Origin of the sequence: Xenorhabdus beddingii (assembly GCF_002127545.1) — a bacterium.
Lineage (GTDB): Bacteria > Pseudomonadota > Gammaproteobacteria > Enterobacterales > Enterobacteriaceae > Xenorhabdus > Xenorhabdus beddingii.
In genome coordinates this window covers 57,672-103,495 of the sequence record NZ_MUBK01000014.1, presented here as the reverse complement: position 1 = coordinate 103,495, position 45,824 = coordinate 57,672, and the positions used below count along the sequence as shown (strand labels likewise).

Genomic DNA, 45,824 nt, shown 5'->3' with positions numbered 1-45,824 from the left:
ACCCAATGGCATCTCACTGATGACAAAAAGAAACTTGAATTTCATATTTTAAAGGATTAATACCATGCCAACGTATACCGTTTACACAAAAATAGAATCCAATGTACCTCCCGAAAATCTGCTTTACGACTTCATTATTTATCGTAGGGATGCAAAAGGAAACCACCATATATTGCTCGATGTTTTTCAGGCAAAATTACAGAGTAATTATGAAACTCAACGGCATGTCACGCAGGAAACAGACGATGATCTTTCCGTGACATATATTATGCAAGTCATGCTTTATCGCAAGCATGGCTCAAATACAATTCAGGCACTGCAAACCCCTTTTAAAAAAATGTATACACTGGGTGAATTTGTCTCAGGTAAAGCCTTTTCAGATAAAAAACGGGAGAATGCGTGTTACTTTGAAAGCACGATTGAAACAAAACCTGTCAGCGACGGAGATAATACCGTTGAGTTAAAGATCTCTGTGCCGGAACGACCTTTTATTGCTAAAGAATATCCAATCGGGCATGAAGATGATCCATTTGAGAAAAGTTTGATTGAATCACAAATTCAGGAGAGGTTATCTAAAAGAACTTACCCGGATCAAAATGGGGCTAGTTTGTGTGGACCAGCAGCTTTGTTTTATTGCTTACAAATGGACAGACCTGATATTTATGAGCAAGCCGCTCGTGAGTTATGGAAACATGGCAGAACTAAAATTGGTCAATTAGAAATTAAGCCGGGTGATGGTTGCCGCCATCCTAAAGGAACTTTTTATGACGAGGATGGTGAAAGAATCTCAGGATTAGATTGGTTGACATTAGCCAGTTTAAGAGACTCAGAAAATGCGATTATGGACTACGATGAAGTTTCCGATCAGGTAGCGGGTATTACTGCTTGGTGGACAGTATCAGATTGGTTTGAAAAAGCTGGTTATGAAAAAGTATTTAGTAATGTTGGATTAAAGCATAGTAGTAAAGAAGATATCGAAATTCTGAACAATTATATAGAACAAGGTTGCCATGTGGTTTCTTTAATTTCTGCTGGTATGTTGCAGAATATGCAGGAAACATCAGGGAAGAATCATTGGATTGTTTGGGTGGGTAAAGTAGAAGAAAGTGAGAAAGGTACTAACGTTAAAGCATTTTCATGGGGGAGAGTGAAGCCTTGGATAAAAACGAATTCTACGCATGAATATTTTACTAACCACACATTTGGAGGATTGGTCTTCAAGCCACTTAAATAAAATGAAAAAAATAATATTGTTAATTTTTATTATATTAACCTCATCATGTAGCACAATTTCGGTATCTGTTCAACCTAAAGGAAATTATCTGCCTGATGCTATTGTAGGTAAAAGTTATAATGCTTCTATTTCTATAGTAGGAGGACCAATAATTGTTAGCAATGAAAAAACATCTGCTAATTTTGTCATCATAGAGCCAGTCGATTCTGGGATAGAATGGAAGCCCCATAAAAAGAGTTTGGTGTATTCTGGAAAAGAAGAAAGCTGGGAGGATTATAACCATTTATTAATAAGTGGAAAGCCATTAAAATCAGGTGAAATATATGTAACAGTAGTTGGTCGCGTGTATGGAACAATGCTAACTGGCTCTGGAAAGTTTCAAAAAAAATATACCATAAAAGTAAATGAAAAATAAATATAACGGAATGGTGATTCAACTAGCCAGTTAAAGTTTTGTAAATATTCTGTCTTCATATTTTTCCTTGTTTAGCCTCTAAATTTAAGAGGCTTTTTTTATTATTTTTCACAGTGTTAAATAGTCTTTTAAAGAAAATAACTACTCCAAAAAAACACCATAAAAAAACTTCACGAATTACGCCAACAAAAAGCCGATTTAACCCAGCAAATGCGTTTGCTGCTCACCAAAGCCGAAACTGAAAAGCGCTCACTGACCGAAGACGAAGCCAAACAGTTTGACACCCTGAATACAGAAATTACCCGTTATGAGGCATTGTCTGATGAAGAACGCAGTCAGGTGAAGACTCAGCCAACCAGTGAAACACTCAGCAATGACGAACTGCGCCATTATCTTCTGACCGGAGAAACCCGCGCCTTGTCTACGGGCGTTCCGTTAGACGGTGGCTATATGTTCTGGATGCATAGATACAGTTCCAGCGCTGATTATGATGTTAATTTTTTCTCTCTTATCGGAAAAAATAACTTTTTCATTATTATCTCGCATTGATGGATATTTTAATCTTTTGTATTTTTCGTCCATCAAAGTAAATCCCTTTGGGATTTTAATAGAAAGTGCATGTTTTGGAACTTGTTGTCGTTCCAAACTTACTTTAGCGAGATTTTGTTTGAAAATAACTCATTATAACCCTAGCTATTGCTTAAGTTACTCATAGTCAATTTTGATTCTTGGCACTTGGCAGATTGAGCATGAAGAGTTTGTGTTGACTTAAGCACAGAACAGCAGCAGCGGCTTAAAAAGTTTAGAGGAATATAACGAAAAAAGTTAAGCGTTTATACGAGCTTGCTTAAATCTATCCGGCATCATTATGGCTGGCATCAGGCCGATATTTTGATATGAAGTCTTGAGATTGAAGTGGTACTCAAACTTAGCCATTTTTAGCACTCATGGCTTTTTTATATTTCAGGTGGCGTGTGGAGAAGCTGGAGGTTAGGTGTTGTAATGTTCAGGGGATGTGATAAATCTCACAGAGAAAAATACGATAACAGTTCATTACCGTAGCGATGTTAATCGGTTATACCTCACGTTACTGCTAACAGGTATCCTATGGGTATCCTAGAAAAAACTAAGGGGTTGCACTTTTGATGCAACCCCTTGATAAATTTGGTGGCCCCTGCTGGACTTGAACCAGCGACCAAGCGATTATGAGTCGCCTGCTCTAACCACTGAGCTAAGGGGCCGTCAAAGTGGGGAGATTATACGGTACACTTTGGTATTAGGTCTAGTCCTCAAAATTCATATGCGTGTTTTATATACAATAATCAGTATTTTTTAACCTGTTTTAAGCCATTGGGAAGGGTTGAGAATCATTTTTAGTGATGTTGGTTACTTTTTTGATAAATCTTTCTGATTGTTTTCTGTTCTTTGATTATGCTTTGAACAATGAAATCTTGTTGGTACGACTTTGTACTTCATTGATTTTTAATTGCTCTTCTTCCTTATCATAAAAATGTCTTTATAAATCAATATGAATAAACAGACTTTATCGATGGCTATTTTGGCCCATCACCAAATAGAGGATTATTTCTTCTCATCTATCAGCTTAATGCATCAGCATATTGGTGAAAATGTTCGAGCCTATGTGACGGGTGTGGGAACCCATTCATTGAATTTTTTGTTGGTGATCGATGTTAATGATCAAACGGCTGAAGATCTGCAAAAGGGGATTCGATTGCTGGATGAGAGAACGTATGTTCCTTTCTCGATTATTGTCATCAATCCAGACAGCCAAATTTTGGCCGTGATCCAGCAGGCCGGATTTGTACCCGATCCTGATAGTGTCGTTACCGCCATGCAGCTTAATCTGATGAATTGGCAGAGGAATGAGGTATTGGCGGTGGAATATGATATTCGCTGTGTTGACTCTTGTTTGGATGACTGGGCAATCCCGGTAGAAAGGGCATTTGAGACAGGAGATTTTATCTCCGGGCAGTACCAAAAATGCCATCAGGCGGCATTGGATGCCGGAAAATATCTACAACATTATGCCTTGTATGTCGATGGTCAGTCGGTCTGTTCTTTAACTTTATCAAGGCTGGATAATATTGTTCGTCTTGATGAGATTGGTACGGTAGTGGAAAAACAGGGAAGGGGATATGCTTCTGCCTTGATCAATCATGTGTTGGATGAAGCCAAACAATGTGGTGCTACGGCATGCTATTTAGATGCCTCCCGTGAGGGTGATGGGCTGTATCGGCATATTGGGTTTAAGCCGTTGTTTGAATATCATGGATTTATCCGTGAATAATAGTCATAAAAAATAATAGTCATAAAGAATAATAAAAAAGCGCCTGCCGAAACAGACGCTTTTCAGATTTATCAGCAAATTCGTTGATTAGTCATCAAGGAAGCTGCGCAGTACTTCGGAACGGCTTGGATGGCGCAGTTTGCGCAGTGCTTTCGCTTCGATCTGACGAATACGTTCGCGGGTTACATCAAATTGTTTACCCACTTCTTCCAGTGTATGGTCAGTGTTCATATCGATACCAAAACGCATACGCAGAACTTTCGCTTCACGTGCAGTCAGGCCAGCGAGTACATCGTGAGTTGCTGAACGCAGGCTTTCCGACGTTGCAGAATCCAGCGGCAATTCAAGAGTAGTATCTTCAATGAAATCGCCCAGATGTGAATCTTCATCATCACCTACTGGCGTTTCCATGGAGATGGGCTCTTTGGCAATCTTCAGCACTTTGCGAATTTTGTCTTCCGGCATCAGCATACGTTCTGCCAGCTCTTCCGGTGAAGGCTCACGACCCATTTCCTGCAACATCTGGCGGGAAATGCGATTGAGTTTATTGATGGTCTCAATCATATGTACTGGGATACGGATGGTGCGTGCCTGATCAGCGATAGAACGTGTGATTGCTTGACGGATCCACCATGTCGCGTAAGTTGAGAATTTGTAACCACGACGGTATTCAAATTTATCAACTGCTTTCATCAGGCCGATATTACCTTCCTGAATCAAATCGAGGAATTGCAGACCACGGTTGGTATATTTCTTCGCAATCGAAATAACCAGACGCAGGTTGGCCTCAACCATCTCTTTTTTCGCACGGCGGGCTTTCGCTTCACCGATTGACATGCGACGGTTAATGTCTTTCACCTGCTCGATGGTAAGACCGGTTTCTTCTTCGATCTGGCGTAACTTTTGCAGGCTACGCATGACTTCTTCTTCAATTTCCAGCAACTTCTCAGACCATGGCTTGTTCATTGCTTTTGCAGCGGTGAACCATGTGTCAGAGGTTTCATTGTTAGAGAACAGCGTAATGAAGTTTTTCTTCGGCATTTTGCACTGCTCAACACACATCTTCATGATTTGACGCTCTTGAAGACGCACGCGATCCATCATGGAACGCATGTTGTTGACCAGATAATCAAACTGCTTTGGTACCAAACGGAATTGTTTGAATACCTCAGATAAGGTCAATATTTCTGCTGCGGTATTTGGATGACTGCGCCCGTGGCTCTTGATTGCCTGACGGGTCTGTTCATATTGTTCACGCAGCTCCAGAAATTTCTGGCGAGCCAATTCTGGATCGATGCTGTTATCATCTTCACTGTCAGCATCATCGTCACGTTCTTCGTCTTCATCTTCATCGTCGTCGTCAAGCTCTTCCTGAGGAAGCTCGGAGCCAACGTGAGTCGCTGTTGGGGCGAGCTCTTCTTCTGCATTAGGATCAACGAATCCCGTGATCAAATCGGACAGACGGCTTTCGCCGGCTTCGACGCGATCGTACTGCTCCAGCAGATAAGTAATCGCTTCAGGGTATTCGGCAACGGAGCACTGCACTTGGTTGATGCCATCTTCAATGCGCTTTGCAATGTCAATCTCACCTTCACGAGTCAGTAGCTCCACTGTGCCCATTTCACGCATGTACATGCGAACAGGATCGGTGGTACGACCGATTTCTGACTCGACACTGGATAACACTTGCGCAGCCGCTTCCGCCGCGTCTTCATCGGTGTCGTTTGTGTTTTCTGCCAACATGAGATCATCTGCATCAGGTGCTTCTTCCATTACCTGGATGCCCATGTCATTGATCATTTGGATGATATCTTCTATCTGATCAGAATCGACGATATCTTCCGGCAGATGGTCATTGACCTCAGCATAGGTCAGATAGCCTTGCTCCTTACCTCGGGTGACAAGTAGCTTTAGCTGTGACTGCGGGTTTTGCTCCATAAGACGGTATCCACACTTCAGAGTATTGGTTGGTGTCAGTCGGCGAAACAAATATGCCAACAATAACATTTAGGGGCGGTTTTCATTGTATTGCCGCAGCCCTCAATAGCGGCAATAGTAGGGCTATCTCCCTACTTAATGCGGCATTTAAGCCGTGAATTCTATGTCAGTGATTTAAAATTTGGTTTAGAACCTATTTCATCAAGCTATATTCTTAAATCAAACTATCTCTTTTAGAGATATATTTTCGTCAAGTTATATGACGAACATCAGCATACTGAGTCAGCAGGTAATATAGCGTTGCTAAAACAGATTATTATTTTCTCGCGCCGGATTCCGTAATTAAGCGGACTTCCTCGCGCTCTTCTGGTGTCAGTCCTTCAGTTCTTTCTTTGGCAATCAGAAAGTTAAAACGCTCATCAAGGGCTGACGCAAAAAGATGATTCAGCGCATCGCTGAAAGTTGTTTCAGCAATTTCTTCTAGTTGTATATCGTTCCACGCAGCGAGTTTTTCAAGCTGTTTCGCGTACTTATTATCGCGATACTGCTCCAAAAGTTGCCCGGTTGTTAAACCTGGCTGTGCCAGGCACGTGTCGACAAGCTCTATAAATAACGGTAATCCCGCTACTTGAGCAGAAAACATTCCCTGTAATGAAGGAACTAATGTCGCTAAATGCGGATTCTGCACCAACAATGCGATAAGAATGCGCATTGTTGTTGGTTTCAGTTTTAGCGCCTGATAGGTATTGGTATCTTTTTTGACAAGTTTTGCCAAAGATCGTTCCAATTGTGTTGTATCAGGTATGCCAAGCAATCTGCCAATTTCTTGGAGCAAGTAGAGCCGCAGTGCTTCCCCGGGAACTTGACTAACCAGTGGCATGGCAAGTGAACTGAGTTTGGTTGCGCCTTCTGGCGTACTCAAATCTACCTGCGGCAATAACGATTCGAACAAGAATTCAGATAAGGTTAATGCCTTTTGCATTCTTTGTTCAAAAGCGACCCGTCCTTCTTTACGCACCAGTGAATCTGGATCTTCGCCATCAGGCAAGAACATAAAACGTAACTGCCGGCCATCATTCAGATAGGGCAGTGCTGTTTCCAACGCGCGCCATGCGGCATCGCGACCCGCCCGGTCACCATCGTAACAACAGATAATATTGTCGGTTGTCCGGAAAAGTAACTGAATGTGCTCGGCTGTCGTAGACGTTCCCAGCGACGCCACGGCATAGTCAATGCCAAACTGGGCCAATGCGACAACATCCATATAGCCTTCAACCACCAATAGCCTTGAAAGCGTATTGTGGCTCTGCTGTGCTTCATAAAGACCATATAACTGGCGGCCTTTATGAAAAACGTCTGTTTCCGGTGAGTTCAGGTACTTGGGAAGAGCATCTCCCAGCACGCGGCCACCGAATGCAATCACACGACCACGACGATCGCGAATGGGGAACATCACGCGTTCACGGAAACGATCATAAGTGCGGCCATTATCGTTAGTGACCAACATTCCCGCGTCGTTGAGTTGTTTGCGATCTTCCTCATTATGGGCAAAGCGTTTTAGAACGTTGTCCCATCCTGCCGGTGCAAAGCCAATCGCGAAACGTTGAGTGATCTCTTCACTGAGTCCACGTTGAGTCAGATATTGCCGGGCTGACTGAGCGGCTGGGGTTGTCAGTGAATGCTGATAGAAGGTGTTGAGCTTATCCATCAGTTGATAAAGATTTTGCCTCTGGTGGCGTTCAATGTGACCGCCGCCGGAGCCTGTTTCGTAGGGGACTTCCAGCCCATGCATTGCAGCCAGTTCCTCGATGGATTCGACAAACTCTAACCTGTCATAATTCATCAAAAAATCAATGGCATTGCCATGTGCACCACAACCGAAACAATGGTAAAACTGTTTATCGCCATTAACGGTGAATGAAGGGGTTTTTTCGTTATGAAAAGGACAGCACGCCTGATGGTTTTTGCCTTTCTTTTTGAGAGGCACCCTCACATCGATCAAATCAATGATATCGGTTCTTGCTAATAAGTCATTGATAAATGCGCGTGGAATTCGTCCAGCCATAAGCCCTTTTACGCCTGTTGATGAACGAGAATAAGCCGCGCTTCCTATGGGAAAGCACGGCCTTTAACTGCAGTAGTTTGTTAATACAACCACTAAGCGGATTGACCGCAAGAATTAGTACAAACGAGTGCGGCGTGCGTTTTCACGAGCCAGCTTTTTAGCATGACGTTTAACAGCAGAGGCTTTAGCGCGTTTGCGCTCAGTCGTTGGTTTTTCATAGAATTCACGACGACGAACTTCTGCTAATACGCCTGCTTTTTCGCAAGAACGCTTAAAGCGACGCAGTGCTACGTCAAATGGCTCGTTTTCACGTACTTTAATTACTGGCATGTGCCTCTCACCTCAATAGAAATCGGGTTTGTCGCTGGCGCGATAGTGCCAGCCGTCTTTAAAATGGTGCGGAATTTTACTTCAATGAACACGGCTTTGTAAAGTGCCGAGGAAAATTGAAACCTATAACGCTACGGGTTACAAGATGCTTTTTTGTATACAAAACAAGCAATCTGATGTCGGCGTTATTAACATTAACCACACAGGGTATTCAAGTAGGGTACTGATTATAGACTAAACAGGGAAAATAGCCAGCACCTAATAGATAGATAGTCTTACGCAGATAGTGTTACACTGACGCCCGTTGAGAGGAATACGAATGTATATGACGAGACGATAGATAAAAGCAACGAGACTGCAAAAACAACGAGATAAATAGTGCAATGCGAGTTTTAGGTATAGAAACATCTTGCGATGAAACCGGAATCGCAATTTATGATGACAAAGCCGGTCTGCTAGCCAATCAATTGTACAGCCAGGTCAAGCTACATGCTGATTATGGCGGTGTAGTCCCTGAACTGGCGTCCCGTGATCACATTCGTAAAACGGTTCCCTTGATTCAGGCCGCTTTGCAGGAAGCGGGCCTGACGAAGACAGATATTGATGCCGTTGCTTACACAGCAGGACCGGGCTTGGTCGGCGCGTTGTTGGTTGGAGCAACCATCGGGCGTTCACTGGCGTTTGCATGGGGTGTGCCGGCTATTCCTGTGCACCATATGGAAGGCCATTTACTGGCGCCTATGCTGGAAGAAAATAGCCCGGAATTCCCTTTTGTCGCTTTGCTGGTTTCTGGCGGCCATACTCAACTGATCAGTGTAACGGGGATTGGTGAATACAAGCTGCTGGGAGAATCCATTGATGATGCCGCCGGTGAGGCTTTCGATAAGACCGCAAAATTGCTCGGACTGGATTATCCGGGGGGGCCAATACTTTCCCGGATAGCACAGCAGGGCAAGGCGGGGCGTTTTATTTTCCCACGTCCAATGACAGATCGTCCGGGGCTGGATTTCAGTTTCTCTGGTCTAAAAACGTTTGCTGCCAATACAATCCGTAACAATATTCACGGTCATGATGTGGCTGAGGATGAACAAACCAAGGCGGACATAGCCCGTGCATTTGAGGACGCGGTCGTCGATACGCTGGCGATTAAATGCAAGCGCGCGCTGGAACAGACGGGATTTAAACGTCTGGTGATGGCGGGCGGGGTGAGCGCAAACCGGACATTGCGTACCAAGATGCAGGAATTAATGGCGAAGCAGGGAGGTGAAGTTTTCTATGCCCGCCCTGAATTCTGTACTGATAATGGTGCAATGATCGCACTGGCAGGCATGATCCGACTGCAAGGCGGAACGGCTGATGAACTGGGTGTCACGGTGAAAGCCCGTTGGCCGCTGGCGGACCTTCCTGCCCTGCAAAAATGATAGCAAACACGCTGTTTGCTATGGGCTGAGTGCCATTGGGTACTCGGCCTTTTTGGTACTTTGGTCAGATTAAATATCTCATCAATATGTCAACACTCAGGATGCGGAATATAGCAAAAAGCACACTGATAAAAAGCAGCCCCTCATGGGGGCTATGTATATCAATCGTCTTGTTGTTCCTGCTCTTTGGCGGCTTGAATTTTCTCTTTTTCTGTCATTTCCTGTTTCTTTTTCAATTTTTGCCAGATACGGCTTTCCTGTCCTCGCCAAAGGCGCTGGATATTGTCGTGGTGACGAACCAGTACCAGACATGACAACATTGCAACGGGGAAGGTGAATTCAGGTTTGAACCACCAAACATAGAAAGGCGCGATGAGTGCGCTGACGATGGCACCTAATGAGGAGTAACCGCTTAACAGGACTGTCATCAGCCAGGTGCCAGTGATTAATCCCATCAGATCCCAGCCAATGGCAGCGATGGCACCGAAGGCGGTTGCAACGCCTTTTCCCCCCTTGAAATGGAAGAAAATAGGGTAAATATGCCCCAGACAGGCTGCAATGGCGATAAGACCTAAATAAAATGGGGGAATATTCAGTTTGTATGCCAGCCAAACTGGGATCATCCCTTTTAGGACATCACAAATCAGCACTGCCAATGCTGCCCATTTACCACCGATGCGCAGTACATTTGTTGCCCCAGGGTTGCCGGAACCATGCTGACGGGGGTCGGGAAGCCCTGCCAAACGGCAGATCAATATCGCGCTGGATATAGAGCCACATAAGTACGCGAAGATGATCATGCCAAGCGCGATTGCACTCATAAGATATCTCCAAGGAATAAGAGTCGTTTTCTTAAGTCTAACATTGGATAATACGCACATTTCGCCGGAAGTGGTATCTGGCGAACCGAAAAAGGGGGAAAAGGGCGTGATGGATATCGTATTTATTGAAGAATTAACCGTCATTACCACGATCGGTGTTTATGACTGGGAACAAACAATTAAGCAAAAATTAGTGTTCGATATCGAAATGGGATGGGATAACAAACGAGCCTCTTCCAGTGACAATGTTGAGCACTGTCTGGATTATTCCAGGGTGAGTGAGGTTATCATCAATCATGTGGCTAACCAGCGTTTTGCCTTGGTTGAACGGGTCGCAGAAGAAGTGGCGGGCATCTTGTTGAATCAATTTCATTCACCCTGGGTCAGGATCAAAGTCAGTAAGCCGGGAGCGGTTGCACAGGCCAAAAGTGTCGGTGTGGTCATTGAACGAAATGCGGATTAATTGACCGAATTTTCGCTCATCATGTTAAAAAAGCGTCCCAACTTGATGAATAAGCAGGGGCGCATTTGTTGATCATGTTTTATTGATCATCTTTCTATTGATCATAGGAAATTAATTCCCTGAACGTTGTTTCCAGTTTTCGATGGCAATGTGTCGCTGACGCTCTAATTCTGTGCGAATGTCGGCGCTTTGGAATCCACGGGCAATCACTTCCTGAACGCTGACTTGGCTGGCGATGGTAAAGACCTCGCGCAAATAATGACCTTGTGGATAGGACAAGGTTTCTGAACCGGTATATCCACGATGGTCTGCTTCACTACAAATAATCAATTGTTCGATTCGTTGCGGTTTACGCCAGGCATCTATGGCATTAAATAAGGTCAGCAAAGTTTCGGGGGATAATTGCTCTGCGGTGTGTACCCAGCGGTGATATTGCGTCACAATCGCGGCCAAGTCGCGAGCTGAGTTGGGAATGCGCAGCCGTTCGCACATTTTTTTCACTGACATGATACCGATATGGCTGCACAGTGAGGCAAAACGGATGTCCGTCTCTTCGATCAATCGGGCAGATATTTGCAAAACGTGCAGTGAGTGAAGCCCGGTATCCAGCCTGAGATGCGTTTCTTCCTGTAATTGAACGCCAAACACGTTATCGATTTCAGGAAAAAGAACGGCCAGCGCGCCGCAATCGCGTAACACCTGAAAGTAGACCTGCGGTGATTGTGAGGCGAGGGCTTTTTCAGTTTCCCGCCAAACTCGTTCCGGGGTCAATGACGATAATTCACCACCGGCTACCATTTCTGTGATGAGTGTTTGAGTTTCTGGCGCAATTGAAAAACCTAAATGGGCAAAGCGGGCGGCAAAGCGGGCCAGACGCAACACACGTAAGGGATCTTCTGAAAATGCGGTGGAAACATGCCGTAACGTGCGATTTTTGAGATCATGGGCACCATGATAAGGATCGACCAATTCACCTTCTGGGGTTTGTGCCATCGCATTAATCGTTAAATCACGGCGCAGCAGGTCTTCTTCTAAGGTCACATCGGGAGCGGCATAACAGGTAAACCCCGTATATCCTTGACCCGATTTTCTTTCGGTACGCGCCAGAGCATATTCTTCATGGGTTTTAGGGTGCAGGAACACCGGGAAATCTTTCCCAACCTGTTGATATCCTTGCGCCAGAAGTTTTTCTGGAGCGCCGCCAACGACAACCCAGTCCCGTTCAGTCACGGGCAGCCCCAATAATTGATCGCGAACTGCGCCGCCAACCAAATAGACTTTCACTCTTTCTTCCTTAACTCAGCTCATCCAGCGATCTTTATTTTTGCGGCGTGGGATAATGTGTGGCAAGACCAGCCCCAAAATCAGGCCAATTCCCGCGACACCACCGCCATAAGTAAACCACTGCAAGATGATTTCTCTTTGTTTATCATCTAGTTGTAAATTGGCGGCTTCTACTTTTTTCTCAGCTATGGTTAATTTACTCTGGAGCTGGGCATTTTCTTTTTTCAGGTCATTGATGATCTTATCGCTGCCAGCCACTTTGTTTTGTAACTCAGCGGTGCGTTTATTCCACTTATCATCAATATTTGCCAAATTGTCGGTCAGCGTTTTAATCTCTTGCTCCATCACGGGCAGACGTTCATGCAAACTTGGAATAGTGCTGAGTTCACTTGAAAGTATCCAGCTTGCCCGTCCTTTGCGGTCTTTTACCTGTAAAAAACCATTTTCTGGTTTTGAGCTGAGTAGGATGACCTCTTCGCCAGAATTCAGTGAGCCAACGATACGGTTTTGAATGCTTGGGCCGCTACGGATGTAAGCTGATAGCTCGTCAGAAACATAACGTTTTTCTTCAGCGTGTACGGATAATGGCAGCGTGAAACCTAGCAATAAGATAAATAATCGATGTCGTTTTTGCATTGTGTATTCAACTGTTCTTTGTGTATGGACCCATCGTGATTCAAACTACTCAAGTGATAGTAAAGAGTTAAGTTTGTAGGTGCAATCAGTAAACCAGAATGAATCCTCTCTCAACTGACCGAATACAGACCTTGTTAGGTGCTTTTTTAACGAAGTAAGCATGATGGTTGTTGAGATAACACCCTATTGTGGTTTATTTTTCTCTTTTGTTAACGTAATTGTGAACTGAGTATAAAAATATGAGTTCTGTAGAAATAGAGTTGAAACTGTCGGTTAAGTCTGATGCGATATCAGCAGCCCGCCAGCAATTATTTCAGTTTTCTCATCATCACTCATCACCAAAACACCTGACCAATATTTATTTTGAGACGCCGGATAATCAATTGCGGCGTTGGGATATGGGGCTGCGTATTCGTGGTTTTGACGGGCATTATGAGATGACGATCAAAACCGCAGGTAACGTGGTGGGGGGATTGCATCAGCGTCCTGAATTCAATGTCCCCCTGCACCAGCCTGAATTGGATTTAGCGCAGTTTCCCGCTCATATCTGGCCTGAACATACGGATCTTGCACATCTACAGGCTGAATTGACCGAACTGTTCAGCACTGATTTCACCCGTGAGAAATGGTTGCTGATGTATGGACAAAGTGAAATTGAAGTTGTGTTGGATCAGGGAAGTGTTTGTTCTGGGAATAAACGTTCTGGAAATAAATATTCAGAAAATAGACCCGCTGGAGAACGGATATCACCCATTTGTGAGTTTGAACTGGAGTTAATCAACGGCAATGTCACCGATATTTTGTCGCTGGCAAATCAACTGGCATCACAGAATGGGTTGCGTTTGGCGAATAAAAGCAAAGCCGCACGGGGATATGCCCTTGCTCATGGCTTACCGCATAAGCCGTTGCCAAGTGTGCCTGATGAATTGGAATGGCAGCAGCCATTGTCGGTGCTTCTGACTGAAATTTTAGCGCAATGGCAGGAACAGGAAGAAGGGTGGCTGGCGGGTTTGAACGAAGGTAAAACGGGATTGGTTCAAGTTTTACATTGGGTCATGCAGCTCACTGAAAAACAGGCCGGATATTTATCGGCAGTGGGGCGATTGCCTGATTTATTGCCCGGTTTAAAGGCGGGTTTATCTACTGCCAGTGCAGAAGCCGAAACCGTGTGTTACAGCGCTTCATGGCTGCAATGTAAGCTGGCGTTAACGCAATGTTTAGTGGATCAGTCTCAATAAACGGTAATCAAGGAAAACCCAGTTATGTTGCCACTTTCATCATCTTTAGCCCAACAATTACAGCATATCGTTGCGAATTTACCGCCATCAGAGCTAACCGCAACGTCCTTTGCACATCATGAACAGGTCGTATTGTCATTGAGTGATTTTGTGGCAGAAAATTTACTCTCTCGGCCTGCATGGTTAGAGGACATTCGCCAGAATCCTCCGCAAGCGGAGGAATGGCAGTGTTATTCCCATTGGTTAGAACAGGCATTGTCTACGGCAAACGATGAACATGGATTGATGCGGGTTTTACGCCTGTTCCGCCATCGCATTCTGGTCAGGATTGCATGGTCACAGGCATTGCAAAGCTGTACGACCGAGCAGACTTTGCAGCAATTAAGTGTGCTGGCTGAAACCTTGATTGTGGCAGCCCGTGACTGGCTTTATCTGCGTTGCTGTCAAGACTGGGGAACACCCTCCAGCAGTGAGGGGATGGCGCAGCCGTTGTTAATTCTGGGGATGGGCAAACTGGGGGGCGGAGAACTCAATTTTTCCTCTGATATCGACCTCATTTTTGCTTATCCAGAAAATGGTGTAACGCAAGGCGGACGCCGTGAAATGGACAACGCCCAGTTTTTCACTCGATTGGGGCAAAAACTGATTAAGGCTCTGGATCAACAAACGGTAGACGGATTCGTTTATCGGGTGGATATGAGATTGCGCCCGTTTGGTGACAGCGGGCCTTTGGTATTCAGTTTCCCTGCGCTGGAAGATTATTATCAGGAACAAGGGCGCGACTGGGAACGTTACGCACTGGTGAAAGCGCGGATTTTGGGGCATGACGGGCAGGCTTATTCTCAGGATCTGCGCCAGATGCTGCGGCCATTCGTCTTTCGTCGTTATATCGATTTTAGTGTGATCCAGTCCTTGCGTAATATGAAGGGCATGATTGAACGGGAAGTTCGCCGACGTGGGCTAAAAGACAATATTAAATTAGGCGCGGGAGGGATCCGCGAAATTGAATTCATCACTCAGGTTTTTCAGCTTATTCGTGGTGGAAGAGAGCCGAGCCTGCAATCCCGTTCATTGCTGCCCACATTGAAAGCCATCGAAGATTTGGCTTTATTGCCGGCGGAACAGGTAAACCAGCTTGAAAAAAGTTATCTGTTCTTGCGTCGGCTTGAAAATTTGCTGCAATCGATTCGTGATCAACAAACACAAACTTTGCCGGATAATGCGCTGGATCGTGCCCGATTAGCTTGGGGAATGGGGTTCACCGATTGGGATGAGTTAATGGCAGCAACAGAACGCAACATGCATGCTGTGCGAAGTATTTTTCAGCAGTTGATTGGTGATGAGAGTGAAGAGAATGGCGAGGAAGCCAATCATGTGCCATTTAAGAGTTTATGGCAGGAAGCCTTGAACAGAGATGAACTTATCACATTGATCCCTCACCTTGATGGGGTAGAAGCCCAGAAAATGCTTGATGTGATTGTGCTTTTTCGTCAGGACGTCAGTAAGCGTACTATTGGCCCAAGAGGGCGAGATGTCCTTGACCAATTGATGCCACGCCTGTTGGCCAAAATTGGCGGGCGGGAGGATGCCAATACCGTTTTGGCGCGGATTATCCCCCTGCTACTCAGTATCGTCAGTCGAACGACTTATTTGGAACTGATGCTGGAATCAGAGCAGGTCATGATCCACGTTATTCGCCTGTGTGCGGCTTCCCCGATGATTGCCAGCCAGCTTACCCGCCATCCACTGTTGCTGGATGAACTGCTTGATCCCAAATCGTTGTATCAGCCGTTGCCGATGGAAGCCTATCACGATGAACTTTATCAATATTTGTTGCGTATACCTGAAGATGATGAAGAGCAATTGCTGGAAGCTCTGCGGCAATTTAAACAAGCCCAATTATTGCGGATTGCGGCAGAAGATATTGCGGGAGTCCTGCCCGTGATGAAGGTGAGTGATCATCTCACTTATCTGGCGGAAGCCATTATTGGCGCGGTGGTGCAGCAGGCGTGGAGCCAGATGGTTAAACGCTATGGCGCTCCAGCCCACTTATCCCGGCGGCAGGGGCTGGGGTTTGCCATTATCGGTTATGGCAAATTGGGCGGCTGGGAGCTGGGTTATGGTTCTGACTTGGATCTGGTGTTCTTGCTGGATTGTCCCATGGGCGTGATGACCGACGGCGCCCGTCCCATTGATGCCCGCCAGTTTTATTTGCGTCTTGCTCAACGCATCATTCACCTGTTCAGCACCCGAACGACATCGGGCGTACTGTATGACGTCGATGCCCGCCTGCGGCCATCCGGTGAAGCGGGAATGCTGGTCAGTACCCTTGAGGCTTTTGATGACTATCAGAAAAATGAAGCGTGGACTTGGGAACATCAAGCCTTGATTCGGGCGCGGATGGTTTTTGGTGATGAGAAGATGCGCAGTGATTTTGAACGCATTCGCCGTGAAACGTTATGCATTCCTCGCGAACCCGATCTTCTTCGTCAGCAGGTGCGTGACATGCGGGAAAAAATGCACCGGCATTTAGGCAGTCATCAACAGGATCAATTTGATATCAAAGCAGATCCCGGCGGGATCACGGATATTGAGTTTATCGCCCAGTATCAGGTACTGCGTTATGCGCCGGAAAATGCCAAATTGACCCGTTGGTCTGATAATGTACGAATTTTTGAATTAATGGCGCACCATCATATTATGGATGAGCAGGAGGCGCAGGCACTGACGCAGGCGTATATCACCCTGCGCAATGAACTGCATCACCTTGCCTTGCAAACGTTATCCAGCCGGGTTTCCTCTGACCATTTTAGTCAGCAGCAGGCCTTGGTGCGTAATAGCTGGCAGAAGTGGCTTGGATAATCGTTGCCATCGTCGCTTTTCCTACGGGATCTTACGGGTATTCAAATGGATTATGGTAATATCCACAACAGTTTATTCTGATATTTGGAGCATGGGATGAAAGTAACCCTCCCTGATTTTCACCACGCAGGGGTTTTGGTTGTGGGTGATGTCATGTTAGACCGTTATTGGTATGGCCCAACCAGCCGCATTTCACCGGAAGCCCCGGTTCCCGTGGTTAAGGTGGAAACGATTGAAGAGCGTCCGGGTGGCGCGGCTAACGTTGCCATGAATATTGCCTCACTGGGTGCAAATTCACGTTTGGTCGGGCTGACGGGCATTGATGATGCTGCACGGGCATTGAGTGAGAAACTCAGTAGTGTGAAAGTCCGATGTGATTTTGTGGCTGTTCCCACGCATCCTACCATCACGAAACTGCGTGTTTTATCACGCAATCAGCAATTGCTCCGTCTGGATTTTGAAGAAGGTTTCCAGAATGTGGATGCTCAACCGATGCTGGAAAAAATTCAAAACTCCCTGCCTCATATCGGGGCGTTGGTACTGTCAGATTATGCCAAGGGGGCACTGAGCCAAGTTCAGGCCATGATTAAACTTGCCAATGAAGCCAATGTTCCTGTGCTTATCGATCCAAAAGGCAGCGATTTCGGGCGCTATCGTGGCGCAACATTGCTTACGCCAAATATGTCAGAGTTTGAAGCGGTTGTGGGGCACTGCAAAGACGATGATGAGCTGGTTCAGAAAGGGACGCAACTGGTACAGGATTTGGAGTTGAAAGCCTTGCTGATTACGCGCTCTGAGCGGGGTATGAGCTTGTTGCGGATCGGGCATCCCCCCCTGCATCTGCCAACTCAGGCGCAGGAAGTTTTCGATGTCACGGGGGCGGGAGATACCGTCATTGGCGTATTGGCCACAGCGCTTGCTGCTGGCAAACCGCTGAATGAGGCTTGTTACCTTGCCAATGCCGCAGCGGGGGTTGTGGTTGGCAAACTGGGCACGTCTACGGTTTCGCCTGTTGAACTGGAAAATGCGGTGCGTGGACGCGCAAAAACCGGCTTTGGTGTCATGAGTGAAGCGCAACTGAAAGACGTTGTTGCACAGGCCCGTCAGCGTGGTGAACGTATCGTCATGACTAACGGCTGTTTTGACATCCTTCATGCCGGGCATGTTTCTTATTTGTCCAACGCCCGCAAATTAGGGGATCGTCTGATCGTTGCCGTCAATAGTGATGCTTCCACCAAACGGCTGAAAGGGGAAACCCGTCCGGTCAACCCACTGGAACAGCGCATGATTGTGTTATCTGCCCTGGAATCGGTGGATTGGGTGGTGGAATTTGAGGAAGATACACCTCAGCGTTTAATTGCGGACATCCTGCCGGATATTTTGGTCAAAGGGGGGGATTACCAGCCCGAAGAGATTGCCGGTAGCGAAGAAGTGTGGGCGGCGGGTGGCGAGGTTCAGGTATTGAACTTCGAGGATGGCATTTCAACGACCAATATCATCAAGACCATTCAGCGCCAGTAGATTTGGCTTCATATTGCACTCAATGGGGCGGCAATGTGAAGATGAAAGCGGATATGGGGAGGAGAACTGAGCTAAGATAGCGATTCTCCTCATGTCATTATTCAGCCTGCTGAGTTTTTTGGTCTGAACTTTCGAGGCGGGCTTCCAGTTCACTTAGGCGTTGTTCCATCGCCACCAACTTTTCACGGGTACGAAGAAGCACCTGTGTCTGAACATCAAATTCTTCACGGTTGACGAGATCCAGCTTACTCAGTTGGGATTGAAGAACGGTACGCAGTTTCTTTTCTACATCATCACCAAACTCTTTGACTCCTTTCGGCATGGAGTTGTGGATTTGGCGGGCAATTTGTTCAATTTTCTTTGGATCGAGCATGATGATCATCCTTCTTATGCATAATTTATGCTAATCGTGTTGGCAGTATTTTACTCCCTGATGATAAAAGCATAAATGATTGCGAGCCAGGTTTCATATTTGATTTTGTCGATTGCCCCTGCAGTTTATTAGCGCTATAGTGAAACTGTTTATCTCAGGGCAGGGTGAAAGTCCCTACCGGCGGTAACATGAAATGGTCTGATGATGATTTTATGCAGCCCGCGAGCGCTCTGTTTGTGGTTATTCTTAACGAAATAAAACAGAGGTCAGCAGATCCAGTGTAATTCTGGAGCCGACGGTGAAAGTCCGGATGGGAGAGAATAACAGCATCAATCGAGTGCTTGCGCTCGTCTGTTGTTTTTGTTGCCGTATTTTTGCGCAACACGAACTCCTCAAAATTGCCCTGATTCTGGTAATCCATACAATTAAAGAGGTTTCTTTACCATGAATCAGACGCTACTTTCCTCATATGGGACGCCATTTGAACGTGTTGAACGTGCGCTTGCTGCTTTGCGTGCGGGTCAGGGCGTGATGGTACTGGATGACGAAAATCGTGAGAATGAAGGTGACATGATTTTCGCCGCAGAAACAATGACGGTCGAGCAAATGGCATTGACCATCCGTCATGGCAGCGGAATTGTTTGCCTTTGCCTGACAGAAGAACGTCGCCAGCAGCTCAATCTGCCAATGATGGTAGAAAATAATTCCAGTCAGTACCAGACCGCGTTCACTGTCACTATCGAAGCGGCACAAGGGGTCACAACGGGGGTCTCTGCGGCAGATCGCATTACCACGATCCAGGCTGCGATTGCCGACAATGCGCAGCCAAACGATCTGAATCGGCCCGGGCATGTTTTTCCTTTGCGGGCGCAACCGGGAGGCGTTTTAACTCGTCGCGGTCATACTGAAGCCACCATTGATTTGGTCAGAATGGCGGGTTTCAAGCCAGCCGGCGTATTGTGTGAGTTGACCAATGATGATGGTTCAATGGCTCGTGCGCCGGAAGTGATTGAATTCGCAAAACTGCATGACATGCCGGTCGTCACCATCGAAGATTTGGTGGACTATCGGCTAAAGATAGCACAGGCCGCGAGTTAAGAGGCGATCCCAATAGGCGACTTTAAGGCGTCAGTTTCACAGTCTGCCGGAGAAGTGCGGTTTCCTTAAATCTGGATAGAAAACCGCCCGGAAAATAAATTGGATAGACGATATCGATTATATTCAACAGATTTTGAGTTGCTGTACAATAGTACAGTAGCTTGAAAGATGGGGAAAAATATTACCTGCACGTTTGAAAGGCTACAGTCCGTCCTCTGTGGCCTTTCAGTATTTTTGAAACACTCCATCATTTTTGATTGACTGCATTCAAGGAAGAAAAGTCTTAATCTTGTCATAATTTTTTTACCATAACTCACAATTCATTATCCAAATGTTTAATTTGCTGTATAAGGGGCGAGAATGAGTCTCCTGAGAATGCCTGCTCTATTCATTGGTCATGGCAGTCCAATGAATGCCATTGACGATAACTATTATTCACGTGCTTGGTATGAACTGGGGAAAAAATTACCCAAGCCAAGGGCGATCCTGGTGATTTCCGCCCACTGGTATACCAATGGTACGGCGGTGACGGCGATGGCACAGCCCAGAACTATCCACGATTTTGGTCATTTCCCCCAAAAGTTGCATGACAAACAGTATCCCGCGAAAGGTTTTCCTGAACTGGCTGTATTAGTACAGGATATTCTTGAGCCGACTGAGGTTGAGACTGATTTTGAGGAATGGGGACTGGATCATGGGTCTTGGGGAATATTGGCAAAAATGTATCCCGATGCGGATATTCCGGTCGTCCAACTGAGCATGGATCGCAATCAACCGGCGTCTTTCCATTATGAAATAGGCCGGAAATTAGCCTTACTGCGTGATGAAGGCGTCTTAATAATAGGCAGTGGCAATGTCGTGCATAACTTGCCCGCCCAAGTCGCGGAGGGAGAACCTTTTCCCTGGGCACTCTCTTTTGAACAGTTTGTGCGTGGCAGTTTAACCAGCCTTGCAGAGCCTCATCCCCTGTTTAATGCTTTGGACAGGGAAGATGGTCAATTGTCTAACCCGACACCAGAGCACTTCCTGCCGTTACTGTATGTGATGGGGACATGGGATAAAAAAGAGCCGGTTTCAACCCCGGTTGAGGGGATTGAAGACGGCTCCTTGAGTATGTTGTCGATTCAGATTGGGTAATGGAGTTAATCCAAAATAATATGCGGGTAGAAGCGTGACAGATCTTGAGTGATTAACTCTCGATCTTCACGGATACAGATACCCGCTGCTTGATCATCCACCAGCCAGCTACCAATCAACACATAGTTATCGTCAAATTTCGGCAAGGTATGGAACTGCTGAACAATCATGCCTTCTTCCCCGTAAGGGCCATCGGCACTGGCGATTTCCCGGCCGTTTTCAATGATGCGGATATTGGCACCTTCACGGGAGAACAGCGGCTTAATGACATAGCTCTCCATGTCCGAAGGGCGTTCATCGGCAAAATAAGCCGGCAGCAGGTTCGGATGATTTGGGAACATTTTCCACAGCATCGGCAATAACGCTTTGTTGGAGATAATGCTTTTCCACGCGGGTTCCAGCCAACGCACACCCGCATCCGCCAGTTTGGTGGAAAACATTTCACGCAACATAAATTCCCACGGATACAGCTTGAACAGATTGCCGATCACTTGATCCTGCAAATCAGTAAACTGACCTTTCTCACCGAGGCCGATATCTTCAATAAACAGGAACTCTGTTGGAATTCCGGCTTCTGCGGCACAATCCTGCAAGTATTGGATGGTGCCACGATCTTCTTCAGTATCCTGACAGCAGGTCATGTGCAGCAGGCCAAATCCATGCTTTTCACGTAACTGGACGAAACGATCAATCAGCTTTTCTTGCAGGCTGTTGAACTGATCGGCATTTGACGGCAGATGACCTGCGTTAATCTGGTCTTCCAGCCAAATCCACTGAAAGAAAGCGGATTCATACAGAGAAGTGGGGGTATCGGCGTTGTTTTCCAGCAGCTTGGGCGGATTTTTGCCATCATAGGCCAAATCCAGACGAGAATAGAGCGAGGGCTGACTGGTGACCCATGAAGATCGGACAAACTCCCAGCAATGTTTGGGGATCTGGAATTTAGCCAGCAGCTCTTCGCTGTTGACCACTTTTTCCACGACCTGCAAACACATTTGGTGCAGTTCTGTCGTTGCATCTTCAATTTCTTCAACTTGGTTCAGTGTGAACTGGTAATACGCTTCTTCACTCCAGTAAGGCTGATCATACATGGTGTGAAAGTTGAAACCATATTCTGCTGCTTTTTCGCGCCAATCCGGGCGCTCGGTAATACCCATGCGTTTCATCGTTGATTAACCACCCATCGAGCGGGAAGAATTGGAATGTGAACCGGCAGATGAGCGCTGCATGGCTGATTGCTTCGCCACAGACTCACCGAACCCGCCACGGGTAATGGTGGTTGTGGTTGCCGGTTTAGGTGCCATTGCGGTTTTTGGCACTGTCATGCTACGACCACCGGCAGTCGCTGAACCATAGCTTTTACCTGTCGCATCAACAAATTTGCCATTGGCCGGGCTGGAGGCCGATTTTGATGTGAACAGCGGTTGTGAGGGGGCAGAACTGCCGCCCATCAAGCGTCCCATCATATAACCTGCCATCAACGGCATCCAGAAACTGCCGCCGCTGCTTTGTGCCTGAGCCTGAGTTTGACCGACGCCAGCCTGAGCGGGTGCCTGAGTGCATTGCTGTTCACCAAATTCAGCCACGCATTCCTCGCGAGAGGCGTATTTAGGCGCCGTTTTCTCGGCTTCTTTCAGGGCATTGTTGTAAGCAGTCTTGCATTGTTCACTTTGGGAAGGATTCGCCTGAGAGCACTCATCGGCATTCGTATAGAGTGACACCGTTTCATCGCTCTGTTCACAGGCTGATAGCATAAAAACCGCACTGACAGCGAGGGCGACAGGTGTCAGGCGATAGCTTCGCCATGTTTTACGGAAAGAATCGCGGTTTATCTCTTTTGTCCGTTTCATTGTCATAGGGGGCATCCATCTTGAAGGTATCTGATTAAGATTAAGAGCGTATCCCATTTATGCTGCCCAATGGGAGATTGGCTCTCAGAGATATGTTTAAAAAATCTATGTTTAATCTATGCTTAAAATTTATGTCTAAGATCCATGTTTAAAAAACAGCCCACACAATTGGCGGGCTGCTTTCTTCAATGACTTTCTTCAATAACTTTCTTCAATAAGTATAGCGTCTTTAATATAACGTTTTTTAATGTAAAACGATAGCGCATTAAATCAGCGAATTGATGGTGTTTTCATCTCTTTGATAATGCTGCTGGCAGCGGTTGAGATTTGTGTGCCCAACATTTTGTTCAAGGCGATCAAATCATTCTCATTCAGAGTGCCACGAGCCTGCTCGTTTTGTAATTGGGCAAGCAGGTAATCATAACGTGCTTTAGACAGGTTCTGCTTGGCTTGATACAGTTTCGTGGTTGCATCCAGCACATCAACGATAGTACGGGTTCCCACCTGATAGCCGGCTTCCATTGAGTCCAATGAACTTTGCGCCGAGAGTACAGCCTGTTTGTTGGCTTCAACACTACTGATCGCGGCAGAGATGTTATTGGAAGTGGAATGCACTTCTTGTATTACTTTGCGATAGGTGTTTTCCAATTCTTGACTGGCGCTGACAAAATTGTATTTTGCCTGTTCTACCTGAGAATAGGTCGCGCCGCCATTATACAGGGGAAGATTTAATGATAACCCAACAGAATTACTTCCTGCATAAGCGTTGCTATATTGATAACCGCGATTATGGGAGTTGCTGACACCCGTACTGGCTTCTAAACTAATGGTTGGCATATAGCCAGTTTGGGCATTTTTAATCTGTTCGCGGCTTAAATCCTGCTTTAAGCGGGCTGACAGCAGGTTTAAGTTACGGTTTTCGGCTTCTTTTAGTATCGTATTGGCGGGTTCAGGTTGTTTCGTCTTGAACTGGTCAATATTCAATGCCGCCAACTGCGGATAATAGATTCCTGTGATCCAGCGCAGGTTTTCCAACGTATTTTCCAGATTGTTTCGATAGGAAACTTCTTGGGCCAGAATGGAATCATATTGGGCGCGGGCATTTTGTACGTCAGTGATGGCAACCAGACCAACATTGAAACGTTGGGTGGTTTGATCCAACTGGCGATACAGTGAGTCTTTCTGGGCTTCGGTATAGGTCAGGGCATCAATACTGCCCAGCACATCAAAATAGGCTTTGGCGGTATCCAGAATTAATTTTTGTTGGGCTGCCTGAAAACTGATGTCGGCAATACTGGCACTTTTCTCGGATTGGCTCAGTTGGTTCCATTTTGCCATATCAAAGATCGTTTGAGACAGTTGCAATTTAGCGTTAGCACCGCGATTTTCTGTCTGATATTTCTTTGGAATACGAAAATCTTTGCCATAGCTAGCCCCCGCACTCAGCCCCAACTGAGGCAATAAAGGACTGCGGGCTTCATTAACCTTTTCAACGACTGAATTGCGGTCAGCTTGTGCCTTAAGCAATTCGGGGTTGGTTTCTTTTGCCTGCTGATAAATCTGTAGCAGATCGGCTGCATGGCTTGAAGTACTAAAACCTACCAGATTCATAGCAATAAAAAGAGAGAGCAATTTTTTCATTTGCGTTCCTTGTTGTGCAGCTATTTTGCTTAAGTTGCCTCTGCATAAAAACGAATACCACAGATTCTAGCAGAAAATACCTATAAGCCAGGGTGGCTGTTCGTGCCATATTGCCTCATTTTTCGGCTTGTTTGTATCAACAGAATGAATTTATTTAGATCAATGCCGAAAAATACATTTTAATAATAGGAAATATTTAAAATGATCAGGAGCTTTTATGAATGACGATCTTGCCCTGCCCTCTACGTTTACAAAACAGGATGTTGAAGTGATTTCCCGAAAAACGCTTTATCGCGGTTTTTTCAAAATGACGGAATATCAATTCAAGCATCGCTTATTTCGGGGGGGTTGGAGTGAAACCATTAAACGCGAAGTTTTTGAGCGCGGTCACGCGGCGGTTTTATTGCCTTATGATCCCGTGCGGGATGAAGTGGTTTTGATCGAACAGATCCGTCTCCCGGCGCTGGAAACCAGCCATACGCCGTGGCTGCTGGAAGTGATTGCCGGCATGATAGAAGAGGGCGAACACGCGGAACAGGTGGTGCGTCGTGAGGCAATGGAAGAGGCCGGCATTGAAGTTAAGCGCTGTCAGCCGGCATTGAGCTATCTTTCCAGTCCCGGCGGCACCACAGAACGCATGAATATTTTTGTCGGTGAAGTTGATGCTTCCACCGCGTCAGGGGTTCATGGGCTGGAAGGAGAACATGAAGATATTCGTGTTCTGGTCGTTAGCCGCGAACAAGCCTATCAGTGGGTAGAAGAGGGGATGATCGATAATGCGGCGTCCGTTATTGCAATACAGTGGTTGGCATTGCACCATGAAAAACTTCAGAAAGCGTGGTTGGAGGATAATGCCTAATTTCCACTGGAAAATGGGAATTGTGCCCCAGTCAGCAGATCTTTTGCATCAAGACACGTTAGAATAATCCTTATGATCGACAGGAAAGGGAAACCATTTGGAAAGCCTGCTTGAATTACCTGTGGCAGAGGGCGCCACAGCCAGAATACTGCAAATCACGGATACGCACCTTTTCGCCAACAAAGGCGATTCACTGTTGGGCGTCAATACCTATCGCAGCTACCATGCTGTGTTGGATATGATCATTGAGCAGGATCTTGACATTGACTTGATCGTCGCAACAGGTGATTTGGTTCAGGATCAGACCATCAATGCCTATCAGCATTTTGCTGAGGGAATTGCCCGTTTGCCTGCACCTTGTGTCTGGTTGCCCGGTAATCATGATTATCAGCCCGCGATGGTTGATACATTGGCCGCAGCAGGGATTTCACCTTCCAAGCAGATATTTATCGGCCAGCATTGGCAATTGATTATGTTGGACAGTCAGGTGCAGGGCGTTCCTCACGGCGAATTGACGGATTATCAGCTCGAATGGATGAACAAATGTCTGGATGAGCACCGTGATCGCCATACGATTGTCATGCTGCACCATCATCCTGTTCCTTCTGGCTGCACATGGCTGGATCAGCACAGTTTACGCAATGCCCCTGAATTGTCCCGGTTTCTGCGGGGCAAAACACAGGTCAAAGCGATACTGTGTGGGCATATCCACCAAGAAGTTGATGAAATGTGGAATGGCATTCGTGTGATGGCGACCCCTTCAACCTGTGTGCAATTTAAACCACATTGTACTAATTTTATGCTTGATACAGTGGCTCCGGGATGGCGTTATCTCGAACTGTCTGTGGCTGGCAGCAAAGAAGCGGGATTGCAAACGCAGGTTCACAGGCTCAAGAATAACCCGTTTTGCCCGGATTTAGATTCGGACGGGTATTAATGTCAACGTTACTTTACTTACATGGTTTTAACAGTTCACCTCAATCAGTGAAAGCCAATACGCTGAAAACGTGGTTGCACCAGCAACATCCTGAAATCGACATTCTGGTGCCGCAATTACCTCCCTATCCTGAAGAGACGGCGATTTTACTGGAAGAACTGGTGATGGAGCGGGCCGGTGAGAATATCGGTCTGGTCGGCTCTTCTCTGGGCGGTTATCTGGCTATTTGGCTTTCCCAGTGTTTTGGATTGCCCGCCGTGGTTGTCAATCCTGCGATACGCCCATTCGACTTGCTGCAAGATTATCTTGGGGAAAACGTGAATCCCTATACCAAAGAGCGCTATACTCTCGAACACAGTCACATGCATGATCTCAAAGTGATGCACATTGACCCGCTGGAATCACCGGATCTTATCTGGTTATTGCAGCAGACCGGGGATGAAGTGCTCGATTACCGTCAAGCGGTTGCTTATCTGATGCAATGTCGGCAGACGGTTGAATCTGGTGGGAATCATGCTTTTGTTGGCTTCGAATATTATTTCCCTCAAATCATCAATTTCTTGGGGCTAACCAGTGGCAATAGTAAAAAAATTGCCAAAAAGAAGTAAGCGACTGGTATTATCAACAGTATATCAATACTGATTTGCCCTCTAATAACGAAGCAACCGACAGAATTACAACATGACTCAATCTAGTTACAACGCAGAGGCCATTGAAGTCCTCAGTGGCCTGGAGCCAGTTCGTCGTCGTCCCGGTATGTATACTGATACAGCCCGTCCGAACCATCTGGCGCAGGAAGTGATCGATAACAGTGTGGACGAAGCTCTGGCTGGCCACGCGAAGCATATTGAAGTAATCCTTCACAGCGATCAGTCTCTGGAAGTGATAGATGATGGCCGTGGTATGCCGGTTGATATCCATCCTGAAGAAAAAGTTTCTGCTGTTGAATTGATCCTCACCCGCCTGCATGCGGGGGGAAAATTTTCCAATAAAAATTACCAATTTTCTGGTGGCTTGCATGGCGTTGGGATCTCAGTGGTTAACGCCTTGTCCAAACGGGTGGAAGTCACCGTTCGTCGCGACAGTCAGGTTCATCAGATTGCCTTTGAAAACGGTGAAAAAGTACAAGAGCTGGAAGTCATCGGCAGTTGTGGTAAGCGCAACACCGGGACGAGTGTCCACTTTTGGCCGGATGAAAGCTATTTCGATATTCCCCGTTTCTCTGTCACTCGTTTGACCCATTTGCTCAAAGCCAAGGCGGTATTGTGTCCGGGCGTTGAAATCGTCTTCAAGGACAAACTGAATGATACGGTACAAAAATGGTGCTATGCCGATGGACTGACAGATTATCTGCTGGAAGCCGTCAATGGGCTGGTAACGCTGCCACAGGCGCCCTTTGTCGGCAGCCTCAGCGGGGAGACCGAAGCCGTTGACTGGGCATTGCTCTGGTTGCCGGAAGGTGGCGAATTACTGGCAGAAAGTTACGTTAACCTGATCCCAACCGTACAAGGGGGAACTCATGTTAATGGTTTGCGCCAGGGTTTGTTGGATGCCATGCGTGAATTCTGTGAATTCCGCAATATATTGCCACGCGGGGTTAAACTCTCTGCCGATGATATCTGGGATCGCTGTGCCTACGTATTATCCCTGAAAATGCAGGACCCGCAATTTGCCGGCCAAACCAAAGAACGCCTCTCTTCCCGCCAGTCTGCAGCTTTCGTTTCGGGCGTGGTGAAAGATGCATTCAGCTTATGGTTAAACCAGCATATTCAGGATGCAGAACAACTTGCTGAAATGGCAATTGCCAGTGCGCAGCGCAGGATGCGAGCGGCAAAGAAAGTGGTCCGTAAAAAGCTGACCAACGGCCCTGCATTGCCGGGCAAATTAGCTGACTGTACCGCACAAGATCTCAATATCACGGAACTGTTTTTGGTGGAAGGGGATTCGGCCGGTGGCTCTGCCAAGCAAGCCCGTGACCGTGAATTTCAGGCGATCATGCCACTGCGCGGCAAGATCCTGAACACATGGGAAGTTTCTTCGGACGAAGTCCTGGCCTCGCAGGAAGTGCATGATATTTCTGTCGCGATTGGCATCGATCCGGATAGTGACGACCTGAGCCAGCTTCGCTACGGTAAAGTCTGCATACTGGCGGATGCGGATTCCGATGGATTGCACATTGCAACCCTGCTGTGTGCCTTGTTTGTCCGCCACTTCCCGACTCTGGTGAAACGCGGGCACGTCTATATGGCAATGCCGCCACTGTACCGCATCGACCTCGGCAAAGAAGTGCATTATGCGCTGGATGAAGGGGAAAAGAACGCCATACTGGATCGCTTGAGCCGCAAACGGGGTAAACCGAATGTTCAGCGTTTTAAAGGGTTGGGTGAAATGAACCCGATACAATTGCGCGAAACCACATTAGACCCCAATACTCGCCGTCTGGTGCAATTGACTATCGACGATGACAATTATCAGGAAACCCTCTCAGTCATGGATATGCTTCTGGCGAAAAAGCGTTCAGAAGATCGCCGCAACTGGCTGCAAGAGAAAGGTGATTCCATCGACATTGAAGTTTAGTGCACAGGTAGTCAATACAGATTCTGAGGAAATTAATACATGAGTGAGATAACTCACGATGGTGTGGAGCGCCAGCCGCTTCACACGTTCACTGAAAACGCCTATTTGAATTACTCCATGTACGTCATCATGGACAGGGCGTTGCCTTTTATCGGTGATGGTTTAAAACCTGTCCAGCGCCGTATTGTCTATGCGATGTCGGAACTGGGGTTGAGCAACAGCGCCAAATTCAAGAAATCCGCCCGTACCGTGGGTGATGTGCTCGGTAAGTACCATCCGCATGGTGACGGGGCATGTTATGAAGCCATGGTTTTGATGGCGCAGCCTTTCTCATACCGCTATCCGCTGGTCGATGGTCAGGGGAACTGGGGGGCGCCGGATGATCCAAAATCCTTTGCGGCGATGCGTTATACCGAATCCCGTTTGTCCAAATATGCTGAGTTGTTGCTGAGTGAATTGGGACAAGGCACCGTAGATTGGGTGCCAAACTTTGACGGCACATTGCAGGAGCCGAAAATGCTGCCTGCCCGCCTGCCCAATATTCTGCTGAATGGCACCACGGGCATTGCCGTTGGTATGGCGACAGACATTCCGCCGCACAACGCCCGTGAGGTGGCGAGTGCGCTGATCGCCATGCTGGATAAGCCAGACCTCTCGCTGGATGAGGCGATGGAGTATGTCAGGGGACCGGACTATCCAACCGAAGCCGAAATCATCACGCCAAAAGAAGATATCCGCAAGATTTACAAAAATGGCCGTGGTTCGGTACGTATGCGGGCGATCTGGTCGAAAGAAGAGAGCAACGTTGTCATTACCGCTCTGCCACATCAGGTCTCCGGCGCGAAAATCTTAGAGCAGATTGCCAGCCAAATGCGGGCGAAGAAGCTGCCGATGGTGGAGGATCTGCGTGATGAATCCGATCACGAAAATCCAACCCGGCTGGTGATTGTTCCACGGACTAATCGGGTGGATGTTGAACAAGTCATGAACCATCTGTTTGTGACCACCGATTTGGAAAAAAGCTATCGCGTTAACCTCAACATGATCGGTCTGGATAACCGTCCTGCGGTGAAAGGTCTGGTTGAAATCCTCAGTGAGTGGCTGGTTTTCCGCCGTGAAACCGTGCGTAACCGCCTGAATCACCGCTTGGAAAAAGTCCTGAAACGCTTGCACATTCTGGAAGGTTTACTGGTGGCATACCTCAACATTGATGAGGTGATCCACCTGATTCGCCATGAAGATGAGCCAAAATCAGTGCTGATGCAGCGTTTTGGGTTAACCGAAACACAGGCCGAAGCCATTCTGGAATTGAAATTACGTCATTTGGCGAAGCTGGAAGAAGTCAAAATTCGTGGTGAACAGGGTGAACTGGCGAAAGAACGTGACAAACTTCAGGCGATTCTGGGATCTGAACGCAAGTTAAGTACCCTGCTGAAAAAAGAGATTATTGCCGATGCGGAAAACTACGGTGATGTCCGCCGTTCTCCGTTGAAAGAGCGTACAGAAGCGAAAGCCATGAGTGATCATGACATCCTGCCATCTGAGCCGATTACGGTTGTCATGTCTGAAATGGGCTGGGTGCGTAGTGCGAAAGGCCATGAGATTGATCCATCCGGTTTGAATTACAAATCGGGTGACAGCTTCCGCAGTGCAGTACGTGGTAAAAGCAACCAACCCGTGGTCTTTATTGATAACACCGGGCGCAGTTATTCCCTTGATCCGCTGGATTTGCCGTCAGCCAGAGGGCAGGGTGAACCGTTGACGGGGAAATTGGCACTGCCGGCCGGAGCGTCAGTTGAGCATCTTCTGATGGCAAAAGAAGAACAAAAACTCTTGATGGCATCCGATGCGGGTTATGGTTTTATCTGCTCTTTCAGCGATCTGATCGCCAAGAACCGTGCGGGTAAGGCGTTGATTACCCTGCCTGAAAATGCCAAAGTGATGCCTCCCTTGGAGATTAACAACGAGCAGGATGATATGCTGCTGGCGATTACCAAAGCGGGTCGCATGTTGATGTTCCCTGTGGCTGATCTTCCCCAGCTTTCGAAAGGCAAAGGCAACAAAATTGTTTCTGTCCCGGCGGCTCAGGCTGCATCAGGGGAAGATATGCTGAGTTGGTTATTGGTATTGGCTCCACAATCCTCTGTCACGCTCTACTTTGGTAAGCGGAAACTCCTGCTCCGTCCAGAAGACCTGCAGAAATTCAGGGCAGAGAGGGGGCGCAAAGGAACCTCACTGCCTCGCGGATTACAGCGCGTGGAACGTGTTGAAGTGGAAATGCCCAAGCAATAAATAAGTTGGGTAACAATATAAATTGCAGGCCAGTATGATACTGGCCTGCTCTGCAAGAGGCCGCTATGCTAGCAATCATTCGTGGAATTATTGTTGTTCTGTTTACCATCTTGATCTGTTTTTTTGGTTGTATCTACTGTTTATTCAGCCCCCGCGATCCACGTCATGTCATGACTTTCGGTCATGCGTTTGGCAAATTGCATAAAATATTTGGGATTAAGCTACAGGAGCGTATTCCGGCAGATGCCAAGGAATTTGGGCCCAGTATTTATATTGGTAACCATCAAAACAATTACGACATGATTACCATGTCTAATGCAGTACAGCCACGTACCGTCACGGTAGGTAAGAAGAGTCTGGTGTTTATTCCCTTCTTTGGCCAAATTTATTGGCTGACGGGCAATATTTTGATTGATAGGGATAACCGGACAAAAGCCCACGGAACGATTTCACAGGTTGTCGATCAGATCACAAAACGTCAGGTTTCTGTCTGGATGTTTCCGGAAGGAACACGCAGTCGTGGCCGTGGATTGCTGCCGTTTAAAACAGGGGCTTTTCATGCCGCCATTGCAGCAGGTGTGCCTATCGTGCCGGTTTGTGTTTCTTCAACCCACAAGAAAATAAAGCTGAATCGTTGGGATAATGGCACGGTGATTGTCGAAATGTTGCCTCCGATTGATACCACGAAATATACCAAAGAGCAGGTTCGTGAATTGGCCGCGCATTGCCGGCAAATGATGCAAGCTAAAATTGAAGAGTTGGATAAAGAAGTCGAGGCGCTTGATAAGCGAAGATAATGGCGATTGGCGACAAAGCGACCAATATTACCCACTATATTCCCTGCATGTGGGTCTCATTCTGCCTATCAATTTAAGATAGTTTTAGAATTTCTCTCCTATTCGCGATATGATTGCGTTTAATAAATTAACGTTTTTATTAAACGCAATCGATAGAATAATAAGTCCTGATAGCCACAATATCGGCGTATTCATCCCAGTCATTATTTGAATTTTTTAGTCATTGTGAGTGTTTATTTTTATGTAAACAACCATTTTGGATTGCTATTCCTATCGTAAATGCTGTTCATATCGTAAATACTGTTCATATTGTAAGTACTGTTCATATTGTAAGGACTATTCCTGCTGTGGAGAAAGTATGTCACTGAGTCGGCGCCAATTTATTCAGGCATCTGGTTTGGCAATGTGTTTAGGGGCGCTTCCTTTTGCGGTTCGAGCCAATAAAAATAAACAAACGAAATTACCGCTTCCTCCCTTACTGGAATCCCGGGACGGGCAACCGCTCTTTTTAGCCATACAGAACGCTAGCTGGTCGTTTAATGGTCATAATAAAGTGAAAGTTTGGGGGATTAATGGACACTATCTCGGGCCGACTATTCGGGTTCGTCGGGGTGATAATGTAAAACTGATATATAGCAACCGACTGTCTGAACCCGTTTCAATGACCGTGGGTGGTTTGTTGGTGCCCGGAACCCTAATGGGCGGCGCGGCACGCCTGATGGCACCGGGTGAAAACTGGTCGCCGGTTATCCCCATTACTCAACCTTCGGCAACCTGCTGGTATCATGCCAATACCCCGAATCGAATGGCACAGCAGGTTTATACGGGTCTGGCCGGCATGTGGCTGGTGGAAGATGAAGACAGCCGTCGCTTACCCTTGCCTCAACATTATGGTGTCGATGATTTTCCGGTGATTTTGCAGGATAAGCGACTGGATAATTTTGGTGCACCGCAATATAACCCGCCAGACCATCAGGGTTTCCTTGGTGATACTTTGATGGTGAACGGGGTTGAAAATCCGTTTGTCGACGTTGCCAGAGGCTGGGTTAGGTTACGTTTGCTGAACGCCTCTAATGCCCGGCGATATCAATTGCAGCTCAGTGATGGGCGCCCTTTCTCTATGATTGGCACTGATCAGGGTTTGCTGCCAGCGCCTGTGGCGGTACAGCAACTGTCACTGGCGCCGGGCGAACGTCGTGAGGTCTTGATTGATATGTCGAAAGTGGAAAGTGTGACTATCACGGCGGGGGAATCCGCTGGCGTGATGGATCGCCTGAAAGGGTTGTTTGAATCTTCAACCAAATTGTTATCAACCACGGTATTAACGCTCAAAGCCAGTGGATTACTCCCTTTGGTCACGGATCAATTGCCTTCCCAGCTTGTGGTTGACAACCCACAAATCGATTCTTCCATCCGAAGCCGGCAGCTTGTTTTGGGAGGGGCTTCACAAGGGATCAATGGTTCATTACTGGATGAAGATCGAATCGACATCGCCAGTCAACAAGGGGCATGGGAACGTTGGATAATCACAACCTCAATACCCCAGCCTTTTCATATTGAAGGCGTAAGATTTAAAGTCATCAGCCTTAATGGAAGTCGTCCAGAACCGCAGGATTATGGATGGAAAGATACGATTTGGATTGATGAGCGGGCAGAACTACTGGTTAACATGGTGCAGCCGTCTTATAAGCATTTCCCCTTCATGTATTACAGCCAAATATTGGAAATGGCCGATCGTGGCGTTGCCGGGCAACTCGTTGTTAGCCCTACCGGCCTCCCATCTGTTAACCAAGGATTTGATTAGCAATAAATTGTTTAACAATTCGTGTGTAAACTGGCGGTTTGTTCTGAATAAATTGCTAATCTTATCGACTGAGGGAAACCCTTTCCGTATAGTGTCCCAAATTTTCATACTACTTGCCTGTAAGGTGACTTAATGAATATCAGCTTGATTGCTGCGATGGCTATGGATCGAGTTATTGGTATGGAAAACTCCATGCCGTGGACTCTGCCAGGTGATTTAGCCTGGTTCAAACGCAACACACTCGGGAAACCGGTCGTGATGGGGCGAGTTACTTATGAATCGATTGGCCGCCCTTTACCGGGACGCCTGAATATCGTGATCAGCAGTCAACCAGCAAGTGATGATCGGGTCACTTGGGTCAGCTCTATCGAGGCGGCTCTGGCTGCGGCTGGTGAGGTTGAAGAAGTGATGGTGATAGGAGGAGGAAAGATTTATGAGCAGTTTATTCCTCTGGCTAACCGTATGTATTTGACCCACATTGATGCAGAAGTGATTGGTGATACACACTTCCCTGATTATGAACCTGATGAGTGGAATTCAGTTTTTACTGAATATCACGATGAAGATGAAAACAATTCGCATAGCTATTGTTTTGAAATCTTAGAACGTCGAGAGTGATCCTATTCTTGCGTGCGGAGTGCCTTTAGGCACTCCGGTGTCATTAATTCACGCTTTTGATTTTGTGAGCATTGAAGCCTGATTGAAATACTGTTTATCTTCCCAACGCAGCATCGTCAATTTACCTCCCCAACAGCAGCCTGTATCCAAAGCATAAATACCCCCGGGGACGCCTCGTCCTTCCAAGGCAGCCCAATGACCAAATGCAATTGAATAATCTTCAGGCAGGTTGCGCGGCAATTCAAACCAGGGTTTCAGTGGCGCCGGGGCATTCTCCGGTTTAGATTTACAGATCATATCCAACTGACCATTCGGGAAACAATAACGCATTCGGGTCAGCACATTGGTACTGTAACGCAGCCGGGCCAGACCACTTAACTCAGGAGCCCAGTTATTGGGCATGTCCCCATACATGGCATTGAGAAATAAAGGATAACTGTCACTGCGAAGAATGGCCTCGACTTCACGGGCACAGGTTCTGGCCGTGGCTAAATCCCATTGTGGCGTGAGCCCTGCATGTGCCATGACCAGTTTCAATTCATCATCGATCTGTAAAACGGGCTGTTTTCTCAGCCAATTGATTAATTCATCAATATCGGGTGCCGCAAGCAATTCATCCAGCAAGTCTTTCGGTTTATTACGGCTGATTTTTGCGTAAACCGCCAACAGATGGAGATCGTGATTACCCAACACCAGCTTAGCCGCAGAGCCGAGTTGCTTGATATAACGAAGTACGGCCAGTGAGTCAGGGCCACGGGCAACCAAATCGCCCGTCAGCCATAACGTATCGTTAGCAGGATGAAAATCAACGTGTGCTAATAAGGTGCGTAATTCACGATAACAACCGTGAATATCGCCGATGAGGTAGGTTGCCATAATTAATTTATCAGTGTCGGAATGGCCAGTCGAAATACAGGAATGGCGGTACGAAATGGACGACCGTCTTGATCCAGCATTTCATAGTGGCCTTCCATGGTGCCCAGCGGTGTTTCCAGAACCGTTCCGCTGCTGTAACGATACTCTGCTCCCGGTGGGATCAAAGGTTGTTGTCCCACAACCCCTTCACCCTGAACCTCGGTTTTGTGACCGTCGCTGTTGGTAATCCGCCAGTAACGGCTAATCAGTTGCACTGGGAAATGCCCAAGATTGCGAATTGATATTGTATAAGCAAACACAAAGCGTTGTTGCTCCGGCTGTGATTGACTTTCTACATAGGTACTTTGTACTTGAATATAAATTCTGGGTTCATTGAGCATAAGTGCCTCCTGTTACTGTAACGGCTGTTTGTTAATTTCAAACAACTTTAGACTGAGACGATAACCAATTTGCCATTTTACAGTATTGCTCGACAGAGATGTTTTCCGCCCGGGTCGTTGGGTCAACGCCCAGTTCAGATAACTGTTCAACGGAAAAAATATTTCCAAGGCTGTTACGGATAGTCTTTCTCCGTTGGTTAAATGCCTGGGTTGTGATCCGGGCTAGCATACGAATGTCCTGAACCGGATGAGGCAGGGTCTTATATGGGATCAAACGTACAACGGCGGAATCCACTTTGGGGGCCGGCGTAAATGCCGTGGGCGGCACTTCAAGAACAGGAATGACCTGACAATAGTATTGAGCCATCACACTTAAGCGCCCGAAGGCTTTACTGCCAGGGCCGGCGACAAGGCGATTCACCACTTCTTTTTGTAACATAAAGCTCATGTCAGCAATGGCATCAGTATAGCTGAAAAGATGAAACATCAATGGGGTGGAAATATTATAAGGAAGATTACCAAACACCCGCAGCGATTGCCCGCGCTCTTTGGCAATCTGGCTAAAATCAACCGTCATTGCATCTTGTTGAATGATGGTCAGCTTATCTTTCAATTTCGGATGGACATGCAGTCTGGCTGCCAGATCGCGGTCAAGTTCGACGACGGTCATTTTATCCATGCGCGCCCCGACGGGTTCAGTCAGTGCTCCCAGACCCGGGCCAATTTCCACTACCGCCTGACCGGCTTGTGGGTTGAGTGCATCGACAATGCTGTCAATAATAAACTGATCGGTTAAAAAGTTTTGCCCGAAACGTTTACGGGCATGGTGCCCTTGATGGACTTTATTATTCATTACTGTTTTGTATCATTTTAATTGCGAGATTTAATGCGGTGATAAAACTACCCACATCAGCTTGACCTGTCCCTGCCAGCTCCAGTGCTGTGCCATGATCGACAGAAGTTCGGATAAATGGCAGACCCAAGGTGATATTCACGGCTCTGCCAAAACCTTGGTATTTTAACACGGGTAGCCCCTGATCGTGATACATAGAAAGCACCGCATCGGCATTATCCAAATATTTGGGCTGAAACAGGGTATCCGCAGGCAATGGACCTTCCAACCATATTCCTTCCGCCCTCAGACTGTCTAATGCCGGAATGATCACGTCTATTTCTTCACGTCCCATATGCCCGCCCTCACCAGCATGGGGATTGAGGCCGCAAACATAGATATGGGGACGGGAGATACCGAATTTGGTTTTCAGGTCATGGTTGAGGATCGTGACAACCTCCCTCAAGGAATCAAAAGTAATCGCCTTGGGGACATCTAAAATGGGCAGGTGTGTCGTTGCCAGCGCCACCCGAAGTTCTTCTGTTGCCAACATCATGACCACTCTTGAACATTGGCTGTGGTCAGCAAAAAACTCAGTATGCCCGGTAAAAGGTACCCCGGCTTCATTAATGACGCCTTTATGTACCGGTCCTGTTACCAGGGCAGAGAACTCCCCATTCAGGCAACCCTCACAGGCTTTTGCCAGGGTTTCAGTGACATAAGTCCCGTTTTCCCGGTTCAATTCACCGGCAATCGTCGGTGACCGGAGATAAACCGGCAGGATAGTCAGCGTGCCGGCTGCCTGTGATGACGCTATTTGTGATGAGTCTATTTGTGACGAATCTATTGGTGATAAAGAGGCCGGCTCAGGGGAATAAGTTTGTAGTTTGAGGGGTAAATTCAGTTGCCTGGCTCTGGAAAGCATCAGCTCCGGGTCGGCACAAACCACTAATTGAACCGGCCACTCTTTTTGGGCGAGGGCTATGACTAAATCCGGGCCAACCCCGGCTGGTTCGCCGGGGGTGATGATAATAGGTTTATTGTTGTGCATCGCTACCATCTAAAATTTTCACATAAGCGGAGGCGCGTAACTCCTGCATCCAGTTTTGCACTTCTTCATTGAACTTGCGGTTGAACAGCAGACGGTAGGCACGATCTTTCTGTGCGGTATCGGTTCTGTCAACTTTACGGCTATCCAGCAATTGGATTAAATGCCAACCGAAAGAGGAATGAACGGGCTGGCTGAGTTCACCTTTTTGCAGTTTCATCAATGCGTCACGGAAAGCCGGGTCATAAGCACTCGGCAAATTCCAGCCCAGCTCGCCACCCCGCATGGCTGAACCCGGATCTTCAGAATGTTCTTTTGCGGCTTCTTCGAATGTGATTTTGCCACTGATGATTTCTTCCCTGAGTTTCATCAACTCGCTACGGGCTTTTTCGTCGTCCATAACCGGTGATGATTTCAGCAGAATATGACGGGCATTCACTTCTGTGACCGCAATCGGCATTTGACTACCACGGATATCATTCACTTTCAGAATGTGAAAACCAACACCAGAACGAACTGGACCAATAATCTGCCCCTTTTGTGCAGATTGAAGCTGTTCAGCAAACAGGGTCGGCAATTCTTGCAGTTTGTTCCAGCCCATATTTCCCCCTTTCAGGGCTTGGGTATCACCAGAATAGGCGATAGCCAATTTGCCGAAATCCACGCCGCTTTTCAGTTCAGACAAGATTTTTTTGACCGTGCCCTCGGCTTTCTCGACCTGATCCTGATTCGGATTTTCCGGCAACGGGATCAGGATATGGCTGATGTTCAATTCCGTGTCATGGCTATTTTGGCCGTCGAGCTGATTAGCCAGTGAGTCCACTTCCTGTGGCAGGATAGAGATGCGGCGGCGCACTTCATTATTGCGCACTTCCGCGATGGTCATTTCCTTGCGGATTTGATTGCGATAGGTATCAAAATTCATCCCCTCTGCGGTCAGGCTTTGTTTCAACTGATCCAGGCTCAAATGGTTCTGAGCTGAAATATTGGCGATCGCAGAATCTAAGGCTTGATCAGGGATCGTAATCTGCATCCGTTTTGCCATTTGCAGAATGATGTCATCCATAATTAGGCGTTCAAGGATCTGATGACGCAGGGCTTTCTCATCCGGTATTTGCTGGCCTGCCTGTTTTGCATTGAGTGTAACGGATTGTAAGAGGCTGTTGACGTCACTTTCCAGCACGACATCATTGTTAACAACAGCAGCCACTTTATTAAGTTCCTGCGGAGCTGCTATTGCGACCGTGTTTACTGAAAACATCAATCCGAGAATGAGCGATCTCCAGTTCTTCATACATTTCCCATCATATCAAACCCGCCTTGGCGGGGTTATTGTGTTTACGTTGCGTTTATCGGTATCAGAATGCGCGTTGGTACGGAAGAATACCCTGTTGCAACATTTTCTGGCTACCCAAACTGTGATTGTTACTTAGGCCACGAAGTTCAACATTGAATGACCATTTGTTGTCATATTGACTGCTATCGAACCGCCAGTTGACGATTTTGCGTTCATAACCCACATTGACGGCCCAGCAACAAGTGTTGTATTGCAGCCCCACCATCTGGTTTGCCGGTTGTTTCTCTTTGGTATCATAATAATACGCTCCCACAAACGCCCAGCGATCAGTCAATGGCCAGCTTGCCACCATACCTACCTGCGAAATACCCTGCTGGTAAGCAGGTGCTCTATCCCTATTATTCTTATCCTTGAGAGTATTCTGAATATAATCACGATCGACAAAACGATAGCTCAGTTGAATCAGACGGTCTGCATCGTGGCGGTATTCCACGATTGCATTTCCCATCGCCACACTGCTCAGGCGGGTATCATATTGCAGCCCACCTTTAAGCCCCCATGAATCATTGATTTTCCATTCAGCATCTCCTGCCCATGTCAGAGAACCTGTATTTTTCTGGGCACCAATAATGTCTGTCTTGTTTGGAGCGGAATCAGTGTCTTTTACTCGTGGAGGTTCAAAGTAGTAGATTTGACCCATGGATAGGTTAAAACGTTCAACTAAATCTTTATCATAAATACGAGTGGTGACACCGCTAGTAAATTGATTGGCTGACGAAATACGATCCAGACCACCGTAGAAACGATCGCGGAACAGACCTGTATAATTTGCCTGTAGCAAAGAAGAATCATAGTTGTAAATGTTATTTTGATTCTTATAAGGAACATACAGATACTGAATACGAGGCTCCAATGTTTGAGTATAATCCTGATCAAAATACATAGCGCGTTCAAACACCATTTTGGCATCAGATTTAAACATTGGCAGGACACGTGTGACCGAACTTTCTAATGTGGATATTTCTTTTTTGGCTTTGGCAGGAATACCCTGTTGGTAATGGGTTGCCATCAATTTAAATTCATTATTAATGCTAGCCCAACCATTGGAGAGGGGTAAATTGATAGAAGGTTCCAGATGCCAGCGTGTCGCATCAGGGTTGTTTTTCCCTACACTGGTTAATTTAGCGATTTGAGCATAGGAATGGAAATCAAATGGCCCAAGATCATTTTTGTAGTAATTGAGATCCAGTTGGGGTGCAGTCCGGTACGCTTCTATGCCATCACTCACGGTAAAGAGCTGGAACTGTTTGGTGGCCAACGTCGCATTCCAGTTTTGTTGCGCGTAGCCAATGCTGAATTTCTGGGTTGCATAGCCATCCGTACTGGAGCCATATTGTGAAGTGAAGTCAGTAAAATAGCGCGGGTCACTGACTTTGGTATAATCAGCACTGAAACGCCAAACCTGATTCATAACACCGCTATGGTTCCAGTAGAATAACCAGCGTTTGCTATTATTCCGTTCAGGGTAATCCTCTTCATACAGACGGTCGCGACCAATCCAATCGTATGCCACCGTCCCCGTACCGGCCTGGGTCAAATAACGGAATTCATTATCCAGTTTCAAACCGCGCATCGTGATAAGGTGCGGGGTAATTGTGGCATCATAATTGGGCGCTATATTCCAGTAATAAGGCAGCAGGAACTGGAAACCGTCTTTATTGGAGAAACTGGCATTGGGGATCAGGAAACCGGAGCGGCGTTTATCACCCATCGGTAACTGCAAATACGGGCTGTAAAACACCGGGACATTGGCAACCCGAAAACGGGCGTTCCAGATTTCAGCCACTTCTTCCGCGCGATCCAGAATCACTTCGGAACCGACTACACTCCAGCTATCATTGCCCGGCAGGCAAGAGGTGAATATCCCGTTATCCAAAATGGTATAGCGGTTTTCGTCACGCAGCATCATCTTATCTGCGCTACCACGCCCCTGACGACCCACCATCTGGTATTTGCCCTGTTCCACGTCGGTGTCTTTATTGCTTAAATTAGACCAGGCACGAGGTCCCTTCAAAATGATCTGCGGGTCATCATAGCTGACATTACCGGTTGCGGTAATGGTCCGAATGGGGCCTTTATCTTGTGTTTGTTCGAGCCTGACTTTATCGGCTGTCAGCGTTTTGTTTCCCTGTTGAATATCAACATGACCAATGAACTCAACCGCATTGGGATATTCGCCACGAGTATCATCGGATTTAATGTTAATGGGCATTTTATTGGGATCGCCTGTGATAATCGGTTTATCGTAGACAGGGATACCCAACATACATTGTGCTGCAAGGTCAGCATGGGCTTGCTGACTGTAAATTGCGGCCCATACCATGGTGGCCAGCAGGGTAGGATAACATTTGTTCATAGATGTTTATGCGGTTCCGTCATCAGTGCCATCGTGCCGGCAAATGTTCAGAGACTAACGTAGTTGAAATATATGCACCAGAGTAAAGTTTAACTTTGCTTATCTTGCTGTTAGGCACAGAGCTTAATGGATAGTATGATAATGGACAGTATGATAATGCAAAATTGCGCTCAGGGCATTGGGGAATTGAAGACTATATGCAGTATTGGGGAAAATTATTCGGATTAATATTTGGTATTGCGTCCGGTGCGGGTTTTTGGGGGATCGTGATTGGCGTGTTGCTGGGCCACCTGCTTGACAAAGTCAGGACACGAAATTTGGGTCATTCCACTAAAGGCCCCACCCGACAAGCGCTGTTTTTTCGCAGTACTTTTCAAGTACTGGGACATATCACCAAGGCAAAAGGCCGGGTAACCGAAACGGATATCCGGCTCGCCACTCAACTGATGGACAGAATGCAACTGCATGGTGAAGCAAGGCTTGCCGCCCAGCGGGCATTTCGTGAGGGTAAACAGCCTCAATTCCCCTTGCGTGAAACATTGCGCCAGTTACGGCGTGCCTGTTTTGGTCGTTCTGACCTGACTCGTATGTTTCTGGAAATCCAGTTACAGGCTGCGTTTGCGGATGGTGAACTGCATCCCAACGAAAGAAAAGTGCTGTTTGTCATCGCTGAAGAACTGGGGATCTCCCGTATTCAATTTGAACAATTCCTTGCCATGATGGAAGGAGGGCGTCATTTTGACGGGCATCATTCCGGTGGGCAGCATCAGCGATACGGGCATTACCAAAACCATGGGCAGCCACGGGCGACATTGGCAGATGCCTGTAAGGTATTGGGGGTCAATGAGCATGATGATGCGACAACTATTAAGCGGGCTTATCGAAAACTGATGAGTGAACACCATCCTGATAAATTGGTGGCAAAAGGTTTACCACCAGAAATGATGGAACTGGCGAAACAAAAAACGCAGTCTATCCAATCCGCTTATGATTTGATTAAAAAAGAGAAGGGCTTTAAATAGCACTTATTTTAAATGGCACATCCCGGTATCCCCAAAGAGCATTCGTTAAAAATCCGCGTTGCACTCAAAATGCATGGGGGTGCCATAAGCGGGATGAGTAATGAATAGCTCTTGGGCATGTAATTGCAGGCGAGGCGCCAATTCCCTTGCCTGTGTATGGGCATAGAACCGATCCCCCAGAATGGGATTGCCCAGTGCCAGCATATGTACACGGAGCTGATGGGAACGTCCGGTAATTGGCGCCAGTCTTACGCGCGTTGCCTGAGCTTCATATTCAAGTACCTGATATTCTGTCTGCGCCGACTTGCCTGTTTCAAAACAGACCTTCTGTTTCGGGCGATTTGGCCAGTCGCAGATCAACGGTAAATCCACCAACCCGGCTTCCGGCTCCAGTTTTCCCCACACCCGCGCGATATAGACTTTTTTCGGTTCGCGTTCACGGAACTGACGTTTCAATTCGCGTTCAGCCGCTTTAGTCAGCGCAACAACCATGATACCGCTGGTAGCCATATCTAATCGATGTACGGATTCCGCAGCGGGAAACTCGGCCTGTACCCGCTTCATGATACTGTCTTTGTGCTCTTCTGCTTTGCCCGGCACAGAAAGTAATCCGCTGGGTTTATTAACAACCATAATGTGCTCATCCTGATACAGCACATATAACCAAGGATCTGTCGGGGGATGATAAGACTCCAGCATAGTCGCTCCAATTGTGCCGAAAAATGATTGTGTAGAAAAATGATTGTGTAGAAAAAAATGAGTGTATAGAAAAATAGTTGTACCGAAAAATAATCGTGTCGAAGAAATAACGGGGTACATTCTATCAGATATGGCTTTGCAAAATCAGCCGTAAACCCTCGCCCAATGGGTGCGAGATTAATGTGAGATAAGAATAACTCAAGGGACTCTCTTCACGAGATGCCCCTTGAGTTTAAGCGCAGCGATTTATTTCATTGATGACGAACGATTATTGGTGGGAAACCACCACCAAACGAATCGCATCCAGACGCCAGTTGGCCTGATCAAGGTTAAGCAGCAGATTTTTGTGCTCAGACCCAATCGCTTCCAGCTCATCATCACGGATATTCGGGTTAACCGCTTTCAGGGCTTCCAGACGCGACAATTCCGCCGACAGCACTTCATCAGCTTCTTTCTTCGATTGCTCAATCAACACACGCGCTTGCGCTTCAATCAGCGGTTCTGATTGCTGCAAAATCGCATGGACTTCTTGCTGTACCGCATTCACCAATTTGCTGGCGTTGTGACGGTTGATGGCGTTTAGCTGGCGGTTGAAACTTTCAAACTCGACCTGAGACGCCAGATTGGTGCCTTTCAGATCCATCAAGAGGCGCACTGGCGTTGGAGGCAGGAAACGGGTCAATTGCAGATGTTTAGGCGCCTGTGCTTCAACAACGTAAATTAACTCAACCAACAGCGTACCGACGGGCAGTGCCTTGTTTTTCAGGATGGAAACAGCGCAGCTTCCGGTATCGCCTGACAGCACCAAATCCAGGCCATTGCGGATGATCGGATGTTCCCAGCTCAGGAACTGAGTATCTTCACGGGACAGGGCTTTCTCGCGGTCAAACGTAATGGAGCAGCCATCTGTGGGTAACCCGGGGAAATCGGGCACCAGCATATGATCGGATGGGTGCAGGGCGATAATATTGTCGCAGCGATCTTCCTGATTGATGCCGATGATATCGAACAGATTCAGGGCAAAATTCACCAGATCGGTATCGTTGTCCTGTGCGGCAATTTTTTCTGCCAGCTCTTGACCTTTCTCACCCCCGTTGGAATTCATTTCCAGCAGGCGGTCACGGCCTTGTTCCAATTGCTGTTTGAGCTGCTCGTGATGTGCGCGGCATTGTGCAATAAACGCATTGAAATCGGTTTGCTCATTGGGCCTGGCAAGGAAATTCAGCAGAATTTCATAATACTTGTCATAGATAGAGCGGCCGGTTGGGCAGGTATGTTCAAACGCATCCAGACCTTCGTGATACCAGCGCAGGAGAATGGATTGCGCGGTATTTTCCAGATAAGGTACGCTGATCTTGATGTCACGGCTCTGACCGATACGATCCAGACGCCCGATGCGCTGTTCAAGCAAATCAGGGTTGAACGGCAGGTCAAACATGACGAGCTGATTGGCAAACTGGAAATTACGTCCTTCGGAGCCAATTTCAGAACAGAGCAGCACTTGCGCCCCTTCCTCTGCGGAAGCAAAGTAAGCAGCGGCGCGGTCGCGTTCCAGCAGGGACAAACGTTCGTGGAATACGGCACTTCGGATACCTTCGCGCTCACGCAACACTTGCTCCAGTTGCAGGGCGGTTTCGGCTTTGGCGCAGATAACCAGCACTTTTTCGTCACGGTTTGCCGTCAGGAAACCTAACAACCACTCTACGCGGGGATCGAAGTTCCACCATGTGGCATTTTCACCTTCGAACTCCTGATAGATTCGCTCAGGATAGAGCATATCCTTGGCGCGTGTTTCCACGGTCTTTTTGGCTCCCATGATTTCAGAAACCTTGATTGCCGTCTGATATTGGGCTGGCAACGGTAACTTAATCTCGTGCAATTCACGATGTGGAAAACCTTTCACACCACCACGGGTATTGCGGAACAGCAATCGGCTGGTGCCGTGGCGATCCATCAGCATCGTAATCAGTTCACGGCGGGCATTTTCGCTCTCTTCATCCTGATGGCTGTTTGCTGCTTTCAGCAGAGGTTCAATATCCTGTTCGCTGATCAGTTCAACAATGATATTTTGCTGGTCATTGCTTAAGGTTTCACCGGACAATAGCAATGAGACCGCATCGGCAACCGGGCGATACTTCTGTTGTTCATCAATAAATGCCTGATAATCGTGGAAGCGGTTCGGGTCCAGCAGGCGCAAACGGGCAAAATGGCTCTCCTGACCCAACTGTTCCGGGGTAGCCGTCAGCAGCAGGACAGCAGGGATTTGCTCTGCCAACTGTTCGATAACCTGGTATTCACGGCTTGGGGCGGCTTCGCTCCATGCCAGATGGTGAGCCTCATCCACCACCATTAAATCCCAGCCCGCTTCCAGCAGATGTTCGAAACGCTGCTTATTGCGGCGGGCAAAATCCAGCGAACAGATAACCAATTGTTCAGTTTCAAAGGGATTATCGCTGTCATGCAGCGCTTCGCTATATCGGCCATCATCAAACAGTGAGAACCGCAGGTTGAATCGGCGCAGCATTTCGACCAGCCATTGGTGTTGCAGGCTGTCTGGCACGATGATCAACACCCGCTCGGCACGTCCGGCCATCAATTGCTGGTGGATAATCATGCCGGCTTCAATGGTTTTACCCAGACCCACTTCATCCGCCAGTAACACACGAGGCGCGTGGCGCTTGCCCACTTCATTGGCAATGTGTAACTGGTGAGGGATCAAACTGGCACGAATGCCA

The 45,824-nt window shown here is 47.2% G+C and carries 38 protein-coding genes, 1 tRNA gene and 1 riboswitch (1 of these 40 only partly in view); of the genes, 20 read left to right on the top strand and 19 right to left on the bottom strand.

Going from position 1 to position 45,824, the window contains the following annotated elements:
- Nucleotides 1-64: 64 nt before the first annotated feature.
- From Xbed_RS10055 to Xbed_RS10045, 3 genes are all read left to right on the top strand, one after another.
- Nucleotides 65-1,234: a hypothetical protein gene (locus Xbed_RS10055; RefSeq protein ID WP_086112789.1), complete on the top strand. Its 1,170-nt coding sequence runs from the start codon at nucleotides 65-67 to the stop codon at nucleotides 1,232-1,234.
- A complete protein-coding gene (locus Xbed_RS19980; RefSeq protein WP_208612224.1) occupies nucleotides 1,179-1,649 on the top strand; it encodes a hypothetical protein in 471 nt (156 codons plus the stop codon). The genes Xbed_RS10055 and Xbed_RS19980 overlap by 56 nt, the downstream gene beginning before the upstream one ends.
- Before the next feature lie 216 nt (nucleotides 1,650-1,865).
- Nucleotides 1,866-2,198: a hypothetical protein gene (locus Xbed_RS10045; protein WP_422641350.1), complete on the top strand. Its 333-nt coding sequence runs from the start codon at nucleotides 1,866-1,868 to the stop codon at nucleotides 2,196-2,198.
- Nucleotides 2,199-2,814: 616 nt separating this feature from the next.
- Here the strand turns inward: Xbed_RS10045 and Xbed_RS10040 are convergent.
- Nucleotides 2,815-2,890: transfer RNA gene (locus Xbed_RS10040), tRNA-Ile, on the bottom strand.
- A gap of 287 nt (nucleotides 2,891-3,177) precedes the next feature.
- Here Xbed_RS10040 and Xbed_RS10035 point away from each other — a divergent pair.
- Entirely contained in the window at nucleotides 3,178-3,957 is a 780-nt protein-coding gene (locus Xbed_RS10035) for a GNAT family N-acetyltransferase (protein ID WP_086112788.1), read from the top strand.
- Between the two features lie 87 nt (nucleotides 3,958-4,044).
- Here the strand turns inward: Xbed_RS10035 and rpoD are convergent, their stop codons facing one another.
- The 3 genes from rpoD to rpsU all read right to left on the bottom strand — a co-directional run bounded on the left by rpoD (nucleotide 4,045) and on the right by rpsU (nucleotide 8,290).
- Nucleotides 4,045-5,895 carry an RNA polymerase sigma factor RpoD gene (rpoD, locus tag Xbed_RS10030; RefSeq protein WP_086112787.1) on the bottom strand — a complete coding sequence of 617 codons (1,851 nt, stop codon included), beginning with the start codon at nucleotides 5,893-5,895 and terminating at the stop codon, nucleotides 4,045-4,047.
- Nucleotides 5,896-6,211: 316 nt separating this feature from the next.
- The gene (gene dnaG, locus Xbed_RS10025; protein WP_086112786.1) at nucleotides 6,212-7,960 is read right to left on the bottom strand and encodes a DNA primase; all 1,749 of its coding nucleotides are present in this window, start codon (nucleotides 7,958-7,960) and stop codon (nucleotides 6,212-6,214) included.
- 114 nt (nucleotides 7,961-8,074) lie between these two features.
- Nucleotides 8,075-8,290 carry a 30S ribosomal protein S21 gene (gene rpsU / locus Xbed_RS10020; RefSeq protein ID WP_001144069.1) on the bottom strand — a complete coding sequence of 72 codons (216 nt, stop codon included), beginning with the start codon at nucleotides 8,288-8,290 and terminating at the stop codon, nucleotides 8,075-8,077.
- A 383-nt stretch (nucleotides 8,291-8,673) separates the two neighbouring features.
- Between rpsU and tsaD the strand changes: the two genes are divergently transcribed.
- Nucleotides 8,674-9,711: a tRNA (adenosine(37)-N6)-threonylcarbamoyltransferase complex transferase subunit TsaD gene (gene tsaD / locus Xbed_RS10015; RefSeq protein WP_086112785.1), complete on the top strand. Its 1,038-nt coding sequence runs from the start codon at nucleotides 8,674-8,676 to the stop codon at nucleotides 9,709-9,711.
- 161 nt (nucleotides 9,712-9,872) lie between these two features.
- Here the strand turns inward: tsaD and plsY are convergent, their stop codons facing one another.
- Nucleotides 9,873-10,532 (bottom strand): glycerol-3-phosphate 1-O-acyltransferase PlsY, encoded by a 660-nt coding sequence (gene plsY / locus Xbed_RS10010; RefSeq protein ID WP_086112784.1) that lies wholly within the window; start codon nucleotides 10,530-10,532, stop codon nucleotides 9,873-9,875.
- Between the two features lie 109 nt (nucleotides 10,533-10,641).
- Here plsY and folB point away from each other — a divergent pair, with 109 nt between their 5' ends.
- Nucleotides 10,642-10,995 (top strand): bifunctional dihydroneopterin aldolase/7,8-dihydroneopterin epimerase, encoded by a 354-nt coding sequence (gene folB, locus Xbed_RS10005; protein WP_086112795.1) that lies wholly within the window; start codon nucleotides 10,642-10,644, stop codon nucleotides 10,993-10,995.
- 111 nt (nucleotides 10,996-11,106) lie between these two features.
- Here folB and Xbed_RS10000 read toward each other — a convergent pair whose 3' ends face one another.
- A complete protein-coding gene (locus tag Xbed_RS10000; RefSeq protein ID WP_086112783.1) occupies nucleotides 11,107-12,279 on the bottom strand; it encodes a multifunctional CCA addition/repair protein in 1,173 nt (390 codons plus the stop codon).
- Nucleotides 12,280-12,294: 15 nt separating this feature from the next.
- Complete coding sequence (locus tag Xbed_RS09995) at nucleotides 12,295-12,915, bottom strand: TIGR04211 family SH3 domain-containing protein (RefSeq protein WP_086112782.1); 621 nt, start codon at nucleotides 12,913-12,915, stop codon at nucleotides 12,295-12,297.
- Between the two features lie 239 nt (nucleotides 12,916-13,154).
- Here Xbed_RS09995 and Xbed_RS09990 point away from each other — a divergent pair, with 239 nt between their 5' ends.
- The 3 genes from Xbed_RS09990 (at nucleotide 13,155) to hldE (ending at nucleotide 18,536) form a co-directional block, all read left to right on the top strand.
- Entirely contained in the window at nucleotides 13,155-14,153 is a 999-nt protein-coding gene (locus Xbed_RS09990; protein WP_086112781.1) for a CYTH domain-containing protein, read from the top strand.
- Nucleotides 14,154-14,177: 24 nt separating this feature from the next.
- Nucleotides 14,178-17,015 (top strand): bifunctional [glutamate--ammonia ligase]-adenylyl-L-tyrosine phosphorylase/[glutamate--ammonia-ligase] adenylyltransferase, encoded by a 2,838-nt coding sequence (gene glnE / locus Xbed_RS09985; RefSeq protein ID WP_086112780.1) that lies wholly within the window; start codon nucleotides 14,178-14,180, stop codon nucleotides 17,013-17,015.
- Nucleotides 17,016-17,111: 96 nt separating this feature from the next.
- On the top strand, nucleotides 17,112-18,536 hold the full coding sequence (hldE, locus tag Xbed_RS09980; RefSeq protein ID WP_086112779.1) for a bifunctional D-glycero-beta-D-manno-heptose-7-phosphate kinase/D-glycero-beta-D-manno-heptose 1-phosphate adenylyltransferase HldE: 1,425 nt from the start codon (nucleotides 17,112-17,114) through the stop codon (nucleotides 18,534-18,536).
- A gap of 97 nt (nucleotides 18,537-18,633) precedes the next feature.
- On the opposite strand, the gene ubiK is transcribed toward hldE, so the two are convergent.
- The gene (gene ubiK / locus Xbed_RS09975) at nucleotides 18,634-18,909 is read right to left on the bottom strand and encodes a ubiquinone biosynthesis accessory factor UbiK (RefSeq protein WP_086112778.1); all 276 of its coding nucleotides are present in this window, start codon (nucleotides 18,907-18,909) and stop codon (nucleotides 18,634-18,636) included.
- 146 nt (nucleotides 18,910-19,055) lie between these two features.
- Nucleotides 19,056-19,235, top strand: a riboswitch (FMN riboswitch).
- A 118-nt stretch (nucleotides 19,236-19,353) separates the two neighbouring features.
- Here ubiK and ribB point away from each other — a divergent pair.
- Nucleotides 19,354-20,007: a 3,4-dihydroxy-2-butanone-4-phosphate synthase gene (gene ribB, locus Xbed_RS09970; RefSeq protein WP_086112777.1), complete on the top strand. Its 654-nt coding sequence runs from the start codon at nucleotides 19,354-19,356 to the stop codon at nucleotides 20,005-20,007.
- A 360-nt stretch (nucleotides 20,008-20,367) separates the two neighbouring features.
- A complete protein-coding gene (gene ygiD, locus Xbed_RS09965; RefSeq protein WP_086112776.1) occupies nucleotides 20,368-21,144 on the top strand; it encodes a 4,5-DOPA-extradiol-dioxygenase in 777 nt (258 codons plus the stop codon).
- Between the two features lie 5 nt (nucleotides 21,145-21,149).
- Here ygiD and Xbed_RS09960 read toward each other — a convergent pair whose 3' ends face one another.
- From Xbed_RS09960 to tolC, 3 genes are all read right to left on the bottom strand, one after another.
- Complete coding sequence (locus Xbed_RS09960) at nucleotides 21,150-22,310, bottom strand: glutathionylspermidine synthase family protein (protein ID WP_086112775.1); 1,161 nt, start codon at nucleotides 22,308-22,310, stop codon at nucleotides 21,150-21,152.
- A 6-nt stretch (nucleotides 22,311-22,316) separates the two neighbouring features.
- A complete protein-coding gene (locus Xbed_RS09955) occupies nucleotides 22,317-22,994 on the bottom strand; it encodes a DUF1190 family protein (RefSeq protein ID WP_208612226.1) in 678 nt (225 codons plus the stop codon).
- Nucleotides 22,995-23,264: 270 nt separating this feature from the next.
- Nucleotides 23,265-24,635 (bottom strand): outer membrane channel protein TolC, encoded by a 1,371-nt coding sequence (tolC, locus tag Xbed_RS09950; protein ID WP_086112773.1) that lies wholly within the window; start codon nucleotides 24,633-24,635, stop codon nucleotides 23,265-23,267.
- A 217-nt stretch (nucleotides 24,636-24,852) separates the two neighbouring features.
- Between tolC and nudF the strand changes: the two genes are divergently transcribed.
- The 8 genes from nudF to folA all read left to right on the top strand — a co-directional run bounded on the left by nudF (nucleotide 24,853) and on the right by folA (nucleotide 34,519).
- A complete protein-coding gene (gene nudF, locus Xbed_RS09945; protein ID WP_086112772.1) occupies nucleotides 24,853-25,494 on the top strand; it encodes an ADP-ribose diphosphatase in 642 nt (213 codons plus the stop codon).
- Between the two features lie 97 nt (nucleotides 25,495-25,591).
- Nucleotides 25,592-26,431: a 3',5'-cyclic-AMP phosphodiesterase gene (cpdA, locus tag Xbed_RS09940; RefSeq protein ID WP_086112771.1), complete on the top strand. Its 840-nt coding sequence runs from the start codon at nucleotides 25,592-25,594 to the stop codon at nucleotides 26,429-26,431.
- Nucleotides 26,431-27,039, top strand: a complete 609-nt coding sequence (gene yqiA / locus Xbed_RS09935; RefSeq protein WP_086112770.1) for an esterase YqiA — start codon at nucleotides 26,431-26,433, stop codon at nucleotides 27,037-27,039. The genes cpdA and yqiA overlap by 1 nt, the downstream gene beginning before the upstream one ends.
- A 73-nt stretch (nucleotides 27,040-27,112) precedes the next feature.
- A complete protein-coding gene (gene parE, locus Xbed_RS09930) occupies nucleotides 27,113-29,008 on the top strand; it encodes a DNA topoisomerase IV subunit B (protein ID WP_086112769.1) in 1,896 nt (631 codons plus the stop codon).
- Between the two features lie 39 nt (nucleotides 29,009-29,047).
- Complete coding sequence (gene parC / locus Xbed_RS09925; protein WP_086112768.1) at nucleotides 29,048-31,300, top strand: DNA topoisomerase IV subunit A; 2,253 nt, start codon at nucleotides 29,048-29,050, stop codon at nucleotides 31,298-31,300.
- A gap of 65 nt (nucleotides 31,301-31,365) precedes the next feature.
- Nucleotides 31,366-32,097, top strand: coding sequence for a 1-acylglycerol-3-phosphate O-acyltransferase (locus Xbed_RS09920; RefSeq protein ID WP_086112767.1), 732 nt, complete (start codon nucleotides 31,366-31,368; stop codon nucleotides 32,095-32,097).
- Nucleotides 32,098-32,455: 358 nt separating this feature from the next.
- Nucleotides 32,456-33,901, top strand: coding sequence for a cell division protein FtsP (gene ftsP / locus Xbed_RS09915; protein WP_086112766.1), 1,446 nt, complete (start codon nucleotides 32,456-32,458; stop codon nucleotides 33,899-33,901).
- A gap of 132 nt (nucleotides 33,902-34,033) precedes the next feature.
- Entirely contained in the window at nucleotides 34,034-34,519 is a 486-nt protein-coding gene (folA, locus tag Xbed_RS09910) for a type 3 dihydrofolate reductase (RefSeq protein WP_086112765.1), read from the top strand.
- A gap of 48 nt (nucleotides 34,520-34,567) precedes the next feature.
- On the opposite strand, the gene apaH is transcribed toward folA, so the two are convergent.
- From apaH to lptD, 6 genes are all read right to left on the bottom strand, one after another.
- Nucleotides 34,568-35,395 carry a bis(5'-nucleosyl)-tetraphosphatase (symmetrical) ApaH gene (gene apaH / locus Xbed_RS09905; protein WP_086112764.1) on the bottom strand — a complete coding sequence of 276 codons (828 nt, stop codon included), beginning with the start codon at nucleotides 35,393-35,395 and terminating at the stop codon, nucleotides 34,568-34,570.
- A 2-nt stretch (nucleotides 35,396-35,397) separates the two neighbouring features.
- Nucleotides 35,398-35,775 carry a Co2+/Mg2+ efflux protein ApaG gene (gene apaG, locus Xbed_RS09900; protein ID WP_086112763.1) on the bottom strand — a complete coding sequence of 126 codons (378 nt, stop codon included), beginning with the start codon at nucleotides 35,773-35,775 and terminating at the stop codon, nucleotides 35,398-35,400.
- 37 nt (nucleotides 35,776-35,812) lie between these two features.
- On the bottom strand, nucleotides 35,813-36,628 hold the full coding sequence (gene rsmA, locus Xbed_RS09895) for a 16S rRNA (adenine(1518)-N(6)/adenine(1519)-N(6))-dimethyltransferase RsmA (RefSeq protein WP_086112762.1): 816 nt from the start codon (nucleotides 36,626-36,628) through the stop codon (nucleotides 35,813-35,815).
- On the bottom strand, nucleotides 36,621-37,658 hold the full coding sequence (pdxA, locus tag Xbed_RS09890) for a 4-hydroxythreonine-4-phosphate dehydrogenase PdxA (RefSeq protein WP_208612223.1): 1,038 nt from the start codon (nucleotides 37,656-37,658) through the stop codon (nucleotides 36,621-36,623). Before pdxA ends, rsmA begins: the two co-directional genes overlap by 8 nt.
- The gene (surA, locus tag Xbed_RS09885; RefSeq protein WP_086112760.1) at nucleotides 37,645-38,949 is read right to left on the bottom strand and encodes a peptidylprolyl isomerase SurA; all 1,305 of its coding nucleotides are present in this window, start codon (nucleotides 38,947-38,949) and stop codon (nucleotides 37,645-37,647) included. The genes pdxA and surA overlap by 14 nt, the downstream gene beginning before the upstream one ends.
- Before the next feature lie 64 nt (nucleotides 38,950-39,013).
- A complete protein-coding gene (gene lptD, locus Xbed_RS09880; protein ID WP_086112759.1) occupies nucleotides 39,014-41,368 on the bottom strand; it encodes an LPS assembly protein LptD in 2,355 nt (784 codons plus the stop codon).
- 197 nt (nucleotides 41,369-41,565) lie between these two features.
- Here lptD and djlA point away from each other — a divergent pair, with 197 nt between their 5' ends.
- A complete protein-coding gene (gene djlA, locus Xbed_RS09875; protein WP_086112758.1) occupies nucleotides 41,566-42,390 on the top strand; it encodes a co-chaperone DjlA in 825 nt (274 codons plus the stop codon).
- A gap of 45 nt (nucleotides 42,391-42,435) precedes the next feature.
- Here djlA and rluA read toward each other — a convergent pair whose 3' ends face one another.
- Entirely contained in the window at nucleotides 42,436-43,089 is a 654-nt protein-coding gene (gene rluA, locus Xbed_RS09870) for a bifunctional tRNA pseudouridine(32) synthase/23S rRNA pseudouridine(746) synthase RluA (protein ID WP_086112757.1), read from the bottom strand.
- A gap of 268 nt (nucleotides 43,090-43,357) precedes the next feature.
- Nucleotides 43,358-45,824: the 3' portion of an RNA polymerase-associated protein RapA gene (rapA, locus tag Xbed_RS09865; RefSeq protein WP_086112756.1), read on the bottom strand. 443 nt of this gene lie beyond the right edge of the window; 2,467 of the gene's 2,910 nt are visible here — the last part of the coding sequence; the start codon falls outside the window, past its right edge — the gene reads right to left on this strand; the stop codon is at nucleotides 43,358-43,360.

Bases quoted from the DNA above. Each gene is read 5' to 3' on its own strand.
- Xbed_RS10055 (WP_086112789.1), top strand. From the start codon at position 65: ATGCCAACGTATACCGTTTACACAAAAATAGAATCCAATGTACCTCCC.
- Xbed_RS19980 (WP_208612224.1), top strand. From the start codon at position 1,179: ATGAATATTTTACTAACCACACATTTGGAGGATTGGTCTTCAAGCCAC.
- Xbed_RS10035 (WP_086112788.1), top strand. From the start codon at position 3,178: ATGAATAAACAGACTTTATCGATGGCTATTTTGGCCCATCACCAAATA.
- rpoD (WP_086112787.1), bottom strand. From the start codon at position 5,895: ATGGAGCAAAACCCGCAGTCACAGCTAAAGCTACTTGTCACCCGAGGT.
- dnaG (WP_086112786.1), bottom strand. From the start codon at position 7,960: ATGGCTGGACGAATTCCACGCGCATTTATCAATGACTTATTAGCAAGA.
- rpsU (WP_001144069.1), bottom strand. From the start codon at position 8,290: ATGCCAGTAATTAAAGTACGTGAAAACGAGCCATTTGACGTAGCACTG.
- tsaD (WP_086112785.1), top strand. From the start codon at position 8,674: ATGCGAGTTTTAGGTATAGAAACATCTTGCGATGAAACCGGAATCGCA.
- plsY (WP_086112784.1), bottom strand. From the start codon at position 10,532: ATGAGTGCAATCGCGCTTGGCATGATCATCTTCGCGTACTTATGTGGC.
- folB (WP_086112795.1), top strand. From the start codon at position 10,642: ATGGATATCGTATTTATTGAAGAATTAACCGTCATTACCACGATCGGT.
- Xbed_RS09995 (WP_086112782.1), bottom strand. From the start codon at position 12,915: ATGCAAAAACGACATCGATTATTTATCTTATTGCTAGGTTTCACGCTG.
- Xbed_RS09990 (WP_086112781.1), top strand. From the start codon at position 13,155: ATGAGTTCTGTAGAAATAGAGTTGAAACTGTCGGTTAAGTCTGATGCG.
- glnE (WP_086112780.1), top strand. From the start codon at position 14,178: ATGTTGCCACTTTCATCATCTTTAGCCCAACAATTACAGCATATCGTT.
- hldE (WP_086112779.1), top strand. From the start codon at position 17,112: ATGAAAGTAACCCTCCCTGATTTTCACCACGCAGGGGTTTTGGTTGTG.
- ubiK (WP_086112778.1), bottom strand. From the start codon at position 18,909: ATGCTCGATCCAAAGAAAATTGAACAAATTGCCCGCCAAATCCACAAC.
- ribB (WP_086112777.1), top strand. From the start codon at position 19,354: ATGAATCAGACGCTACTTTCCTCATATGGGACGCCATTTGAACGTGTT.
- ygiD (WP_086112776.1), top strand. From the start codon at position 20,368: ATGAGTCTCCTGAGAATGCCTGCTCTATTCATTGGTCATGGCAGTCCA.
- Xbed_RS09960 (WP_086112775.1), bottom strand. From the start codon at position 22,310: ATGAAACGCATGGGTATTACCGAGCGCCCGGATTGGCGCGAAAAAGCA.
- Xbed_RS09955 (WP_208612226.1), bottom strand. From the start codon at position 22,994: ATGAAACGGACAAAAGAGATAAACCGCGATTCTTTCCGTAAAACATGG.
- tolC (WP_086112773.1), bottom strand. From the start codon at position 24,635: ATGAAAAAATTGCTCTCTCTTTTTATTGCTATGAATCTGGTAGGTTTT.
- nudF (WP_086112772.1), top strand. From the start codon at position 24,853: ATGAATGACGATCTTGCCCTGCCCTCTACGTTTACAAAACAGGATGTT.
- yqiA (WP_086112770.1), top strand. From the start codon at position 26,431: ATGTCAACGTTACTTTACTTACATGGTTTTAACAGTTCACCTCAATCA.
- parE (WP_086112769.1), top strand. From the start codon at position 27,113: ATGACTCAATCTAGTTACAACGCAGAGGCCATTGAAGTCCTCAGTGGC.
- parC (WP_086112768.1), top strand. From the start codon at position 29,048: ATGAGTGAGATAACTCACGATGGTGTGGAGCGCCAGCCGCTTCACACG.
- Xbed_RS09920 (WP_086112767.1), top strand. From the start codon at position 31,366: ATGCTAGCAATCATTCGTGGAATTATTGTTGTTCTGTTTACCATCTTG.
- ftsP (WP_086112766.1), top strand. From the start codon at position 32,456: ATGTCACTGAGTCGGCGCCAATTTATTCAGGCATCTGGTTTGGCAATG.
- folA (WP_086112765.1), top strand. From the start codon at position 34,034: ATGAATATCAGCTTGATTGCTGCGATGGCTATGGATCGAGTTATTGGT.
- apaH (WP_086112764.1), bottom strand. From the start codon at position 35,395: ATGGCAACCTACCTCATCGGCGATATTCACGGTTGTTATCGTGAATTA.
- apaG (WP_086112763.1), bottom strand. From the start codon at position 35,775: ATGCTCAATGAACCCAGAATTTATATTCAAGTACAAAGTACCTATGTA.
- rsmA (WP_086112762.1), bottom strand. From the start codon at position 36,628: ATGAATAATAAAGTCCATCAAGGGCACCATGCCCGTAAACGTTTCGGG.
- pdxA (WP_208612223.1), bottom strand. From the start codon at position 37,658: ATGCACAACAATAAACCTATTATCATCACCCCCGGCGAACCAGCCGGG.
- surA (WP_086112760.1), bottom strand. From the start codon at position 38,949: ATGAAGAACTGGAGATCGCTCATTCTCGGATTGATGTTTTCAGTAAAC.
- lptD (WP_086112759.1), bottom strand. From the start codon at position 41,368: ATGAACAAATGTTATCCTACCCTGCTGGCCACCATGGTATGGGCCGCA.
- djlA (WP_086112758.1), top strand. From the start codon at position 41,566: ATGCAGTATTGGGGAAAATTATTCGGATTAATATTTGGTATTGCGTCC.
- rluA (WP_086112757.1), bottom strand. From the start codon at position 43,089: ATGCTGGAGTCTTATCATCCCCCGACAGATCCTTGGTTATATGTGCTG.